The sequence below is a fragment of the Paraburkholderia sediminicola genome, from assembly GCF_046026855.1.
GTDB classification, from domain to species: domain Bacteria; phylum Pseudomonadota; class Gammaproteobacteria; order Burkholderiales; family Burkholderiaceae; genus Paraburkholderia; species Paraburkholderia sediminicola_A.
Genome location: NZ_JAQQET010000039.1, coordinates 1 through 56,660, shown reverse-complemented (window position 1 = coordinate 56,660; position 56,660 = coordinate 1). Strand labels below are relative to the sequence as shown.

Annotated in this window: 52 protein-coding genes and 1 pseudogene (1 of these 53 running past the window's edge); 29 read left to right on the top strand and 24 right to left on the bottom strand. The window is 62.2% G+C overall.

Features of this window, described 5'->3' with window-relative positions; translation table 11 throughout:
* The 3 genes from PQR40_RS32595 to PQR40_RS32585 all read left to right on the top strand — a co-directional run.
* On the top strand, nt 1–980 hold the 3' end of the coding sequence (locus tag PQR40_RS32595; protein WP_408510668.1) for an alpha/beta fold hydrolase. Its footprint begins 2,428 nt before the window's first position; the window shows 980 of its 3,408 coding nt (coding positions 2,429–3,408); its start codon lies off the left edge, out of view; it ends in the stop codon at nt 978–980.
* 202 nt (nt 981–1,182) lie between these two features.
* Entirely contained in the window at nt 1,183–1,965 is a 783-nt protein-coding gene (locus PQR40_RS32590) for a substrate-binding domain-containing protein (RefSeq protein ID WP_408510667.1), read from the top strand.
* 202 nt (nt 1,966–2,167) lie between these two features.
* Nucleotides 2,168–2,881 carry a hypothetical protein gene (locus PQR40_RS32585; protein WP_408510666.1) on the top strand — a complete coding sequence of 238 codons (714 nt, stop codon included), beginning with the start codon at nt 2,168–2,170 and terminating at the stop codon, nt 2,879–2,881.
* A gap of 19 nt (nt 2,882–2,900) precedes the next feature.
* Here PQR40_RS32585 and PQR40_RS32580 read toward each other — a convergent pair whose 3' ends face one another.
* Both PQR40_RS32580 and PQR40_RS32575 read right to left on the bottom strand, forming a co-directional pair.
* Nucleotides 2,901–4,334, bottom strand: coding sequence for an FAD-binding oxidoreductase (locus PQR40_RS32580; protein WP_408510682.1), 1,434 nt, complete (start codon nt 4,332–4,334; stop codon nt 2,901–2,903).
* Between the two features lie 23 nt (nt 4,335–4,357).
* Nucleotides 4,358–5,347, bottom strand: a complete 990-nt coding sequence (locus PQR40_RS32575) for an isopenicillin N synthase family dioxygenase (RefSeq protein ID WP_408510665.1) — start codon at nt 5,345–5,347, stop codon at nt 4,358–4,360.
* A gap of 277 nt (nt 5,348–5,624) precedes the next feature.
* On the opposite strand from PQR40_RS32575, the gene PQR40_RS32570 reads away from it, so the two are divergent.
* From PQR40_RS32570 to hutC (PQR40_RS32550), 5 genes are all read left to right on the top strand, one after another.
* Entirely contained in the window at nt 5,625–6,452 is an 828-nt protein-coding gene (locus PQR40_RS32570) for a transporter substrate-binding domain-containing protein (protein WP_408230047.1), read from the top strand.
* Nucleotides 6,453–6,563: 111 nt separating this feature from the next.
* Nucleotides 6,564–7,214: an amino acid ABC transporter permease gene (locus PQR40_RS32565; protein ID WP_408510664.1), complete on the top strand. Its 651-nt coding sequence runs from the start codon at nt 6,564–6,566 to the stop codon at nt 7,212–7,214.
* A 31-nt stretch (nt 7,215–7,245) separates the two neighbouring features.
* Nucleotides 7,246–7,908, top strand: a complete 663-nt coding sequence (locus tag PQR40_RS32560; RefSeq protein ID WP_408230041.1) for an amino acid ABC transporter permease — start codon at nt 7,246–7,248, stop codon at nt 7,906–7,908.
* Nucleotides 7,909–7,928: 20 nt separating this feature from the next.
* Nucleotides 7,929–8,798 carry an amino acid ABC transporter ATP-binding protein gene (locus PQR40_RS32555; RefSeq protein WP_408230038.1) on the top strand — a complete coding sequence of 290 codons (870 nt, stop codon included), beginning with the start codon at nt 7,929–7,931 and terminating at the stop codon, nt 8,796–8,798.
* Between the two features lie 97 nt (nt 8,799–8,895).
* Nucleotides 8,896–9,696, top strand: a complete 801-nt coding sequence (gene hutC, locus PQR40_RS32550) for a histidine utilization transcriptional repressor HutC (RefSeq protein WP_408510681.1) — start codon at nt 8,896–8,898, stop codon at nt 9,694–9,696.
* Between the two features lie 37 nt (nt 9,697–9,733).
* Here hutC (PQR40_RS32550) and hutC (PQR40_RS32545) read toward each other — a convergent pair whose 3' ends face one another.
* From hutC (PQR40_RS32545) to PQR40_RS32510, 8 genes are all read right to left on the bottom strand, one after another.
* Complete coding sequence (gene hutC, locus PQR40_RS32545; protein WP_325045801.1) at nt 9,734–10,417, bottom strand: histidine utilization transcriptional repressor HutC; 684 nt, start codon at nt 10,415–10,417, stop codon at nt 9,734–9,736.
* A gap of 212 nt (nt 10,418–10,629) precedes the next feature.
* A complete protein-coding gene (locus tag PQR40_RS32540; protein WP_408230032.1) occupies nt 10,630–12,273 on the bottom strand; it encodes an HAL/PAL/TAL family ammonia-lyase in 1,644 nt (547 codons plus the stop codon).
* Between the two features lie 54 nt (nt 12,274–12,327).
* A complete protein-coding gene (locus tag PQR40_RS32535) occupies nt 12,328–13,119 on the bottom strand; it encodes an ABC transporter ATP-binding protein (protein ID WP_325045789.1) in 792 nt (263 codons plus the stop codon).
* A 34-nt stretch (nt 13,120–13,153) separates the two neighbouring features.
* Entirely contained in the window at nt 13,154–13,909 is a 756-nt protein-coding gene (locus PQR40_RS32530) for an ABC transporter permease (protein WP_408230028.1), read from the bottom strand.
* Nucleotides 13,910–13,924: 15 nt separating this feature from the next.
* Entirely contained in the window at nt 13,925–14,647 is a 723-nt protein-coding gene (locus PQR40_RS32525; RefSeq protein WP_408510663.1) for an ABC transporter permease, read from the bottom strand.
* 92 nt (nt 14,648–14,739) lie between these two features.
* Nucleotides 14,740–15,564: a transporter substrate-binding domain-containing protein gene (locus PQR40_RS32520; RefSeq protein WP_408230330.1), complete on the bottom strand. Its 825-nt coding sequence runs from the start codon at nt 15,562–15,564 to the stop codon at nt 14,740–14,742.
* 325 nt (nt 15,565–15,889) lie between these two features.
* Nucleotides 15,890–16,570 carry a methyltransferase family protein gene (locus tag PQR40_RS32515; protein WP_408339652.1) on the bottom strand — a complete coding sequence of 227 codons (681 nt, stop codon included), beginning with the start codon at nt 16,568–16,570 and terminating at the stop codon, nt 15,890–15,892.
* A gap of 70 nt (nt 16,571–16,640) precedes the next feature.
* Nucleotides 16,641–17,480, bottom strand: coding sequence for an arylamine N-acetyltransferase family protein (locus tag PQR40_RS32510; RefSeq protein ID WP_408230019.1), 840 nt, complete (start codon nt 17,478–17,480; stop codon nt 16,641–16,643).
* Nucleotides 17,481–17,962: 482 nt separating this feature from the next.
* Between PQR40_RS32510 and PQR40_RS32505 the strand changes: the two genes are divergently transcribed.
* The 6 genes from PQR40_RS32505 to PQR40_RS32480 all read left to right on the top strand — a co-directional run bounded on the left by PQR40_RS32505 (nt 17,963) and on the right by PQR40_RS32480 (nt 26,057).
* On the top strand, nt 17,963–19,486 hold the full coding sequence (locus PQR40_RS32505) for a carbohydrate porin (protein WP_408339649.1): 1,524 nt from the start codon (nt 17,963–17,965) through the stop codon (nt 19,484–19,486).
* 100 nt (nt 19,487–19,586) lie between these two features.
* Entirely contained in the window at nt 19,587–20,738 is a 1,152-nt protein-coding gene (locus tag PQR40_RS32500; protein WP_408510662.1) for a hypothetical protein, read from the top strand.
* 111 nt (nt 20,739–20,849) lie between these two features.
* Complete coding sequence (locus PQR40_RS32495) at nt 20,850–22,238, top strand: Dyp-type peroxidase (RefSeq protein ID WP_408230010.1); 1,389 nt, start codon at nt 20,850–20,852, stop codon at nt 22,236–22,238.
* A gap of 82 nt (nt 22,239–22,320) precedes the next feature.
* Nucleotides 22,321–23,352, top strand: a complete 1,032-nt coding sequence (locus PQR40_RS32490; RefSeq protein WP_408230007.1) for an iron ABC transporter substrate-binding protein — start codon at nt 22,321–22,323, stop codon at nt 23,350–23,352.
* Nucleotides 23,353–24,957 carry an ABC transporter permease gene (locus tag PQR40_RS32485; RefSeq protein WP_408510661.1) on the top strand — a complete coding sequence of 535 codons (1,605 nt, stop codon included), beginning with the start codon at nt 23,353–23,355 and terminating at the stop codon, nt 24,955–24,957.
* Between the two features lie 41 nt (nt 24,958–24,998).
* Entirely contained in the window at nt 24,999–26,057 is a 1,059-nt protein-coding gene (locus PQR40_RS32480) for an ABC transporter ATP-binding protein (RefSeq protein WP_408339637.1), read from the top strand.
* Nucleotides 26,058–26,066: 9 nt separating this feature from the next.
* On the opposite strand, the gene PQR40_RS32475 is transcribed toward PQR40_RS32480, so the two are convergent.
* Nucleotides 26,067–26,948 (bottom strand): LysR family transcriptional regulator, encoded by an 882-nt coding sequence (locus tag PQR40_RS32475; protein WP_408339634.1) that lies wholly within the window; start codon nt 26,946–26,948, stop codon nt 26,067–26,069.
* 101 nt (nt 26,949–27,049) lie between these two features.
* Here PQR40_RS32475 and PQR40_RS32470 point away from each other — a divergent pair, with 101 nt between their 5' ends.
* The gene (locus PQR40_RS32470; protein ID WP_408229995.1) at nt 27,050–27,970 is read left to right on the top strand and encodes a DMT family transporter; all 921 of its coding nucleotides are present in this window, start codon (nt 27,050–27,052) and stop codon (nt 27,968–27,970) included.
* 387 nt (nt 27,971–28,357) lie between these two features.
* Nucleotides 28,358–30,496, top strand: coding sequence for a TonB-dependent receptor (locus PQR40_RS32465; RefSeq protein WP_408510660.1), 2,139 nt, complete (start codon nt 28,358–28,360; stop codon nt 30,494–30,496).
* 70 nt (nt 30,497–30,566) lie between these two features.
* Here PQR40_RS32465 and PQR40_RS32460 read toward each other — a convergent pair whose 3' ends face one another.
* The 3 genes from PQR40_RS32460 to PQR40_RS32450 form a co-directional block, all read right to left on the bottom strand.
* Nucleotides 30,567–30,818: a Txe/YoeB family addiction module toxin gene (locus tag PQR40_RS32460; protein ID WP_408213307.1), complete on the bottom strand. Its 252-nt coding sequence runs from the start codon at nt 30,816–30,818 to the stop codon at nt 30,567–30,569.
* A 7-nt stretch (nt 30,819–30,825) separates the two neighbouring features.
* Complete coding sequence (locus PQR40_RS32455; RefSeq protein ID WP_408229989.1) at nt 30,826–31,122, bottom strand: type II toxin-antitoxin system Phd/YefM family antitoxin; 297 nt, start codon at nt 31,120–31,122, stop codon at nt 30,826–30,828.
* A 266-nt stretch (nt 31,123–31,388) separates the two neighbouring features.
* Nucleotides 31,389–32,687: an MFS transporter gene (locus PQR40_RS32450; RefSeq protein ID WP_408230327.1), complete on the bottom strand. Its 1,299-nt coding sequence runs from the start codon at nt 32,685–32,687 to the stop codon at nt 31,389–31,391.
* Nucleotides 32,688–32,879: 192 nt separating this feature from the next.
* Here PQR40_RS32450 and PQR40_RS32445 point away from each other — a divergent pair, with 192 nt between their 5' ends.
* The 8 genes from PQR40_RS32445 to mdcH are packed head-to-tail and all read left to right on the top strand — an operon-like array spanning nt 32,880 to nt 39,979.
* Nucleotides 32,880–33,653, top strand: a complete 774-nt coding sequence (locus PQR40_RS32445; RefSeq protein ID WP_408229986.1) for a GntR family transcriptional regulator — start codon at nt 32,880–32,882, stop codon at nt 33,651–33,653.
* Nucleotides 33,654–33,661: 8 nt separating this feature from the next.
* Nucleotides 33,662–35,332, top strand: coding sequence for a malonate decarboxylase subunit alpha (mdcA, locus tag PQR40_RS32440; RefSeq protein WP_408510659.1), 1,671 nt, complete (start codon nt 33,662–33,664; stop codon nt 35,330–35,332).
* A 2-nt stretch (nt 35,333–35,334) separates the two neighbouring features.
* Entirely contained in the window at nt 35,335–36,348 is a 1,014-nt protein-coding gene (locus tag PQR40_RS32435; RefSeq protein ID WP_408229980.1) for a triphosphoribosyl-dephospho-CoA synthase, read from the top strand.
* Nucleotides 36,336–36,650, top strand: coding sequence for a malonate decarboxylase subunit delta (locus tag PQR40_RS32430; RefSeq protein ID WP_408229977.1), 315 nt, complete (start codon nt 36,336–36,338; stop codon nt 36,648–36,650). Before PQR40_RS32435 ends, PQR40_RS32430 begins: the two co-directional genes overlap by 13 nt.
* On the top strand, nt 36,647–37,531 hold the full coding sequence (locus PQR40_RS32425) for a biotin-independent malonate decarboxylase subunit beta (RefSeq protein WP_408229974.1): 885 nt from the start codon (nt 36,647–36,649) through the stop codon (nt 37,529–37,531). The genes PQR40_RS32430 and PQR40_RS32425 overlap by 4 nt, the downstream gene beginning before the upstream one ends.
* On the top strand, nt 37,528–38,343 hold the full coding sequence (gene mdcE / locus PQR40_RS32420; protein WP_408510658.1) for a biotin-independent malonate decarboxylase subunit gamma: 816 nt from the start codon (nt 37,528–37,530) through the stop codon (nt 38,341–38,343). Before PQR40_RS32425 ends, mdcE begins: the two co-directional genes overlap by 4 nt.
* On the top strand, nt 38,343–39,035 hold the full coding sequence (locus tag PQR40_RS32415) for a malonate decarboxylase holo-ACP synthase (RefSeq protein WP_408229968.1): 693 nt from the start codon (nt 38,343–38,345) through the stop codon (nt 39,033–39,035). The genes mdcE and PQR40_RS32415 overlap by 1 nt, the downstream gene beginning before the upstream one ends.
* On the top strand, nt 39,035–39,979 hold the full coding sequence (mdcH, locus tag PQR40_RS32410; RefSeq protein ID WP_408229965.1) for a malonate decarboxylase subunit epsilon: 945 nt from the start codon (nt 39,035–39,037) through the stop codon (nt 39,977–39,979). The genes PQR40_RS32415 and mdcH overlap by 1 nt, the downstream gene beginning before the upstream one ends.
* 69 nt (nt 39,980–40,048) lie before the next feature.
* Here mdcH and yjfF read toward each other — a convergent pair.
* From yjfF to PQR40_RS32385, 5 genes and pseudogenes are all read right to left on the bottom strand, one after another.
* A pseudogene (gene yjfF, locus PQR40_RS32405) lies at nt 40,049–41,025 on the bottom strand (galactofuranose ABC transporter, permease protein YjfF).
* Nucleotides 41,026–41,207: 182 nt separating this feature from the next.
* On the bottom strand, nt 41,208–42,239 hold the full coding sequence (locus PQR40_RS32400; protein ID WP_408229959.1) for an ABC transporter permease: 1,032 nt from the start codon (nt 42,237–42,239) through the stop codon (nt 41,208–41,210).
* Nucleotides 42,236–43,846 carry a sugar ABC transporter ATP-binding protein gene (locus tag PQR40_RS32395; RefSeq protein WP_408229956.1) on the bottom strand — a complete coding sequence of 537 codons (1,611 nt, stop codon included), beginning with the start codon at nt 43,844–43,846 and terminating at the stop codon, nt 42,236–42,238. Before PQR40_RS32395 ends, PQR40_RS32400 begins: the two co-directional genes overlap by 4 nt.
* A gap of 223 nt (nt 43,847–44,069) precedes the next feature.
* Entirely contained in the window at nt 44,070–45,056 is a 987-nt protein-coding gene (locus tag PQR40_RS32390; protein ID WP_408213346.1) for an ABC transporter substrate-binding protein, read from the bottom strand.
* 304 nt (nt 45,057–45,360) lie between these two features.
* Nucleotides 45,361–45,987: an alpha-ketoglutarate-dependent dioxygenase AlkB family protein gene (locus PQR40_RS32385; protein ID WP_408229953.1), complete on the bottom strand. Its 627-nt coding sequence runs from the start codon at nt 45,985–45,987 to the stop codon at nt 45,361–45,363.
* A gap of 144 nt (nt 45,988–46,131) precedes the next feature.
* Here PQR40_RS32385 and PQR40_RS32380 point away from each other — a divergent pair, with 144 nt between their 5' ends.
* Nucleotides 46,132–46,716: a malonic semialdehyde reductase gene (locus tag PQR40_RS32380; RefSeq protein WP_408510657.1), complete on the top strand. Its 585-nt coding sequence runs from the start codon at nt 46,132–46,134 to the stop codon at nt 46,714–46,716.
* Nucleotides 46,717–46,739: 23 nt separating this feature from the next.
* On the opposite strand, the gene PQR40_RS32375 is transcribed toward PQR40_RS32380, so the two are convergent.
* Nucleotides 46,740–47,069, bottom strand: coding sequence for a hypothetical protein (locus PQR40_RS32375; protein ID WP_408229948.1), 330 nt, complete (start codon nt 47,067–47,069; stop codon nt 46,740–46,742).
* Nucleotides 47,070–47,438: 369 nt separating this feature from the next.
* Between PQR40_RS32375 and PQR40_RS32370 the strand changes: the two genes are divergently transcribed.
* On the top strand, nt 47,439–48,602 hold the full coding sequence (locus tag PQR40_RS32370; RefSeq protein ID WP_408230324.1) for a metallophosphoesterase: 1,164 nt from the start codon (nt 47,439–47,441) through the stop codon (nt 48,600–48,602).
* 135 nt (nt 48,603–48,737) lie between these two features.
* Here PQR40_RS32370 and PQR40_RS32365 read toward each other — a convergent pair whose 3' ends face one another.
* On the bottom strand, nt 48,738–49,262 hold the full coding sequence (locus PQR40_RS32365; RefSeq protein WP_408510656.1) for a hypothetical protein: 525 nt from the start codon (nt 49,260–49,262) through the stop codon (nt 48,738–48,740).
* 662 nt (nt 49,263–49,924) lie between these two features.
* Here PQR40_RS32365 and PQR40_RS32360 point away from each other — a divergent pair.
* On the top strand, nt 49,925–50,632 hold the full coding sequence (locus PQR40_RS32360) for an MgtC/SapB family protein (RefSeq protein WP_408229942.1): 708 nt from the start codon (nt 49,925–49,927) through the stop codon (nt 50,630–50,632).
* 162 nt (nt 50,633–50,794) lie between these two features.
* Complete coding sequence (locus tag PQR40_RS32355) at nt 50,795–51,049, top strand: GlsB/YeaQ/YmgE family stress response membrane protein (RefSeq protein ID WP_074287858.1); 255 nt, start codon at nt 50,795–50,797, stop codon at nt 51,047–51,049.
* A 65-nt stretch (nt 51,050–51,114) separates the two neighbouring features.
* Here the strand turns inward: PQR40_RS32355 and scpC are convergent, their stop codons facing one another.
* The 3 genes from scpC to PQR40_RS32340 form a co-directional block, all read right to left on the bottom strand.
* Nucleotides 51,115–52,629, bottom strand: a complete 1,515-nt coding sequence (gene scpC / locus PQR40_RS32350) for a succinyl-CoA:acetate CoA-transferase ScpC (RefSeq protein WP_408510680.1) — start codon at nt 52,627–52,629, stop codon at nt 51,115–51,117.
* Between the two features lie 192 nt (nt 52,630–52,821).
* Complete coding sequence (locus PQR40_RS32345) at nt 52,822–53,037, bottom strand: hypothetical protein (protein ID WP_408229939.1); 216 nt, start codon at nt 53,035–53,037, stop codon at nt 52,822–52,824.
* A gap of 171 nt (nt 53,038–53,208) precedes the next feature.
* A complete protein-coding gene (locus PQR40_RS32340) occupies nt 53,209–55,374 on the bottom strand; it encodes an FUSC family protein (RefSeq protein WP_408510655.1) in 2,166 nt (721 codons plus the stop codon).
* Nucleotides 55,375–55,573: 199 nt separating this feature from the next.
* Between PQR40_RS32340 and PQR40_RS32335 the strand changes: the two genes are divergently transcribed.
* On the top strand, nt 55,574–56,569 hold the full coding sequence (locus tag PQR40_RS32335; RefSeq protein WP_408229933.1) for a LysR family transcriptional regulator: 996 nt from the start codon (nt 55,574–55,576) through the stop codon (nt 56,567–56,569).
* Nucleotides 56,570–56,660 lie beyond the last annotated feature (91 nt).

The following is a 56,660-nucleotide window of genomic DNA, read 5'->3' as shown; positions in this document are numbered from 1 at the left end:
CGCGCTACGCCGGTTCGCCCGACAAACCGCTGCGTCCCGTGCTGCTGATTCACGGCTCGGGCGTATCGAGCCGGATCTATTCCACCGATCTGATCGCAACCAACCTGGTGGAATTTCTCTGTGCGGCCGGCTACGACGTATGGCTTGTCGATCTGCGCGTCAGCATCGAAATGCCCAGTGTGCTGGTGCCGACCAATGTCGACAAGGTTGCTCGCGAGGACATTCCGGGCGCGGTCGCCAAAGTGCGGGAGTTGACCGGCGTACCGGACATTCAGGCGCTGGGTCATTGCATGGGTGGAATGGCGTTGAGCATGTCGCTGCTATACGGCCTCAAGGGCGTGCGCTCGGCAGTCATCTCGCAGGTCTCGGCGCACCCGGTGCCCGGCACGCTGGAAAAGATCAAGTGCGGGTTGCACGTGCCGGACATCATGGGGCATCTCGGTGTACTCGACCTGACCGCATTTACGGAGCACAGGTCGTGGCCCCAGAACCTGCTCGATGAAGCGCTGCGGCTCTACCCGCTCAATCACAAACAGGGTTGCGGCAGCCCGATCTGTCACCGGGCGACCTTCCTTTACGGCCTGCTCTACGAACATGAGCAATTGAACGAGACGCTTCATTCGAATCTGCAGGAATTGTTCGGCGTACACGACATCGAGGTGTTCAAGCATCTGGCCGCCATGGTACGTGCAGGCAAGGTCGTCGATGCCCACGGCGATGACGTGTACCTGACGGGCACGGATGGCATGAAAGGTCTGGAGGGCATGCGCCTGCCGATCGGTTTCATTCACGGCGAAAAAAACGAAACCTATCTGCCGAAGAGTACCGAGCTCACGTACGACATGCTGGTCGAGCACTTCCCCGAGCAGCCTTACGAGCGGCATCTGATTCCCGGCTACGGCCACGTTGACTGTATCTTCGGCAAAGACGCGGCAGTGGATGTCTATCCGGTGATTGCGCGGTATCTGAATGCGCATTGATTGCGCATTGACAAAGGTTGAGGGCAGCCTCGCCACCGGATCGGAAAACCGGCGGGCGCGTGCACGGGGTTGCGCGCCGCCCGCTGTTCCAGCGCCGGTCGAGGTATGGTATATAGGGGCGGGTTGCTGCGCTCACGGTCGCCGCGCCAGGCCTCGTGAGCCCATCACGCCCTTATCCCATCAGACTGCCACGCTAATTCGGATGAAAACCTTCTTTCTGACCATATTGAGCGCTGGGCTGCTGGCCAGCACCGTTGCAACCGCAAACGTCCAGGCGGCAGAACTTCACGTGATGAGTTCGGGCGGCTTCACCGCCGCTTACAAACTGCTCGGTCCCAGGTTCGCGACGTCGACCGGCAATACGCTCGACACCATCCTCGGGCCCTCGATGGGCAAATCGCCGGAAGCCATTCCGAACCGCCTCGAACGCGGCGAGCACGCGGACGTGGTCATCATGGTCGGCTACGCGCTCGACGATCTGATCAAGCAGGGCAAGGTGATTCCCGGATCGCGTGTCGAGCTTGCCGATTCCCGCATCGGCATGGTCGTGCGCAGCGGTGCGCCGAAACCGGATATCAGCTCAGTCGATGCGCTGAAGGAAACCTTGCTGCATGCCCGATCGATCGCCTACTCGGACAGCGCGAGCGGTGTCTATATCGAGCGCGAGCTCTTCAGCAAGCTCGGCATCGAAGATGAGGTGAGAACCAAAGCGAAGATGGTTCCGAAGATCCCGGTCGCGTCGGTGGTCGCCAATGGCGATTACGAGGTGGGATTCCAGCAGATCAGCGAGTTGCTGCCGGTGCCGGGCGTGACCTTCGTTGGAAAGATCCCGGAGTCGGTGCAATCCGTCACACGATTTGCCGCGGGCATCCCTGTGAACGCGGAACATCCGAAAGAAGCCAAGGCGCTGCTTGACTACCTCGCCTCTCCCGCCGCGCAACCCGAGGTCACATCGACCGGATTGGACTCCGTCGCAGCGCATTGATGCGGCGGCCAGGGCGTGTCCGGCAAACACGTCTCATCCCGTCCACATTGCCTTGAAAAACAGAATTGGCCCCCTCCTTCGATATACGCCAAGCTGAGGGGCCTCACACCTCAAAGCGATTTCACTAAAAACTATGGAACAGTTGACCTTCGGGGCCTGCGTCAAGAAAGGATGGATCAGTTCGTGGCAAGCCGTGACGCAAATGCCCTGGCTGTTCCTGGGCGTTTGCGCGGTACTGGCCTGCACGTCGCTGCTGGCCCGCCCACACCCTGCCACCACGGCCGCTGAGGGTGTCGACGCGATGACGCATCTCGGCCAGGGGCTGCTGCCACTCGTGTGGGCCGCGCTGCAACTGGTGGTAGGTGGCACGTTGACGATCAAGGTCCATCGCTTCGTGCTGCTCGGCGAAGGCGTGCAGCCGCTCGTGCCGCTCAGTGGCAAGCCGCTCGGCCGCTACGCGCTGGTCTCGCTGACTGTCGTGCTGTCGATGCTGGTGTTTGCCGGCCTGGCTTACGTCGCCATACGCGCTTTTCGGCTCGGTGTCCTGATCTACCTGCCCATGCTGGTGATCTACCTGTTCGTCACCATGCGACTGATCCTGCTTTATCCGTCCATTGCGCTCGGCAGCAGGCTCGCGCTGCGCGCCGCATGGAAAGACAGCCGCGGGCACGTGTGGAGCATGATCGGCGTGGGCTTCGTCACGTATCTGCCGCTCTTCGTGCTGAGCGCCATTTTCCTTTTCTTCGCCGGCCCCAAAATGCTGGCCGCGCACCAGACCCAGGCCGTGGCCGTCATCGCGATCGTTCAGGCGCTGTTCAATGCCGTGTTCATCGTGTTCGCGGCGGCCTCGCTGTCATGGCTGTACCGCCGTTACGCCAGCGAACTGCTGACGCACGCCGTAGACGCACCGCAGTAATTCGCACGATACGCCCTGCTCAAAAAAGCTTGCCCGGATTCAGAATGCCGTGCGGGTCCAGCGCATGCTTGATGGCGGCCATGGCCGCCAATTCAGCAGGCGAGCGCGAGATCGGCAGGAACTCGCGCTTGAGCAGGCCGATCCCGTGTTCCGCCGACACCGACCCGTGCAACGGTCCCAGCATCTCATAGACGAACGCATACACCGAACGGTGATCCACGCCGGGGATCGAATGACCGTCGACGGTGACATGCAGATTCGAGTCGCCGATATGCCCAAAGAAATACGACACGTTGCCCGGCCAGCGCTGATCGAGCGCCGCGCGGCAGCGGTCGACGAAAGCACCGATCTCGCTGATCGGCAAACTCACGTCGAAGTTGATCGCATCCAGCCGGACGGGAAACTCGGCGGTGCATTCGCGAATCGCCCATAAAGCGCGCACGTCGGCCACCGATTGCGCGATCACCGCGTCGCGAATCGCTTCTGAATCGAGCGCTTCGGTCAGTGCGGCGGAGAAGCGTTCGCCGTCGTCGCTTGCATCGAAACTCGCGTGTTCGATCAGTGCATAGAGCGGATGCGAGTCGGCGAATGGCGAGCGGGTGCCCGTCAGTTTCACGCCGAAATCGTAGAAGTCCGGCCACATGATCTCGAACGCGCCGATGTCGTTGCCAAAACGCGTCGACAGGCGGCGCAGCAGGTTCACGGCGGCACCATAACCGTCGAGCGCAACGAGCGCCGTGTGGCGCGCCGCGCGTTTAGGATGGAGCCGCAGCACCGCGCGCGTGATCACGCCGAGCGTGCCTTCCGAACCGATGAACCAGTGTTTCAGGTCGTAGCCGGTGTTGTTCTTGACCATCTTGCCGAGCGAAGTCAGCACGTCGCCATTGGCGAGCACGACTTCGAGCCCGAGCACCTGGTCGCGCGCGGTACCCGACTGGATCACGCGATTGCCGCCCGCGTTGGTCGCCAGATTGCCGCCGATCTGACACGAGCCGCGTGCGCCAAGATCGAGGGTAAGCTCGAAGCCTGCTTCGGCGGCGGCTTCCTGTGCGGTTTGCAAGGTGGTGCCGGCGCATACGGTTAGCGTGGCCGAGGCGGTGTCGATTTCTTCGACGCCGGTGAGCCGCTCGAGCGACAGCGCGATATCGGTGGCGCGCGCAATCGCGCCGCCGGCGAGGCCGGTCATGCCGCCCTGCGGCACCACCGGTTGATGCGCCGCGTGGCAAATGGCCAGCGCGCGCGAGACGTCTTCCGTGCTGCGCGGCAAAAGCAGCGCAGCAGGACGCGTCGGATCATGGCGTGTCCAGTCGGTCATCGCGCGTTCGCCGATCTGCTCGCCGACGCGCACCGCGTCGGCACCGAGCGCGGCACGCAACGCGTCAAGTGTTGCGGAAAGCCGCGCCGCGCTGTGGGTTGCGCTGCTGCCTGCATTGCCGCTTACGTTGCTCGCCATGCCGTTTGCCGAACTGTTATCTGTCATGCAGTGGTTCCTTGCGTTCCTTCAACTGCTGCTTTCTTCCGATAACCCATCGAATCGTTGATCCGCCCGAGGATGTAGTCGCCCGCGGCGACCGGTTGGTACTTGAGGTCGGCTTCGCCCGTACCGAGTTCACGCGGATCGACCATCGCACCGTAAGTGGGATCATAGAACGTCGCGATCGAATAGCGCTCGCGCCCCGACGCATTGATCACGCGATGCAAGGTGGAGCGGAAGCGGTCATTGGTCCAGCGCGCCAGCAGATCGCCGACGTTCACGACGAAGCTGCCTTCGATCGGTGGCGCATCGACCCATGTATCGTTGGCGATTTCACGCACCTGCAAGCCGCCCACCTGATCCTGCCACAGCAAGGTAATGCAGCCGTAGTCGGTATGTGGCGCGACACCGAATTGATCCGCGTCCGGCTGGGGCGGTTGCGGCGGATAGTAGACCATCTGCGTGCGCTGCATCCGCTTCGAATAGCGCGGCGCGAAGAAATGCTCGTCGACGCCGAGGCTCAGCGCGACCGCCCGCAGCAGATCGGCGCCGCATGCGGCGATTGCCTCGTAATAACCGTAAAGCGCCGGCCGCAGTTCAGGCATGAAATCCGGCCAGTTGTTCGGCCCACGCAGCGCCTGCCCGGCCAGCACGTCGGGATCGTCTTCCAGCAACTCGAGACCGATGCTGAAGAACTCCTTGTAGTCGGGGCGCTTGGCCTGATACATAGTGGCGTCGCCGAGCGCGTTGAAACCTCGATGCCGTTGATTGACCGCCGCGCGCCGCTTCGTCTCCACCGGAAACGCAAAGAACGTGCGCGCCGCCAGTTCGGCAGCATCGATTGCCGCTTGCGGCACACCGTGATTGACGATGTAAAAGAAGCCGATCGTCGTGCACGCTTCGCGGATTTCTTGCGCCACGCGCGTCAAAGCCTGCGGGTCGCCGGCGCGCACGCCGGCAAGATCGATGATCGGAATGCGGGTCACGGGCATTGCATTGCTCCCTGAAAAGCCGGCCAATTCAACTGACGAAAGAGGCTTGCGGATGACTTGCGACAAGCGCGCTCGCGCCTCGTGCATCCCAGTTGTATATACCGCCAAAAGCGTACTCGCAAGTTGCTTCATGGGGCTTCACATAAGGGCTTTTCTCTACTCGCGGGTTTATTTATTTCGCACGAAAACTGCGGTATATACTGCCTCGCATGACTCGCGCAGGGCCTCCCTGACGAACCGCTTTCGCGCGACACCGCTTTGCCAACCGGAGAATCCCATGAACATCCTTGCAGGCTGGAAGTGTCGTTTGGTCATGCTGGCGCTGTGCGCGGCAAGCGTCACCGCCCACGCGGAAGACCAGCTCGCCAAAGTGAAGAAAGCAGGCGAACTGGTAGTCGGTACCGAAATGCAGTTCGCGCCCTTCGACTTTCTTGAAAACGGCCAGCAAGCGGGTTTTAACAAGGATCTGTTCGCCGAGGTCGGCAAGGAATTGGGCGTGAAGGTGCGCTTCATCGACTTGCCGTGGCCGAGTGTGCTGCCAGGTCTCGAAGCCGGCAAGTTCGATATGGTGGGCGGCCCGCTGACGGTCACCAAAGCGCGCATGGAACGCTACACCTACACCCTGCCGATCGCGGATGCCACCGACGCGCTGCTCAAGCGAGCCAACGACGCCTCCGTCAAGCAATCGTCGGATATCGCCGGCAAGACTGTCGGCGCGGGCAAAGGCTCGGCCCAGCTCGACCAGTTGAAGGCCTACGTTGCCACCTTGCCGAAGCCGCCTGAAATCCGCGAATACGTCGACAACAATCAGGCTTATGCCGATCTCGCCGCCGGCCGTATCGCGGCGGTCGCGAACTCCATGACCAACATCGCGTACGTCGCCAAACAACGCCCCGAAGCCTTCGCCGTAGTACAGCCGCCGTTTGGCGCGAAAGTGTACTTTGCCTACTGTCTGCGTAAAGACGCGGACAGCAAGCCGCTCGCCGACGCCTTCAACGCCGCGCTCGTGAAAATGCACAGCGATGGGCGTCTCGCGGCCTTGCAGAAAAAGTGGTTCGGTGTCGCAATGGATGCGCCGACCACGATGCCCGCGCCGAACTATTGATGCACTGGCGCAGCGATGGCCTGATGTTTTGCAGCACGCTTTTCTGATGTTTGCGATGCGGGCGCTCCGGCGAGCCGCATCGCCCTCCCCGTTCTAGCGAGTGCGACGCTTATGTTCAGCACAACCGTCTTCCTTCAGGGTTTGCCGCTGCTGCTGCATGCGGCGCTCGCCACTATCGGCATTTCACTGACGGGCCTCGTGATCGGTTTCTTCGTCGCGATCGGCGTGTGTGCTACCCGCCTCTCCCCGAAGCGCGCCGCGCGCATGTTTGGCGGCGCCTATGTGTTCTTCTTTCGCGGCGTGCCGATGCTGGTGCAACTGCTGCTGGTGTACTACCTGCTGCCGTTCGCCGGAATCAATGTCTCGCCCGTCGTCGCGGCGGTGAGCACCGTTTCGCTGTGTTCCGCGGCCTATATCGCCGAGATTCTGCGCGGCGGTTTCCTCAGTATTCCGCCGGGTCATATCGAAGCCGCGCGCATGCTCGGGCTTTCACCGTTCGATATGCTGCGGCGCATTCTGGTGCCGCAGGCGTTTCGCTTGACGCTGCCCTCGCTCGTCAATGAAATGGTGCTGCTGATCAAGGCTTCGTCGCTGATTTCGGTGGTGGGCGTGGCCGAGCTGACGCGCACCGCGCAGAACATTGCTGCCAGCACCTATCGGCCGCTTGAAGCCTACCTCGCCGCCGGGCTGATTTACTTCGTGATCTGCGGAAGCCTGGCGCTCGTCGCGCACGCCGCCGAATACCGTTTGCAGCACGCCTGACCGGCCCTGAGCTTGACATTGAAATAAAGCCATGCAAAAGCTCGACCCCACCGTCATCACGCACAACCTGCAGCCGATCGCCGCCGGTCTCGCGACCACGCTCGGCACCTGGACCGCGGGCGTGGCAATCGGCATCCTGATCGGCTTTCTGATCGCCGTGCTCCAGCTCTTTTGCGGACGCTGGGTGCGCGGCGTTTTGCGCTTCTATATCGAGCTATTTCGCGGCACGCCATTTCTGGTGCAACTGTTTTTGCTGTACTACGGCGGCCCATCCTTCGGCCTCACGCTCGAACCGATGACGGCCGGCGTGCTCGGCTTAGGCCTCTATGGCAGCGCGTATTTCGCCGAAGCCTTCCGCTCAGGCTTTCAATCGGTGCCGCCGGGTCATCTCGAAGCGGCGTCATGTCTCGGACTCACCCGCTGGCAAGCCGTGTTGCGCATTCAGGTACCGCAAATGCTGGTGCTGATCGTGCCCGCGCTGACCAATCTGATTATCGTGCTGAGCAAGGAAACCGCGGTGTTGTCGATCGTCACCGTGCCCGAGCTCACCTTCGTGCTGACCGGCATCGGTTCGGCCACCTTCGCTTTCGTCGAAACGCTGCTGGTGCTGTGCGTGTGCTATCTCGCGCTGGTCGAACTGACCTCGCGCGTGGGCATGTGGGCCGAAACCCGCATCGCGCGCTTCATGGCATGAACGGAAATCCGGACCACCTTATGAACGCCATCGCCGACATGCCATCCTCCGCGTCCACTGCTACCTTCGCTACGCTGCCCGGCGCGCCGCTGATCGAAGTGCGCGACCTGAAGAAACGCTTCGGCGAAGTCGAAGTACTGCGTGGCGTCGATCTCGAGATCGCCCGTTCCGAAGTGGTCTGCATCATCGGCCCGTCGGGCTCGGGCAAGAGCACGCTGCTGCGCTGCCTCGCCGCGCTCGAAACCTACGATCAGGGCGACGTGCGCATTGAAGGCGAACTGCTCGGCTATAGCGAGCGCAATGGAAAACGCGTACGCGCGTCGCAAAGCGAGATCAATCGCGTGCGGCGCAACGTCGGCATGGTGTTTCAGCAATTCAATCTGTGGCCGCACATGACGGCACTCGGCAATGTGATGGAATCATTGCTGCGTGTGCGCCATCTGTCGCGTGAAGAAGCACGCCGCCGCGCCAATGCGATGCTGGAAACAGTCGGCCTCGCACACAAAGGCGATGCCTACCCGTCGAAACTCTCGGGCGGTCAACAGCAGCGCGTTGCAATTGCACGCGCGCTGGCGATGGAGCCGCACATCATGCTGTTCGACGAGCCGACCTCGGCGCTCGATCCCGAACTGGTCGGCGAAGTGCTTCAGGTCATGAAGCAGCTTGCGCGCGACGGCATGACAATGGCCGTGGTCACGCACGAAATGGGCTTTGCGGCACAGGTGGCCGACAAGGTGATGTTCATCGACCAGGGGCGCATCGCCGTGCAAGGCAAGCCGCGCGAAGTTTTTCACGACGCCGGACAGCCACGTTTGCGGCAGTTCCTGCAAAACTACTTCGACCGCAATGCCTTCTGGGCGCGCGGTCCTGACGATGCGGAGCCGGTATGAACCTGCACCGGTGTTCTCCTGGTTCACGTGGTTCGCGTGGTTCGCGTGGTTCGCGTGGTTCGTCCGTTTCGTGCGGACAGTAGCGCAAGGGCCGCCGATGTCTTCTACCGTTCGCAGCAAAACTCACGGCCACCCATCCGCCGCGGCGATAAAAGCCACGCGCAGGGCTAACGACGCACCGGCCGCCCGCTACGAACAGGTCAAAAACCACATCCGCCAGATTATCGAATCGGGCGCGCGGCAAGCGGGTGAGCGGCTACCGTCCGAACTGGACCTGGTCGCGACGCTCGGCGTGTCGCGCATGACGGTGAACCGCGCGTTGCGCGAACTCGCCGATGAAGGCCTCGTCACCCGCGTGTCCGGTGTGGGCACTTTCGTCGCGCAAACCAAACCGCAATCGACACTGCTGATGATCGCCCATATCGGCGACGAGATCCGCTCGCGGGGTCACGAATACAGCTACGACACGGTCCTTTCGCAACGCGAAACCGCGCCTGTGACGGTGTCGAACGCTTTAGGGCTTGCACCGGGCGCTTCCGTGTTTCATGTGATCTGCGTGCATCGCGAGAACGGTTTGCCGGTGCAGCTCGAAGACCGCTACGTCAATCCAGTAACGGCACCTGACTTCCTGAAGCAGGATTTCTCCACGACGAGGCCATCGGAGTATCTGTTCGAGACCGTCCCGGCGCACGACGTCGAGCATATCGTCGACGCGGGTCTGCCGACACGCGCCGAAGCCGAGTTACTGGAAATTCGTGTCGATGAACCCTGCCTGACACTCATGCGCCGCACCTGGACGAGTGGCATTGCGGTCACGTTCGCGCGTTTCGTGCACCCGGGTTCGCGGTACCGGCTGGGTTGCCGGTTCACACCCGATCTATCGCAGCGGCAGGGCTAGCGAGGCGAGCCCCGTGCCCTCGCCCAGGTCTTGCCACTCACACGTTGCCCGCAAGATGGAAACGCGATGCCGGATGCCACAACTGCACCGACGTCGCCACGTCGTCACCCACCCATGTGCGGCGCCATAGCTGCAAGCAGGGCTCGCCGATATCCATCATTAGATGCCGCCGCACATACGCGTCAGGCTTCTGCGCATAGATGCGAAACTCCGCGCGCTGGATCGGCGCGAGCCGCACCATGTAGTGATTCGGTGTCTCGACGGTGAAGTCCTGTTGCAGGTAGTCGGGGAATACCTTCGGATTGACGTAGCGATCCTCGTACTGAATCGGCTCGCCCTCTTCGCTGTGCACGATGCACGAGTGAAACGCGGGACCGCCGGCGAGACCGAGCGCTTCGAGCGCGTGCGGATCGTCGCTCGGTTCGAGTGTCAGCACACGCGCTGAATGGCGATGGCCGCGCGCCGCGATTTCGTCGGCGATATTGCGGATTTCAAGCACTGTGGATTCGTAACGCTGCGGCGCGACGAACGTGCCGGAGCCTTGCACCCGCGTCAGCACGCGGTCGGTCGTGAGTTCACGAAGCGCGCGCGATACCGTCATGCGCGCAACGCCGAATTCCTTGACCAGCTCCGTTTCGGATGGGATCAAACCGCCCGGCTTCCAGTCCCCCTCGCTAATGCGCCGGATCACGTAGCGCTTGATCTGCTCATAGGCGGGCATCGCCTTCGCGGGTGTCTCATGGGTACGATCGGGGCGGTCCTGCGTGTCTGCGGTTTGCGCGTTTGTAATAGTGTTCACGTCGACCTCGTGGGTGGTACGCGGATGGTACACGGGTGGTACACGTCAGGCCGGTTCACCGGCGGGTAAGCCCGCTCACCGGCTTTGTCTCCATCGATCCAGGTGCATCAACTCAGGCCCGGCAACTGAGTCCTTCAACCTGCGTGGGCAGCCGCCCGGCCGTCGTTGGCCGCCGGGTCGGCGTCGACCTTGCCCGTAGTGGCAACGCTCGTCACACTCGCCAATGCGGCAGGACCCGCGCCGCAGACTGAAGCGTCCAGCCCGGGCCGAATATTACCCGGGTTTGGCAGCGGCGGCGGTGTTTCATCGGCGATCATGCGAAACGCAATCGTCATGTCGTCCGCGAGCGGCCGGTCGTCGCGATAGGTCGGTACGACGCGGCGCACGCGTTGCCAGAGCGCATCGGTGTGCGGTGCGCGCGGGGCATCGACGCTTTGCAGATCGTAAGCTTGTGCCGCCGCCAGCAATTCGATCGCGACGATACGCCCGGCGTTGTCGACGATCTCCAACGCTTTCAGCGCGGCGGGCGTGGCATGGCACAGGTGGTCTTCCTGCAGGCCGGACGTGATGCCGCCGTCAAGACTTGCGGGCATCGCGAGGCGCCGGTTCTGCGCGACCAGCGAGGCCGCCGTGTACTGCGCGATCATGAAGCCCGAGCAGGTGCCGCCCGGCTCCGCGAGAAACGCCGGCAAGCCGCTGACGAGCGGATTGACGAGGCGGTCGAGACGCCGCTCGGCCATCGCCGCGACTTGCGCGATCGCGGTGGCGAGGCTGTCCATTGCCAGTGCGATCGACGCCCCCACCGCGTGCGCCTGCGAATAGACGCGCGGGTTTTCCGGCGTGCCGGCTACGATCGGGTTGTCGGTAATCGATGCGAGCTCGCGGTTCAGCACTTCGGCGGTCGCGGCCAGCACGTCGCGCGCGGCGCCGTGCACGTGCGGAATGGTCCGCAAGCTCAACGGGTCCTGCGTGCGCTGACCGACCACCGCAGCAAGGATGCCGCTGTCTGCGAGCGCCGTGCGCATCCGTTCACCGACCAGGCTCAGGCCAGGCGAGATGCGCAATGCCAGCGATTCGGCATCGAACGCGGCGAGCTGGCCACGCAGATTCTCGAAGCTCATCGCGGCAACCACGTCGCACCAGTCGAGCAACTGCTCGGCGCGCGCCAATGCCAACGTTGCGAGACCTGTCACACACGGTGTGCCGTTGACGAGGCTCAGGCCTTCCTTGGCTTCAAGCACCAGGGGTTCGAGCCCGAGCATCTGCAGCGCGTCGCGCCCTTTGAGCCGTTCGCCGCGATAGCGCACATAGCCTTCGCCGATGCATACCAGCGCAATATGCGCCATATGGCTCAGATAACCGACCGAGCCGAACGTCGGCACTTCGGGCAGGCAATCGGCGTTGATCAACGCCACGAGCCGGTCGGCGACTTCGAGGCGAATCCCCGAATGTCCGTGTGCATAATTGTTGACGGCCGCCACCATGATCGCGCGCGTTTCAGCCGCACCGAGCGGCACGCCGACGCCGACTGCATGACTCATCAGGATGTTGCGCGACAACGTGTGCTGCTCGGACGGCGACACGATCACGTCGCACAAGGCCCCGACGCCGGTATTCACGCCATACGCGCGAATGCCGCGCGCGACGATCTGCTCGACCAGCTCGCGTGACGCCGCGATCCGCGCACGCGAACTGGCGGAAAGCTCAAGCGGCTCGCCCGCAGCAACTGCTGCGGCCTGACGCCAGTTGAGAGAACAATCGGAACGGATCACGGCCATGATAGTGCGCTGCCCAGTGAAGTGATGAGGGGGTGACCAGCTAACGCTGATCAGTTAGTTAGTCGTGCGATCCTGGTGGCTCGACACGAATTGGCGGAAGCGGTCCGACTTGCATTCGACGAACACTTCGTCCGGCGTACCGTCGGCTTCTACCTGACCTTGATGCAGGAACATCACGCGATTCGACACATGGCGCGCGAAACCCATCTCGTGCGTGACAACCAGCATCGTGCGCCCCTCTTCGGCGAGCGAACGCATCACGCGCAGCACTTCGCCAACCAGTTCGGGGTCAAGCGCCGAGGTCGGTTCGTCGAACAGCATCACCTTCGGATGCATCGCCAAAGCACGCGCGATCGCCACGCGCTGCTGCTGGCCGCCAGACAGATGTGCCGGATAGTGGCCGCGTTTTTCCGCGAGACCGACTTTCGCGAGGAGTGCTTCCGCTTCTTCAACCGATTCGGCGCGGCTGCGCTTCTGCACGCGCATCGGCCCTTCGATCAGGTTCTCCAGCACGGTCATATGCGACCACAGATTGAAGTTCTGAAACACCATGCCGAGCTGCGAGCGCACACGATCCACCTGGCGACGGTCGCTGGGATGCAGCTTGCCGTCCCCGCGTCGCTTCATTTTCAGCTCTTCGCCGCCGAGCGCCACCGAGCCGTCATCCGGCGTTTCGAGCAGATTCAGGCAGCGCAGAAAAGTGCTCTTACCGGAGCCGCTCGCGCCGAGAATCGAAATCACGTCGCCTTGATGGGCGTCGAGCGAAATGCCTTTGAGCACGTGGTGGTCGCCGAACGACTTGTGGATGTTCTTGACCGACAGTGCAACAGGTGCCGTAGCGTTCATGGGATTCTCCAGATTCTGCAAGATGTGCGATCGTTCAGGGTGCGGCGCGGCGTGCTTCGGTCGTGGCAGAAACCGGTCGGCTCGGCGAGCTTTGCGTGGGCGCCGCACGCAGATGGCGCGACAGACGGATCTCGAGGAAACCGAGCAAACGCACGATGACGAAATTCAGGAACAGATAGATCAGCGCGGCGCAGATGAATACTTCCGTGGTGCGATACGTTTGCTGAATGATCTGCTGTGCGACGCCGGTCACTTCCCACACGGTGACGAGACTGGCGAGCGCGGTCGATTTGACGAGCAGCACGGCCTCGGTCGAATACGCGGGCAAACACTGGCGCAAAGCAATCGGACCGATCACGCGGCGCAGCAGCGCGAAACCCGACAGGCCGATCGAATAGCCCGCTTCGATCTGACCGACCGGCACGGCCATCAAACCACCGCGGATAATCTCAGCGGTATATCCGGCGGTGCACAGCGCCAACGATAAAACCGCACACATGTACGGCTCGCGCAATACTGGCCACAGGAAGCTCTCGCGAATCACCCCGAACTGGCCCATGCCGTAGTAGACAAGGAACATCTGGATCAACAACGGCGAGCCGCGAAATACGAGGATATAAGCGCGCGCGAAGCGATTCGGCAGCCAGTGCGGCGACACGCGCATCGTGACGATCACGAGCGAGAGCAAGCCACCAAGAATCAGCGAGCAGAAGAACAGCCCGAGCGTGGTCGGCACGGCTGCAATCAGTTGCCGCAGCGTGTCGAGCAGGAAATCGAAGTCGAAATGCATGATGTCCGGTCCTCGTCAGTTGCGCGCGAAGTTGCGCTTGAAGGATCGGCCCACGCGCGCTTCGGCGCGGTTGAAGATCCGGTTCGAGATGCTGGTCATCAGCAGATACAGCGCGCCGCCCACCACGAAGAACGTGAAGTACTGATGCGTCGAACCCGCCGCGATCTGACTGGTGCGCAGCAGTTCGGCCAAGCCCGTGACGGAAATCAGCGCCGAGTCTTTCAGGCTCAATTGCCAGACATTGCCAATGCCCGGCAACGCGAAACGCAGCACTTGCGGAATCAGAATGCGGCGCGCCATCGTCATGGTGGGCATGCCGATCGAACGCGCCGCTTCGAGCTCGCCGCGCGATACCGCGAGCACCGCCGAGCGGTACACCTCGGCCTGATACGCGCCGGAAATCATGCCGACTGCGAGTGCGCCGATCACGAATGGCGGCACGCCGACAAAGCCGTCCGCGCCGAACCATTGACCGATCGTGGTCACGAGCGTCGAACCGCCGAAATAGAACAGATAGATGACGAGCAACTCGGGCACGCCACGAAACACGGTGGTGTACACATCGCCGATCACGCGCAGCGTGCGAAAACGCGACAGCTTGGCCGCCGCGACCAGCGCGCCGAACACGGCGCCGACCGCGAGCGCCGCCAGCGTGAGTGCGACCGTCATCAATGCTGCAAGCAGCAACACGTCGCCCCAGCCTTCCGGCCCGAAGCCGAGCATCTCTATCAGAGCCATTCCCTACCTCTCATCCATTACAGCGGATCGAACCAGCCAGCAGGCGCGGTTCTTCACACCCCGCCTGCCGCACATCTGAACGCTCAGGCGAATCAAGGCGTGACGTCAGTCTTGAACCACTTGGTGGAGAGCTTCTTGACGGTGCCGTCGGCAAGCGCGGCGCTGATCGCGGTATCGAACTTCGCTTTCAGGTCGGCGTCCTGCTTGCGGAATGCGAGGCCTTCACCCGGACCCCAGATCGGGCCGCCAATCTTCGGACCGGCCATGACGATCGACGCGGTATCTTTCTTGTCGATGTTGGCGGCGTAGTAGGTCACGTCGTCGAACGAGGCGTCGATGCGGCCGTTGGCCAGATCGAGATCGCGCTCGGGCGATGTCTTGTAGACGCGGATCGTGGCGACGTCCTTGAAGCCGTCGTTGATGAACTTGGTGTAAACCGTGCCCGACTGAATGCCGATGGTCTTGCCCTTCAGCTGCTTGCGCAAGGCGTCGACGGTAGGCTGGTCGGCTTTCGGATCGCCTGACAGCTTCACGACGCCTGCGGTCGGCACGGCCTTCGGCAGCACCTTCGCGTCAGTCACAGCGAACGTGGCCGGCGTAGCGGCGTACGGCTTCGAGAACGCGATGATCTTTTCGCGCTCCGGTGTGATCGAGATCGCGTCCATCAGCACATCGAACTTGCCGGCTTGCAGACCGGGGATCATGCCGTCCCAGTCTTGCGCCACAAGGTTGCATTGCAGCTTGATGCGCTCGCACAGGTTGGCGACCAGCTCCGGTTCGAAGCCGCCCAGCTTGCCGCCCGGCAAGGTCAGGTTCCATGGCGCGTAACCGCCTTCCAGCGCGATCGTCACCGTCTTCCAGTCTTTGGCCTGCGCCGGTGCCGCGAAAATCGTCGCGGCGCCGAGAACGGCGCCCATCAATGCTTTTGCTAACGTCGTGCGCTTCACTTTCACGTCGAAACTCCTTTGATTGAGGAAACCGTCGAGCTGGGTTTTTTCTGCCGCTTAATTTGTATAGACAAGTCTGCATGAGTCAAAAAGCAGTCGCAAGAGGATTTGTTAGAAATCGTCGGAATCATCGGGTAAGCCCCTATGAATTGCCGCGCGACAAGGCTTTTAAGGGAGTTCTGAACGTGCAAAGACAATGCACCGCGCTCGACCGGGTGCGTCAGCGTGGTGCATTTTGTCTAGACAGGTTGGTGCTTGAGAGCTTGGCGCGCTTCGAATTGGCGCCTTGCGCGCCTTACCAGATGAACGGGACGAAGCGGTAACGCACGCGTGAGGTGTAGGCGGTGTAGCCGTCGAGTTGCTGCGCCAGTACGCGCTCCTCGCGGACCGCGCGCCAGCCGATACCGATCACTAGCAGCGGCACGCAGGCAAGACCCCACCATGAGCCGAGCAGCAATGGCGTGCCGATGAACAACAGCAGCGCGGCCGAGTACATCGGATGACGCACATAGGCATAGGGGCCGGTGTCGATAACTTTGTGACCACGGCTTGTCTGGATCTTCACGACCGGCGCGGCAAAGCTATTGGCCTGGAACACGAAACGGCACATGAAGATACAGAGGAAGATGCAGAGCGAGCCGAGGCTCACCAGCCATACCGGCAGCGGCGCCGACCAGTGATAGCGCATCGCGTCGAATGCCATCAGGACGAGCCAGGCGGTCCACATCAGCGCCACGCCAATCATGAAGAAGCGGTCCCAGCGGCTTTGCTGCGCCTGAACGATCGGCGCGAGACGCTCGGCGAGGAGGCCCGGGTCGTGGCGTGCCAGCCAGAAGCCAACCCACAAACTCAATGCGCCTGTCTCGATCAGATACCACCAGCCGGCAGGCCATGCGAGGGTACCGGCGGCGCCGAACAGCAGCGCGCCCATGCATATCAGCCAGGCCACCGTTTGCAGAATGAGGCGCGTGATCATGATGAGTTCGTGGCGTTCGCTGATGGTCGTTGGTGACTATGGGTGGGCAGGTGCCCGCTACGCTCTCGTCTCAGGCCGAGGCCGCCGCCGGTGAGCGCACGCGCCCGAATACTTCCGCCATGTCGATGTCACCCGTGTTCAGGCCGAATTGATCGCGCAGGCAGCTTGCAAGCTCATCTGCGCTTTTTAGTTGCCGTTCGCTGATGAGCCGGCCGTCCGCAGCGCGTTCGTTCAGTTGATCGTTAAGCAGTGTCAGGCGCGATTCTGCGAGAACCCGGCAAACGATCAGGTTGTTCAGAAAAACAGAATCCGGCGCGGTCGAGGTGTACCAGTTCGAGGTCTCGTAGTCGATCCATTCGACCGGGTGCAGATCGAAACGGTAGACGCGTGCCCAGGTTTCATCGTGGGATTGAACTTCGAGGCAGAGCGCGTCGTGTGAGGCATCAGCCAGGCGGAACGTGCCTAGTTGCGAGGGCTGCGCCGTACCTGGGATCAAGCGCAGCGGCGCTGTCAGCGTCACGCTGCCGAAACCGACATCGGCGATCCATGCTTCGCTTTTTATATCGACGCGCAGGACCATATGTGTGCGAGGCGGAACGGCATCGGATTCGCGGCCCCACAGGACTCTGCCCAATAGCGGCGTAACGTTAAAACCTAACTGCGTCAGGACGTTCGCGAAGAGCGCATTCTGTTCGAAGCAGTAGCCACCGCGGTGTTGCGTTATCAGCTTGTGTTCGACTGACTCGATATCGAGTTTTACCGCGCGGTGTGTGAGCGGATTCAGGTTCTCGAAGGGAATCGCTCTGGGGTGCAGCTTATGGAGTTCCTGGAGTACTTCCAGCGTCGCCGCGCGCGGTCCTTTGTAGCCTATGCGGGTGAAGTAATTGTCCAGATTCACTGAGTGTGACATCGGTGTCGTCCCGGTATGGTTTTGGGCGTTGGGCATTTAAGGGCTTGGCATGACAGCGTGGCTTCGGAAGATGATCATAGCGTCTTTTGTTGCCTGCCCGAGGCGTCCACCTCTCCTTGTCTTCGTCGCCGCCCGCCCTTGTCTATTGGCGCCGCTCCTGTTCGGAACGGCGGCTACTTCAGAAAGCTCTCCGCTAATCCGGCGCCGGTTTGATACGGCCAAACCATACTAAAACATTACGCTTATATTCCATTTAAATTACACACAAACAACCTTTAGTAGCAGTCCGTAAAGCTCATAATTACACATCAGTAATATTGATGCGAATCGTTCTCATTTGTGTTGACGCACCTATTTCGCATGCGTACGATCTCGCCATCTGCTGCATCCGGCGTCGCGAACCGATGCAGTAAGTCGCTGGCGCACAGTGATGTACCGCCGCGATGCCCAGATGAGTCGATACAACACAAATAAGGATTTCGATGAAGTTCGCCCGATCAACAGAACCCGCCGGCCAGGCGCGTTCGCTTCGCGACTCCGCCTCGCACGTCGGTGCCGTGCGCCGCTCGCGTTTGCCCTCGATACGCCACGCCGCGCTTTGCACGGCTTTCGCCTGGGCCACGTTGAGTGCCGGCACCGCAATGGCCGACGCCAATCCCGATGCCGCACCGGAAGCGCCGGAAGCCGACCTGAACATCAAGGCGGCTCAAACGAATCAATGGACCGGCTTCTGGAATCGCCCGACGATGCTCGGCGACATTGGCGGTCTGCGCCCCTGGCTCGGCAAATATGGCGTGACGTTCGCGCTCACCGAAACCAGTGAGGTGCTCGGCAATGTCCGCGGCGGCCTCGCGCGCGGAGCGGACTACGACGGTCTCACGACAGCCACCGTGCAAATGGATACGCAAAAAGCGTTCGGTTTGCCAGGCGGCCTGTTCAACGTCAGCGCATTGCAGATCCACGGCGCCAACCTCAGCGCCAACAAGCTGGGCACGCTGAATACGGCGAGCGGCATCGAAGCCCAGGACACGACCCGCCTGTGGGAACTGTGGTACCAGCAGTCGTTCCTGAACAAGCGCATCGACGTCAAGGTTGGTCAGCAAAGTATCGACCAGGAATTCATCACCAGCACGAATTCGGCGCTGTTCGTGAACACGATGTTCGGCTGGCCTGCCCTGCCGTCCTACGACATGCCGTCCGGCGGTCCCGCTTATCCGCTGGCCGACCTCGGCGTGCGCGTGCGCGGACAGATCACGCCTTCGTTGACAGCGCTCGCCGGCGTATTCGACGGCGATCCGCTCGGCAACAACCCGAACAACATAAGCGGCACCAACTTCAACCTGCATAACGGCACGCTGTTCATCGGCGAGTTGCAGTATGCGATCAACCAGCCGGCTGACGGCGAAATGGTCGGTATGGGCGGCGGCGGTTTGCCGGGCACCTACAAGGTCGGCGTCTGGTACAACAACGGCAGCTTCGCTGATCAGCGCTTCGACAACACCGGCCTCTCGCTTGCGAACCCGGCAAGTACCGGCGTTGCGCAGAATCATCACGGCGACTACAGCTTCTACGCGGTCGCCGACCAGATGATCTGGCGCCCGGATCCGGACGAGCCGCGCAGCCTCAACGTCTTCGCGCGCGTAATGGGCGCACCGGGCGACCGTAACCTGGTAAGCGTCGCCGCCAACCTCGGCGTTGTGCTGAAAGCGCCGTTCGCCGGCCGCGACAACGACAGCGCCGGCATCGCGCTCACGTACATCAAGATCGGCAACCATGTGAATGGTCTCGATCAGGATAACCTGGCATTTAGCGGCGGCCCATACGGCGTGCGCACCAGCGAAACCACACTCGAAGCGACCTACCAGTACCAGGTCAACCCGTGGTGGCAGTTGCAAGCCGATGCGCAATACACGTTCAATGCCGGCGCCGGTCAGAACCCGAGCGATCCCACGCAGCCGCTGCGCAATACGTTCGTCATCGGCGTGCGGACCAACATCACATTCTGATGCCGTTCCCAGCCATCACACACGCTCTAGCCAAATCGAATCCCATGCTTTCGATCATGACCGCAACCACCGCTTTGTGCGCAGGCACGGAGGCTCACTCATGAACAACCCCACGCGCCTTATTTCGCCGCGCGCCGCGCGGGCCCTGCTTGCCGCAACCGTCAGCGCCGCCGCATTCGCGACGACCGGCATTGCGCACGCCGAACCGCAAGGTTTCCTCGAAACCGTCAAGCATCACACCACGCTGATCAACACCGTGCCGGAAAACGGCGACCAGAACCCGTATGCGGTGGTGGTCGCACCGGTCACGGCCGGTACCGTCAAGCAGGGCGACGTGCTGGTTGGCAACTTCAATAACTCGACCAATCTGCAAGGCACCGGCAGCACGATCATCAACTATCACCCGGACACCAGACAGATGACGGTGTTCGCCACGGTGCCGCGCAATCTGAAGGAATGCCCGGGCGGCATCGGTCTGTCGACCGCGATGACGATGCTCAAGTCGGGCTACGTGATCGTCGGCAGCACGCCGAGCAATGACGGCACCACGGGCACCAAAGGCGCCGGCTGCCTGATCGTGATCGATCCGAACGGCAAGGTCGCATCGACCATCAACAGTCCGAACATCAACGATCCGTGGGGCAACATGGCGGTCGTCGACAACGGCACGAGCGCGACGCTGTTCGTCAGCAATGCCGGTTTCGGCGTGGGCGGTGCGAACGGCAATCCGCCGGTGTTCAAGCAGGCCACCGTGCTGCGTCTCGATCTCGACGTGCCGGCCGGCAAGCCACCGGTCGTGAAGAAGGAAACCGTGATCGGCAGCGGCTTCGGCGCGCAGGCTGACAAGGGCGTATTCCTCGTCGGCCCGACCGGCCTCGCGCTCTCGGGCGATCAGAAACTGCTGTACGTGTCCGATGCGATCGGCAACCGCGTCACCGAAATCGACGATCCGATGACGCGCGACACCAGCGCGGGCGTGGGCCGCCAACTGACCGCCGACGGCTTGCTGCATCGCCCGCTCGCGATGGTCACGGCGCCTAACGGCCACCTGCTCGTCACCAATGCACTGAACGGCCAGATCGTCGAAATCGATCCTGCCACCGGCAAACAACTCTACGCACGCTGGATCGATACCGACAAGGCGCAATCGCCCCCGGGCAACGGCGACCTGTTCGGTCTCGCGATGACGCCGGAAGGCGACGGTTTCTACTACGTGCAGGACGACGTGAACACGCTGGTGCTGGCCAGGTAAGCGACGCAAGCAGGGCCGGCAAACCAGCCACGCAAAAGAGCGAAGCGAACCCGGCCTCAGAGCCGGTCGCAAAACCGGCACATCCCACGGCCAACTGAAGGTGAAGTAACCATGGCAAACGATCAACCCCCGCGGCCCTCACGGCGCGGTTTTCTGAAGGCCGGCAGTGCGGCGGTCGCAGCGGGCGCGAGCCTCGGTGCGACCGGCGTCGCCCAGGCCGCGCTTGGCAAGACGCCGGCGCACAACGCCGATCCGCTGATGGCGGTCGAGCCGTTCTACGCCCTGCATCAAGGCGGCATCGTCACGCCGCAGCAGAGTCACACGTATGTCGCCGCGCTCGATCTCACGACCGACAAACGCGACGACGTGATCGCCCTGCTGCGCGCCTGGACCGACGCCGCTGCGCGTCTGACGCAAGGCGCCACGGCCGCACCGCTGCCGACTGGCACCGCGGCCAAAGCGGAGCTGGCCGACACCACGATTGTTACGAAGGCCGATGCCAAGGCCGACAATACGGCCGACAACACGACCTACAGCCCGACCAACACCAAAGCCGCGCCCGATTCCGGCGACGTGCTCGGCCTGGGCCCATGCGGCCTGACGATCACGTTCGGTTTCGGCCCGGGTCTGTTCACGAAAGACGGCAAGGACCGCTACGGCCTCGCCGCGCGCCGCCCCGCCGCGCTCGTCGATCTGCCGCGTTTTAACGGCGATCAGTTGATCGAGCAGAAGACCGGCGGCGACCTGTTCATCCAGGCCTGCGCGAACGATCAGCAGGTCGCGTTTCACGCGGTCCGGCAACTGGCGCGTCTCGCGTACGGCACCGCAGCGATGCGTTGGGGTCAATCCGGTTTCCTGTCGGGTCCGCGCGGTCAGACGCCGCGCAATCTGATGGGCTTCAAGGACGGCACCAACAATCCGTCGACCGCGAAGCCGCAGTTGATGAACGAATTCATCTGGGCCGGCGCCACCGCCGACGCACCCTGGATGGAAGGCGGCACCTATACGGTGGTGCGGCGCATCCGCATCACGCTCGAACACTGGGACAACACCGAGGTGGATTTCCAGGAGCAGGTATTCGGCCGTCACAAATACAGCGGCGCGCCGATCGGCAAGAAGAACGAGTTCGACGCGGTGGACCTGAAGGAAGAAGACAAGGACGGCAATCCGGTGATTCCGGAGAACTCGCACGTGCGTCTGTCGAATCAGGCGAGCAACAACGGTGCGCAGATTCTGCGCCGCTCGTACTCATACAACGACGGCACGAACTTCTACATCGAGCGCTGGCCGCCATGGCGTCAGGAAACCGAGTACGACGCGGGCCTGATTTTCGTGGCTCACCAGAGCGACCCGCGTACCGGCTTCATTCCGATCAACGACAAGCTCGCGAAGTTCGACATGATGAACCAGTTCACGACGCACGTCGGCAGCGCGGTGTTCGCTGTGCCGCCGGGCGCGAAGCCGGGTTCGTATATCGGCGCGGGACTGTTCGAGACGTAATGCAAGCCGCGAAGTAAGCCGCTATGCCACGAGGCAAGCGGCATAGCGAAGACCAATAACATCATTAACGGATTTTAGGATCATGGCTCATTCCTGGTTTGGCACCCGCCTGCGCCTGCTCAGCAGCGCAGCCGCCCTCACGCTGGCCGCCTTCGCGACCGTGCCGTCGACGGCCCACGCTGCGTCGATCACGCTGTACAGCGCGCAGCACGAGCAGGTCGTCAATCTGCTGGCTAAAGATTTCGAGAAAGAGTCGGGCATTTCGGTAAAGATCCGCAGCGGCGAAGGCCCGGCGATGGCCGCGCAACTCGTCGCGGAAGGCACCGCCACGCCCGCTGACGTCTACTTCACGGAAAACTCGCCTGAGTTGATGCTGCTCGAAGAGAAAGGCCTGCTGAGCCACGTGAACGACTCGACGCTCGCCACCGTGCCGGCGCGCTTCAACTCGCCGGGCGGTGTGTGGGTTGGCGTGACCGCACGTGAAAACGTGCTGGCCTACAACACGGCCAAGGTGCAGGCATCGCAACTGCCGCAGTCACTGTTCGATCTGGCCAAGCCGGAATGGAAAGGCAAAGTCGGCATTGCACCGAGCGACGGCGACTTCCTGCCGCTCGTGAGCGCCGTGCTCGCACTGAAGGGTGAAGCGCAAACCGTCGCATGGTTGAAGGGCCTGAAAGCCAACTCGCAGATTTTCGACGACGACGAAGGCGTGGTGGCAGCCGTCAATCGCGGCGGTGTCGCGACGGGTCTGATCAACAACTACTACTGGGCACGTCTGCACGCTGAAATCGGCGATGCGAAAACCCGCAGCGCGATCTATCACTTCGGCAACGGCGACGCCGGCGCGCTGGTGAACGTATCGGGCGCAGCGGTGCTGAAGTCCGCGCACAACACGGACGGCGCGCAGAAGTTTCTTGCGTATCTGGTCAGCGAGCGTGCACAGAAGCTGATGGCGAACAGCCACGTCATGTTCGAATATCCGTTGCATGCAGGCGTTGCACCGGACCCGATCCTCAAGCCCTTCACTGAACTGAACCCGCCGGCGCTGACGATCCAGCAACTCGGCGACGACAGCCTGGCAGGCAAACTGCTGCGTCAGGCAGGCTTGCTGTAAATGAGCGATGCCGTGTCAGCCGGGCCTCCGGCTGTAACCTCCGCCCCGGCGCGCGCCCGTTTGCGCGCGCCGCGCGGTTTGTTTGCGGCAGCAGCACTCAGCGCTTTGCTGGTGTTGCTGCCGATTGCGTTTACCTTCTGGCGGGCGGCGAGCTTCGGCATCGACGAGGCGGTCGATCTGATCTTCCGGCCACTGGTCGGCGAACTGCTGGTCAACACGCTGCTGATCACCGTATCGACCACGCTCGTCTGCGCTGTCGTCGGCACGGCGGCCGCATGGTTTGTCGAACGCACGCATTTGCCGGGGCGTCGTATCTGGGCCGTGCTCACCGCCGCGCCGCTCGCGATGCCGGCCTTCATCTCGAGCTATGCGTGGGTGTCGCTGAGCCTGGATCTGCAGGACTTCAACGGCGCGCTGCTGGTGCTGAGCGCCGCGTATTTCCCGCTCGTTTATCTGCCGGTGGCCGCGGCGTTGCGCAGTATGGACCCGGCACTTGAAGAAAGCGCGCGCGCGCTCGGCTGCAACCGCTGGGCCACGTTCATTCGCGTCGTGTTGCCGCAACTGCGCCCCGCGCTGCTCGGCGGCATGCTGCTGGTGGCGCTTGGCGTGCTGTCCGAATTCGGTGCGTTTACGCTGCTGCGCTTTCGCACCTTCACCACGCAAATCTATGCGGAATACCGCACCAGTTTCGATGGCGGCGGCGCTTCACTGCTCGCGTGCCTGCTGATCGTGATCTGCCTGATCGTGCTGGCGTTCGAGTTTCGGGTACGCGGCGCGGCGCGTTATGAACGCGTCGATCGCGGGACGCGTCGCGCGGTCTTGCGCTACGGCCTCGGCGCGTGGCGCTGGATCGTCGTGGCCGGTTTCGCTGCGCTGGCGATCGCGACGCTCGGCGTGCCGCTCGGCATGATCGGCTACTGGCTCACGCAACCGGGCGCGGCCGCCGTCACACCGGCCGACGTGTCGCCCGAACTGCTGTTCAGCGCGACGATCTCGTCGCTCGGTTTCGGGCTCGCTGCCGCGCTGTTGACCACGCTGCTGGTCGTGCCGCTCGCGTTTCTGCTGGTGCGCTATCCGACGCGTTTCGCGACGCTGTTCGAACGCACCGTTTTTCTGGCTCAAGGCATACCGGGGCTGGTGATCGCGCTGGCGATCGTATCGCTCGCGGTGCATGCGCTGCAACCGCTCTATCAAAGCGCGACGCTGCTGGTGATCGCTTACGCGATGCTGTTCATGCCGGTGGCGCTGGTGAGCGTGCGCGCCGCCTTCATGCAGGCGCAGCCGCGCCTCGAAGAGACTGCGCGCGCCCTCGGTCTGACCTGGTCGCAGACTCTGTTCCGCGTGGTGTTGCCGCTGGCGGGTCCCGGGCTTGGCGCGGCAGCGGCGATGGTGTTCATCTCGGTCGTCACCGAGTTGAACGCGACGCTGCTGCTCTCCCCGATCGACACGCGAACACTCGCGACCCAGGTCTGGGCCGACACGTCGACGATGGCGTTCGCCGCCGCAGCGCCTTATGCGGCGCTCCTCACCGGCATTTCGCTGTTCGCCTCCGGCCTCCTGTTCGCATTGCTCGGCAAATCGGCTTTACTCGGCGAACGCAACTGAAGGTCGCGCACCATCGCCCTGCTCCTAGACATCGGATTTTCATGAGCGAACTTCGTATCCGCGGACTGCAAAAATCGTTCGACGGCCATCCCGTGCTGCACGGTATCGATCTCTCCGTCGAGCGCGGCACGCTGCTCGCGCTGCTCGGACCATCCGGCAGCGGCAAAACCACCTTGCTGCGCCTGCTGTGCGGCTTCGAACGCGCGGATAGCGGCAGCGTCGAAATCGACGGCCGCCGCGTCGCCGGCGACAACCTGCATGTGCCTTCCGAGCAGCGCCGCATTGGCTACGTGCCGCAGGAAGGCGCGCTGTTTCCGCATCTTTCCGTGGCGGACAACATCGTGTTCGGTTTACCGCGCACGCAGCGACGCGCGCGGCATCGTGTGGCCGAATTGCTGGAGCTGGTCGGCTTGCCGGCGAACTTCAGCGGGCGGGCGCCGCAGCAACTGTCAGGCGGTCAGCAGCAGCGTGTCGCGCTTGCTCGTGCGCTCGCGCCGTCGCCGACGCTGGTGATGCTCGACGAGCCCTTCTCCTCGCTCGACGCCGCACTGCGGCTCGAAACACGGCAAGCGGTGGCGAGCGCCCTGGCCGCGGCCGGCGCGACCGCGGTGCTCGTCACACACGATCAATCGGAAGCGCTGTCGCTCGGTCATGAGGTCGCCGTGCTGTGGAACGGCCGGCTGATCCAGACCGCGACACCGGAGACGCTGTACCGCAGGCCGGTGACGCGTGAACTCGCCTCGTTCGTCGGTGAAGCCGTGTTGCTGCCGGGCGTGGTGAAGCAGGATCGCGTGAACTGCGAGCTCGGCGATTTGCCGCTGTGCGAGCCGATGGGCAACGGCGCGGTCGACGTGATGGTACGGCCGGAACAGATCCGTCTGCTGCGCGCCGAGGAAACGATGCCGAATGGCGTGGCGTCCTACGACGCCGTCGTGCAGGAGGTGATCTTTCAGGGGCAGGACGCAGGCGTCGCGCTGCAATTGCAGTCCGGCGCGCGGACCGTGGTGCGCGCTCGCGTGCCTGGATATCTGTCGCCGCGTCCGGGCGAACACGTGCGGCTCGCCGTGGATGGCGAGGTGACGGCTTATCCGCGAGGTTGAGCCGCGCAGTTAGGCCGCTGCCCCACGCGTCTGCGGCCGCAGCGACAAATCCTGCACCATCTGCGCGGCCAGATAATCGCATGTCGGCCGGTCCGATTTGGCGCTGCGCGCCACCACGATTTCCAGCGGTGCAATCTTCGGCAAGCCTTGCGCTTCGCCGAGTATCGCCAGCCGCGGCGGCACGCTGCAGCGCGTAAGCGCGATCACCGAAAGCCCCGCATCGACGGTCGCCACCAAACCCATCAGACTTGCACTGCTAAAAGCCGCCCGATAGCGGATACGCGCACCGTCCAGCGCCGCCAGCGTATGTTGGCGCGCCACACAGCCCGGCTCGTAAAGCCCGACCGGCAAAGGTGACGCCGCCAGCACCGGCGTATCCATCGACGCCCCCACCCACACCATCGGCTCGCTGCGTACGAATTCGCCGCGCAATTTGCGGTCACGCGTGACGAAGGCCAGATCGATCTTGTTATCGGCCAGCATCGGCGCGAGCGACGTGCTCTGCGCGCAGACGATCTCGATCTCCACATGCGGATACAGATTCGAAAAGCGCCGCAACACCGGCGACAGGAGCGACGACACGTAATCGTCCGGTGCGCCCAGCACCACGCGCCCGGTCACCTCGGGCCGCACGATCGCCGACCACGCTTCCTCATGCAACGCCAGCACACGCCGTGCGTATTCGAGCAGCGTATTGCCGGGCCGCGTAAGCGAGAGATTGCGCGTGGTGCGGGCGAACAGTGTGGTGCCGAGCATGGTTTCGAGCCGCTTGATCTGCATGCTGACCGCCGCCTGCGAGCGATGCACGGTCGTCGACGCCTTCGTGAAGCTGCCCGTTTCCACCACCGCGACGAAGGTTCGCAGCAAATCGACGTCGAATTCGGGGTGCATGATTTATCAATCCAGCTTATGGAATTACTCAATTTAATTCGTTTGTCCGTGCTGCGCAAGCCGCGCAATACTTGTGACTCCACCTCACGGAGCTGCTCGGCATGTCCCTCACCCAACGTCAACAAGGCGCTATTACGCTGGCCAGCGGCGGGCTTCTGATGGGCACGCTCGGCATCTTCGTCGAGGAAGCGCGACTCGGCGCGCTGACGCTGGTGTTCTTTCGCTGCCTGTTCGGTTTCCTGTCGCTCGCCGCGTACTGTGCGTGGAAAGGTTTCTTCACACGAGCGCATTTCACGCGGCGCACCGTCACGCTCGCGCTGATCTCCGGCGTGCTGATGGTCACGCAATGGGTCGGTTTCTTCGACGCGATTCATCGCACCAGCATTGCGGTGGCGACGGTGGTATTTCATGTGCAGCCGTTCTGGGTCGTGCTGATGGGCGCGGCGCTGTTCAACGAACGCCTCGGAGTCGACCGGCTCGGCTGGATCGCGACTGCGTTCGTCGGGCTTGTTCTGGCCTCAGGCGTTGCGGCTACCGAGAATCTGCAGGCTCACACGAGCTATCTGATCGGCATCGGTGAGGCGTTGGCGGGATCTGTGCTGTACGCGAGCGTCACGCTGATTGCCAAAGGGCTCGGCAACTTGCGGCCGCATCTGCTGACGCTCGCACAGTGTGCGGTCGGCGTGGTGTGCCTGCCGTTCATCGCGCCGCTGACTGCCGTGCATATCGGGCCAATGCAGTGGTTCTGGCTGGTGGGCATGGGCGTGCTGCATACGGGGCTGTCGTATGTGCTGATCTACGGCGCGCTGCCGAAGCTGACCACGCCGATCATCGCCGTGCTGTTGTTCGTCTATCCGCTGACGGCGATCGTGGTCGATGCCGTTGTGTATGGGCGGGCGCTGTCGCTGCCGCAACTCGCGGGCATGGCGTTGATCGTGATCGCCAGCCTTGGCGTGAATCTCGGCTGGCCGCTACTTTCGATGCTGCGCCCCGGCGCACGGGCGCGGCATCACGCGGATTGAGCATACAAAAACCCCGCAACTTCCATTCATTTCGCACAATCGAGAATAGTTCTCGTTTATAATTTCAAAATATTACAAGCCGGGCACTGATCCGGCTTCTGCTGCATCTCCCATCCCCACATCGACATGCCATTCCGAGGCAGCCGATGTCACGTCAGCGCATTTCACGCGCTGACACGCGGCGCCCCGGCCGTTTCAACTTCCGAATTCGTTCGATAGCAACAGGGGAATTCACCACTTCGTCTCGCCTGACCGACCACACGACCTCTGCGAGGCCGTGCGCGCCTGCTTGCGCCGTCTTTGCGCCCGCCTGGTGCTTTTGCATTACCGCTTTTGCTGTACGCCAAAACCAATAACACCACCGATCCACACTCGAAGAACGTTGCCATGAACGTCAACAAGAATACCTATCGCGCGCTGCTGCTCGCCACTTCTCTTGCCAGCGCCAAACCTTTGCTGGCGCAGGAAGCTACGCCGGCCGCCGGCACGACCGACAGCACGCTGCCCGCCATCGCCGTCAAAGCCGCGGCCGACCGCTCGTACGACTCGGGCACCTCGAACACCGCGACGAAGATGAATATGTCGTTGATGGACGTGCCGCAAACGGTCAACGTCGTGCCGCGCGCACTGCTCGACGAACAGAACGCGACCTCGTTACAGGACGCATTGCGCAATGTGCCGGGCATCGGCTTTTCGGTCGGCGACGGCCAGCGCGACCAGATCACCTTGCGCGGCTTCAACAACATCACCGATCAATACATCGACGGTATTCGCGACGATGCGCTCTACTATCGCGATCTGTCGAACGTCGAACGCGTTGACGTGCTGAAGGGGCCGGCGGCCGTGCTTTATGGACGCGGCTCGGCCGGCGGCCTGATCAACCGCGTACTGAAGAAGCCGACAGCGGATCCACAGCAAGCTGTGGGTATGACGCTCGGCACCGAAGGCGAACGGCGCGGCGAATTCGATCTCGGCTGGAATGCGAACGACACCGCGCGTTTTCGCATCACCGGCGCCGCCGAAAATTCGAACAGCTTTCGCGACCAGTTCCAGTTGAATCGTCAGGCCGTGGCGCCATCCGCGCAATTCCGTATCGATAAAGACACCACGCTCAATCTCGAAGCCGATTATCTGCACGACCGCCGCACCTCGGACCAAGGCCTGCCCGCCTACCTCGGCCGCCCGGTCAACGTGCCGATCAACACGTATTACGGCTCGGCAAACGCCGCGAACACGTCTTATAACGATATCGATGCGAAGAGCGCGACCGCGTCGCTCGATCATCGCTTCAACGATTCGCTGTCGTTGCACACCGCCGTGCGCGCGTACGACTTTTCGCTCGAACGCAAAAACTACGTCACGTATGAGCCGATCAGGACGGCGCCGAATCCGGTCGTCACGCTCGATCAAAGCACCCGCTTTCGCCAGGATCACGGCGTGGATGGTCTCTTCGAGTTGACGCAGAAAACCACGCTGTTCGGCATGAAGCACGAGTTGCTATACGGCGTTGAACTGTCGCAACAGCAGAAATTCGACACCATCTACTCGACCAACAAGGTCGCGACGTACAACCTGTTCGATCCGCAACTCATCGATTTGCCGGGCGTGAAGCCGGGCACGGCAGCGAAGACGAATGCATCGACCGTGCTGGGACTCGCCGGCGTCTATGCACAAGACCTGATCTCTCTGACCGAGCACTGGAAGATTCTCGCCGGCCTGCGCTTCGACTACCTGACGCAGACCCGCAACGACTACACCTCGGCGCACGTGAATCTGGACCGCACGGATCGCGCGTGGAGTCCGCGTGTCGGTCTGATTTACGAACCGCTCGACTGGGTGTCGCTGTACGCGTCGTATAGCCAGTCGTTCTCACCGCTCGCCGATACGCTGATCAGCAGCGGCGCGTTTGCCAACGGTTCGGCGCTGGCGCCGCAAAAGACCACCAGCTTCGAAATCGGCTCGAAGTTCGACCTGGGCCGCGCGAGCGCGAGCGTCGCGCTGTTCGACATGAAGCAGACCAATCAGCAGATCGCCGATCCATCCAACCCGACTTACGCGCTACCGATCGGCACGCAGCACGTGCGCGGGCTGGAACTATCCACGACGGGCGAAATCGCGCCGAAGTGGTCCGTGTATGCGGGCTATGCGTATCTGAATGGAAACGTCGATGGCTCGCCGCAAGCGAGTTCCGCGGGATTGGTGCTGCACGACAACACGCCAGGCTTGATGCCGCGTCATAGCGCAAGCGTGTGGATCAAGCGCGATCTAAAGTACGGTTTCTATGCCGCGGGCGGGGCACAGTTCCAGTCGGCGCGCTATACGTCAGCGAGCGATGCGGTCACGTTGCCTTCTTTCGTGACGTTCGATCTCGGCGCGGGGTATCACGGCAAGAACGTGGACGTGGCATTAACGCTGGATAACCTGTTCGACCGCAAGTACTTCATCGCGGCGCACGGCAACGCAGATATGTACAACATGCCCGGCGCGCCGCGCACGCTGACGGTGTCGGCAAGGTGGCATATGTGATTGTTGTAACGCGTGGCACGCGTTGATGCGTCAAACAAAAAAACCGGGCAACGTGCCCGGTTTTTTTGTTTTAGTCGTCGTAGTGGAAACGGCAAGCGATCACATAGACCTTTCCGTCTCTCGGCAAGTAGACCAGGCGATCAGCGTGAGTAATGCGTCTTGACCAGAAGCCGCTTAAGCTGCCGACAAGCGCCTCCGGTTTTCCGGTGCCGCAGTAAGGATCGCGCCGGCACTCCTCTAGCAGAGTATTGATTTTGCGTAAGACTTTGCGATCGGTTTCCTGCCAATACCGATAGTCGTCCCATGCTTCATCGGTGAACATAAAAACACTATCCGCCTTTGCGGCCTCCTCGTTGCGGCGTCTTTGTTTGTTCATCGGTCAGCAGTTCGCGCGGGGACGCACCACCGGCATTCAACTGGGCGATGGACCTGGCGAGCCGCTGGGCATTCTTCGAAGAACTCAGGAGATACAAAGTTTCTTGCATCGCATTGAAATCCTCGAGCGAAACCATGACCACATTTTCTCCGCTCTGCCTGGTTATCAGCATGGGCGTGTGATCGCGGCAGACGTCGTCCATCGCTTGCTTAAAGCCGGCACGCGCCTCGCTGTAAGTAAGGACGTTCATTCGTTTTCTCGATCTGAGAGGGTTTCCCCCAGTCGCTCCTTTCAAAAATTAGAGACGTTTCCACCGCCGAACAGAGTACCTGTACCCCGAAGGCTGCCAAATGTGAAGCGGCAGTTCACAGCAGCAAAACCGCATCGAACCACCGCAATCATTGTACGGAGTTACGTACAGATCAGCAAACCGAAAACTGCGCAGGAAGACGTCGTCTAATAATAGGAAGCATGCCCGCTAGCGATCGTGCGCGCCACTCAGCCAAACGGCCAACCTCATTGCGGCAACACCTCCCCCTTCGTCTCCGGCGCGAACGGAATCACGAACAAGCCGACGATAAACGCCACCGCCGTCAGCGCCACCGGCAGGCCAAGCGTATGCATATGCAGCACCGCCGCGCCAAGCAGGAAGTTGACACCCGCCCCGACAAACCGTCCAAACGACGTGCAGAACGCAAACGCCGTCGCCCGTACGCGGGTCTCGAACTGCTCCGGCAGCCACAAGCTGAACAGCGCGAAATTGCCGCCAAAGAAGCCCAGCACGCAGAGCCACGCGATAAATGGCGCGAGCCCATTCGGCAGATAGAACGCCCAGCCGAAACTGCCGACAATCGCCACCGCCATGCCGAGAAAGTAAATCGCCAGCGTCTTCTTGCGGCCGATCCGCTCCGCGAGCGGCGGCAACGCGAGACAGCCGAGAATCGTCGCAATGGAGAGCAAGCCGGTTGCCAGCGACGCCGTCCTGATCGCATCGTTCTTCGCCATGCCGGCCTTCGTCGCCAGTTGAATCACAGCCGATGGCTCGTATACCGCGCCCGCCCACAAACCGATGATCGCGATCGTCAGCAGAATGCACGCGACCCACGTGCGGCGCCGATACGCTGGCCCGAGGATTTCGCGCAGTGGTTTGGCGCGCACAGTGCCCGCCTCCGCCTTCTGCCACTTCTCCGATTCCTTCACACGCAGCAGCACCAGGATCGCGACCACGACCGGCACTGCGCCGGTCAGGAACATCGCGCGCCAGCCGTAATGCACGCCGATCGTGTAGTTGAGCGCCGCCGCAAGGAAGAATCCCGCGTAATAACCCGTTTGCAGATAACCCGCACCCATCTTGCGGCGATCTTCCGGCCATGCCTCGGCCACATACGTCCCCGCCAACGCCCACTCGCCGCCAATGCCGACCCCGGCAATGAAGCGATAGATGGCGAGCTCCCACACGTTGTGCGAGGTCGCGGCAAGTCCCGTGAAAATGGCGAACGTGAAAATGGTGCCCGCCAGCACCTTGGTGCGGCCGAAGCGGTCAGCCAGCGGCCCCCAGATGAACGACAGCCCCCAGCCGACCAGAAACAGCGCGAACAGAATCGAGCCGGCGAGGCCGACATTCGCGGGCGTCGCGGCGTACCCCGAACGCGGCAACAACTCGGTCAACGCCGGCGTCAACACAAGCGCGTAGATGAACGAGTCCATCCCGTCGAGCGTCCAGCCAGCCCATGCTCCCCAAAACCCTGCGATCTGCGAACGATTGAGCGGCGTGCGGCGCCGAACGACCGGCGTGCGGTCGGTTAGTGAATTCATCATGCTCCTCCGGCCCTGCGGTTGGCGTACATGGCGTATCTGGCTTTTATCAAGGGAACGACGAGACGCGCCCGTTAGTGGATCGATGTGCCCTGTGTAACGTGAGCGCGCACCGCGGGCCGCCGGTGGTGAAAAACTTTCCGGGTTTGCCCGCCTGCAAAGCGCACTTTTTTATATATAATATTTGATATTATGAGCGACGCAATAGATGGTTTTCCCCTGGACGCCCCGGCGCGCAGTCCGCTTCTACCCGCGGCGGCGCCGCGTGAGAGCACGTCCCGCGTCATCGCGGAGGCGCTGCGCGCGGCGATTGTCGACGGCACGCTGGCGCCTGGCGCGCCGCTGCGGCAGGACGCAATCGCGCGGCATTTCTCGGTCAGCGCCATTCCCGTGCGCGAGGCCCTGCGTCAGCTCGAAAGCGAGGGCTGGGCGAGAGCCGCCGTGCATAAAGGCGCGACCGTCGCGCCGTTATCGGCGGATGAGGCGCGCGAAATCTACGAAATCCGCTCCGCGCTGGAAAGCCTTGCCATCGGCCTCGCAATTCCGAATCACACCGCTGTCACGCTGCGGGAATCGACGAGCCTGTGCCGCGCCGCTGAACGCGAGTCGGACCCGTCGTTGTACGTCGCGCGCAATGTGGCGTTTCATATGAGCCTGTATGCGCCCGCGGCCCGTCCGCAACTCGAAGATATGATCGGCACGCTGCATCGGCGCGGCGAACGGTATCTGCGTCTGAAGTTCGGCTTGCCGTCGTACAAAGGCGAGTCGGACAATGAACACGCCGCCTTGCTCGACGCTGTCAAACGCCGTGATATTCCTGCTGCGCAGTCCCTGGTCGTCGCGCATCTGCTCGGCACCGGCGACCTGCTTCATCGTTTCCTGACCGAACGCGCGCAGGCGGAAGCCGCGCTTGCGAACCAACCCAAGCCGCGCGCCAAACGCGCGCGCACTACCACCGGGAGCTGAATCCGCCGATGAACCGACCCGCCGAAGCCGTCGAAGCGTCCACCACCGCACGTTCCTGGACCACGCGCCGCGACGAAAAGAACCGTCGCCTCGCGGCCATTGCGCCGTGGCTGGAAGACGGGGTCCTGCCGACAAACCGCATCGTCGATGCACTCGAAACGCTGATTCGACCAGGCGACCGCGTCGCGCTTGAAGGCGACAATCAGAAGCAGGCCGACTTCCTGTCCCGTTCGCTCGCCAAGGTGGATCCGCAAAAGATTCACGACGTGCATCTGCTGATATCGAGCATCGGCCGCCCTGAACATCTGACGCTGTTCGAGCGTGGTATCGCGCACAAGGTCGATTTCTCGTTTGCCGGGCCGCAGAGTTTGCGCGTCGCGCAACTGCTGGAAGACGGCCAGTTGGAAATCGGCGCGATCTATACGTACGTCGAGTTGTACGCGCGGATGTTCGTTGACCTCACGCCGCACGTCGCGCTGCTGTGCGCGGAGAAAGCCGACCGTCACGGCAATCTGTACACCGGCCCGAATACTGAAGACACGCCGACTATCGCGGAGGCCGCTGCGTTCCGGCACGGCATCGTAATCGTGCAGGTCAACGAGATCGTCGATGAATTGCCGCGCGTCGATATTCCGGGTTCGTGGGTCGACGTGGTCGTGCAGGCGGACAGGCCGTTCGCTGTCGAGCCTTTGTTCACGCGCGACCCGCGTCATATCGGCGACTTGCAGGTGCTCACCGCGATGATGGTGATTCGCGGCATCTACGAGCCGTATGGCGTAAGCTCGCTGAATCACGGCATCGGCTTCGATACCGCGGCGATCGAATTGCTACTGCCCACTTACGGCGAATCGCTTGGCCTGAAGGGCAAAATCTGCCGCAACTGGACGCTCAATCCCCATCCCACGATGATCCCCGCGATCGAATCGGGTTGGGTCGAAAGCATCCATTGCTTCGGCAGCGAAGTCGGCATGGAGGCGTACATCGAAGCGCGCCCCGACGTATTTTTCACGGGCAACGACGGCAGCCTGCGCTCGAACCGTGTGCTGTGCCAACTGGCCGGGCAATACGGCGTCGATCTGTTTATCGGCTCGACCTTGCAGATCGATGCAGACGCGAATTCATCGACCGTTACGCGCGGCCGCCTTGCCGGTTTCGGTGGTGCGCCGAACATGGGCCACGATCCGCGCGGCCGGCGTCATTCGAGCGAAGCGTGGCTCAAACTGCTGAAGGATCAGGGTCCGGTCTCGCGCGGACAGAAGCTGGTCGTGCAGTTGGCCGAGACTTACAAGAAAGGCGGTGAACCGACTTTCGTCGATGAACTCGATGCGGTCGCCGTTGGCGCGAAGAGCGGCATGCCGATCGCCCCCGTGATGATCTACGGCGACGACGTGAGCCATGTGGTCACCGAGGAAGGCATCGCGTATTTGCATAAAGCCGAAGGGATCGACGAGCGTCGCGCGGCACTCGCTGCCGTGGCCGGCGTAACGCCGATCGGGCTGCGCGCCAGGCCGGAAAAGACTGCTGAGTTGCGCCGGCGCGGCATCGTCGCGTATCCGGAAGATCTCGGCATTCGGCGCGGCGAAGCAAAGCGTTCGCTGCTGGCGGCACGCAGCATCGACGATCTGGTGACGTGGTCGGGCGGCCTGTACGCGCCGCCGGCTCGCTTCAGGAGCTGGTGACGATGGGCTCGCGCGAAGCTTTGCTCGAGCGTGAGGCCGACGCCGCGCCGGCAACTGATGTCGCCGTGCATTCGCACATCGCGCCGGCACGCCAGCGCGGCACGGTTTTGCACGCGGCAAGCACGGCAAATGGCCCTACGGTTACTGTACTAACGGCAACGTCCGATGCGCAACTCGCACGCTACGCCGTCACCGCGCTGATCGAAGAAGCGCAACTCACGCCGAAACCCGCGCTGGTCGACCGACGCGGCAGCGGCGCGCATCGCGACCTCGATCTCGCCACCATGCTGCGCTCGGCCCATGCGCTCGAACCGACCTTCGCGGCGCTTGCACGTGCAGCGCGCCGCCAGCGTGAACCTTCCGCGCTTTTGCGTGCTGAACTCGCACAGATCGGTCGCGCCGGCGAGCAGGACATGCTGCATGCCACCGGCGGTAGCAACGCGCATCGTGGCGCGATCTGGATCGTCGGGCTGCTGGTGGCGGGTGCGTCAATGACGGGCAACGCCACGCATCCGAAAGCATCGCACGTCTGCACGCTCGCCGCGCAGATTGCCTGCTTCCCGGATCGCTTCGCCGCTCCCGCCGATAGTCACGGCGAGCGAGCGCGGCAGCGCTATCAGGCAGGCGGAGCGCGCCGTGAGGCACAAGACGGTTTCCCGCACGTCATCGATATCGGTTTGCCTGCGTTACTTGCAGCACGAGCCGGTGGCATCAGCGAGAACGCCGCGCGCATCGACGCCCTGCTCTCGATCATGGTGTCGCTCGACGACACCTGCCTGCTGCATCGCGCGGGTTTGCCTGGTTTGCACGCTGCACAACAAGGCGCGCGCCGCGTCCTGCAAGCGGGCGGAAGCTCGACGACGGACGGTCACGCCGCCCTGGTCGAACTCGAGCATGCATTGCTGTCGCTCAACGCATCGCCCGGCGGCGCAGCCGATCTGCTTGCCGCCACCCTCTTTCTCGACATGCTGGCGCATCACGACGCCAGTGGGAGCTCTGCCTCATGGAACATCTGACCTTCGACTATCCGGCACAACGCGCCGTCACGACCCGCGCGCATGTCGGCGTGGTCGGTTCGGGCGATCTGGAAGTCCTGCTGTCGCCCGCTGAAAACAGCGCGGCCCTGAGCGCGCATGTAGTCGTGCGTACCAGTGTCGACGGCTATAGCCATATCTGGAAGAGCGTGCTCGACCGCTTCTTCACGCGCTACGACGGCGCCGCGCAGATCGAAATCAACGACTTCGGCGCGACGCCCGGGGTCGTCGCGCTGCGGCTTGCGGAAGCCATCGAAGCCGCGGAACAGGGAGACGACGCATGACGACCGTCACCATTGCACGTCCCGCGTCGATGCTGCACGAAAGCTTCATTGAATTGTCCGCGCGCGAACGCGCGCGCTCGCTGCTCGACGCCGGCACGTTCCGCGAACTTCTCGGACCGTTCGACAAGATCGAGTCGCCGTGGCTGCCGCTGCAAGGCGTCGTCTGCCAGGCGGATGACGGCTGCGTGATCGCGCGCGGCACCATCGACGGCGAGCCGGCTGTTGTTGCTGCCATCGAGTCCGCGTTCCAGGGCGGCAGCATCGGCGAAGTGTCCGGCAGCAAGATTGCCGCCGCGCTCGAAATGGCCCTGCGCGACTGCGAACGCGGCAAGATCGTGCGCCCTGTCGTCCTGTTCGAAACCGGTGGTGTGAGACTTCAGGAAGCCAACCTCGGCCTCGCGGTAATCGCCGAGATTCAGGCCGCGATTGTCGCGTTGCGTCGGCATGTGCCGGTGGTTGGCGTGATCGCGGGCATGGTCGGTTGCTTCGGCGGGATGTCGCTGGCCGCCGCCTTGTGCTCGTATCTCGTCGTCACAAAGCAAGGGCGGCTCGGCATGAACGGCCCCGAAGTGATCGAACAGGAAGCCGGCATCGAAGAACTCGACGCGAGCGATCGGCGTCGCGTGTGGCAGTTGATCGGCGGCGAACAACGGGCTGCGACCGCGCTCGCCGATCAACTGGTCGACGACGATGTGGATGCCATACGCGCCGCCGTGCGTTCAGCATTCACGCAAGGCGTGCCGGCTGCGCATCGCAGCGAACAGGTCGACATTTTCCTTAACCGTCTCGCGCAGATCGACCCGGCCAGCGTCACGCCGGAGACAATGCGTGACGTGTACAACGCGCACGCCCAGAACAACGCGCGCAAGGAGCAGGCATGAACGACATCATTCTCAGCCGCGGCGCGCGCTGGTTCCATGCTCTGGCCGGCGAACCGTCCGGTAAGGCACCCGTATGGAGCGGCGATGCGTCGCTCGGCGGCGAGACCGCGCGCTTCATTGCGGTCGTCCCCGATCCAGACAATCGCTTTCCGCGCGCGACCGATAACGTCGTCGGCCTCGAACAAGGCTGGCAGCTCGCGCGCGCAGTACGCGAGGTCATCGCGCAGGACAAAGCGAGCGGCACGCGCCGCCCGATCGTCGCGATCGTAGATGTCAAAAGTCAGGCGTACGGCTATCGCGAAGAAATGCTCGGCATTCACCTCGCCTGCGCCGCTGCGGTCGACGCCTATGCGTCGGCGCGCGACGCCGGGCATCCGGTGATCGCGCTGATCGTCGGGCCCGCCATGTCGGGCGCGTTCCTCGCGCACGGCTATCAGGCCAACCGGATCGTCGCGCTCGACGCGCCCGGTACGATGGTCCACGCGATGGGCAAGGAAGCGGCCGCCCGCGTCACACGGCGCACCGTCGAAGCACTCGACGCCCTCGGCGAAACCATCGTGCCGATGTCGTACTCGATGACGTCGTTTGCCAAACTCGGTCTGCTCGATCAACTGATCGAAGGCGTCGACGCCGATGCACCGGATGCCGCGCAAATCGAGCGCGTGCGTCAGGTGCTGACCAAACAGATTCACAGCGCGCGCGATGGAAGATCCGATCTTTCACATCGTCTGGAATCGGCTGCGGCTCAAACGAATTGCGCGGCGTCGATCGAAGTGCGACGTCGTCTCGCCGAACAATGGGATGCCGTGTAATGCACGTCTGCGCAGCGCCGCCGTTTGCAAGCAATCACGCAATGTCGTGCGACGCGCGGTGGCGGCCGCATGATTTGCTGCGCTTGCATCGTTTGCCGCCGTTTGACGGCGAACCGGCGTGGGTTCGCGGGTCTTTCGAGCGCGCGCCGTATGCCGTCGTAAGGCGCGCGCCAGCCGCTGACGGCTTCGTTGCAGTCGGCTTACGCGGTGCGGAGCGGTCGCAGCGTTACGGCACCTGGGTGCATCTGGACGATATCGAAACCGCCGTGCCGCCGGAAGCGTTAGCGCAACGCAGCCCTCTTGCGGAGCGCGCCGCGTTGCCTGCCTTTGCGGCCCTTGTCGCATTACAACGCGACATAGCCGGTACATTGGTTGGGTTTGTCTGGGGACCCGCCGGCAGCACAGGCTTCGAACTCGCAACTCAGGCACCCACGGTCACTTTCTCCAGCGATCTCGATCTGCTGATCCGCGCACCTGAAAAACTCTCGCACCACGCTGCCCTTCAGTTGCTGAACTATCTGCAAGCAATCGCACAACGCGCCAGCATTCGCGTAGATGCGCAACTGGAAACGCCCGCAGGCGGAATTGCGCTGGCCGAATGGGCAGCGGGCAAGGCACGCGTGATGGTGCGCCACGCTCGCGGCCCGCAACTGATTGCCGATCCGTGGGCACCCGCTCACGGCGATGCCTGATGCTTGCCCTTCTGTTTCCCGGCCAGGGCGCGCAGTCGGACGGATTCCTGCACCGTCTGCCGCAGCACCGCACTGTGCGTGACACACTCGAAGAAGCGTCTCAGGTGCTCGGCATCGACGTACTCACGCTCGACAGCGCGGACGCGCTACGCTCGACCGTAGCCGTTCAGATCGGTTTGACAGTTGCGGGTGTGGCTTTCACGCGCGCACTGGCAGACGAACAGCTCATGCCTGAGATCAGCGCGGGTTTGTCGGTGGGCGCGTATGCAGCGGCGGTAAGCTGCGGCGCGGTTCACTTTGGCGACGCGTTAAAGATGGTTCGCAAGCGCGCAGAATTGATGGAGACAGCATACCCGTCCGGCCACGGTCTCGCGGCCGTGTCGGGTTTGACCGAACACCAACTGGAAACACTCGCCGCGCAGCACGCGGATGTGGATACGGGCAATCGACGCGTCTATGTTGGCAATGTGAATGCGCCGCGCCAGATCGTCATGGCGGGGGCGAATGATGCGCTGGACACGTTCATCGAACGCGCTCTGGCGGCAGGCGCACGCAAAGCCGTCCGGCTTGCGGTAAGCGTGCCGTCTCACTGCGAACTGCTCGCGCATGCCACGGATGAACTGGTTGCATACGCACAGGAGGTACCTTTTCATGCGCCTCAAAGCATCTACATCGGCAATCGCGGCGGCCGGCCTTTGTACAAGGCTCAAGCTATTCGCGACGATCTCGCGACCAATATGCGCTACACCGTACGTTGGTTCGACGCGCTCACCGTCATGCAGGAAATGGGCGCACATGTGCTGATCGAAGCGCCGCCGGGCCAGGTATTGACGGACATTGTGCGTGAGAACTGTCCAGATACCACGGCGCTTGCGGCGAGTGCCTTCTCGTTCGACAAGCTGGTCGCTACGGCGCGTCGGCGCCTCGGCATGGATGGGCTTTAGGACGCGGCCTCGCCATTGCATTTGAATTCCGTCTGCTGAAGCGGAGCAAGCCTCCCCCATGACGGCCCTTCACCGCCGCCCGATCAACTGGCGCCCCATCGCCTTTGCATACTGATCACACGCGCAGCGCGCGGCCTGCTCCGGCGCACGTCCGATCGCATGCGAATCGGACGCCGCGGCTGCGTCACCCCGTCCGCGCTCACGCTCGCGGCCCGGTGTCACGACTGCGCCGGTTCCGCCCGGACGTCGCGCCGATTTTGCATGCCGCTCGATCAGCCGTTGCAGCAGGCAGAACGCGCACAGCAAGGCCCCGATCACAATGCGGGTCCACCACGAACTGAGCGTGCCGTCGAAGGTGATCAACGTCTGGATCGTGCCCAGAATGCCGACGCCGAACAGCGAGCCGATCACATAGCCGACGCCTCCCGTCAGCAAGGTTCCGCCGATTACCGTCGCCGCGATCGCGTCGAGTTCCATGCCCTGCCCCTGCAGGCCATACCCCGATAGCACATAGAACGTAAACACCGCGCCGCCGAGTGCCGAACAGAATCCGCTCAGCGCGTACACGCCGATCCGCGTCCGCGCGACCGGCAAGCCCATCAGCAGCGCCGAGCGCGGATTGCCACCGACCGCATACACGTTGCGCCCAAAGCGCGTGAAATGCGCGACATAGATCGCCGCGACAAGCGTGATAAGTGCAATCAACACATTGGCGGTAACCGAACCAACGCCGATATCGAGGCGAAACGCGGAGATCTTCTGGAACGTCGGATCGTTGATGGTGATCGACTGCGTCGTAATCAGAAAACACAAGCCGCGGGCGAAGAACATGCCGGCCAGTGTGACAATGAACGCTTGCAAGCGGAAAAGTGAATCAGCGCACCCTGTACTGCACCAAACACCGTGCCCATCAGCAACACGATCGGCACAATCAGCCAGACCGGCAGATGCATGTGTTCGGACAGCACCGCTTCGACGATGGTGGTCAGCGCCACCACCGAGCCTACCGACAGATCGATCCCGCCGGACACGATCACAAACGTCATGCCGATTGCGACGATCAGCAGGAAAGCGTTATCGACCAGCAGATCGAGCAGCACTTGCCAGGAGAAAAAGCCGGTGTACATCACCGAGCCGAAACCGAACAACGCGCAAAACAACAGGATCGTGACGGCGATCGGCAGCGTGCGCGGATCGACAATATGGGCCCAGGCTTCGAGGATTCGTCTCATCGCGCCACCCCGCGCTGCGTAAAGAGCGACATCGCGAGCGTGCGCGCCGAGGGCGACTGGATCACACTCACCGCGAGCACCACGGCCGCCTTGACGACGAGCGTCGCTTCCGGCGGCACGCCGATCGAATAGGTCGTATAGGTGAGCGTCTGGATGATCAGCCCGCCGAGCACGGTGCCCGTCAGACTGAAACGGCCGCCGAGCAGCGACGTGCCGCCGAGCGTCACCGCCAGAATTGCATCGAGTTCGAGCAGCAGGCCCGCGTTGTTACCATCGGCGCTGCGCACGTTCGAGCTGATGAGGACGCCCGCCATCGCGGCGGTCAGCCCCGAGAAACCGTATACCGCGAATACCAGCGCTTTCGAGCGCAGGCCGACAAGCCGTGTCGCCACCGGATTGACGCCGATCGCGCGAATGAAGAGCCCGAGCGCGGTGCCTTCAACGAGCACCGCGGTGGCCAGCACGGCAACGCTCGCGATCCACACAGAGCACGGCACGCCAAGCCAGTAGCCGCCGCCGACGAACAGATAGCCGGGTGCGCCGATCGGTATGATCTGCCCCGCCGTCAGCAATTGCGCAATGCCACGGCCGGCGACCATCAGAATCAACGTTGCGATGATCGGCTGCATGCCGACGAACGACACCAGCAGCCCGTTCCACATGCCGCTCAACACGCCGACGATCAACGCCGCTACCAGGGCCTGCGCGATCAGTCCGGCGCTGGGTTCGGCTTGCGTGGCGAGTATCGTGGCCGCGGCGGCCCCGGCAATCGCCACGACCGCGCCAACCGAAATATCGATACCGCGTGTCGCGATCACAAGCGTCATACCGGTAGCGACCAGCACCAGCGGCGCCGCGCGATTCAATACGTCGATCGGGGCGCCGAACAAGTGGCCGTCGAGCATCCGCAACGACAGAAAATGTGGATTCACCCACAGGTTCAGGCCGCATAACAGCACCAGTGTGACGCACGGCCAGATCAACGGACGCTCCGTACCATCGCGCACGAACCAGTTCGATAGCTTCATTCGCCGCTCCCCGCGATGAGTCGATAAATGTTGTCTTCGTTCGATGCCTTGCCGGCCACTTCAGCGATCTTGCGGCGGTCGCGCAGCACGGCCACGCGATGGCTGACGCGCAGCACCTCGCTGATCTCCGACGAAATGAACAGGATGCTCAGCCCGTTCGCGCACAGCGCCAGCAAGCGGTCCATGATGTCGAACTTCGCGGCGACGTCGATGCCTCGGGTGGGCTCGTCGAGAATCAGCAGCTTGGGGTCGGTGGCAAGCCAGCGTGCGAGCAGCGCTTTCTGCTGGTTACCGCCGGAGAGCAGCCCGATCGGTTGCTCGGCGTCCGTCGCTTTGATGCCGAGACGCTCGATCCACATGTCCGCGATTTCATGCGCGCGATTCCGTTTGATCTTGCGCCACCAGCCGCGCCGCGCCTGCAACGCCAGCAGAATATTCTCGCGGATCGACAGTTCGGCAACGATGCCCTCTTTCTTGCGGTCCTCCGCGCAGTAGCCGATACCGTGACGCACTGCGTCCCGTGGCGAACGCAGCCGCACGGGCCGGCCGTTGATCAGAATAGTGCCGCTGTCGGAGCGGTCCGCCCCGAACAACAGCCGCGCGGTTTCCGTGCGGCCAGAGCCCAGGAGACCGGCAAGGCCGAGGATCTGCCCAGGCTGCACGTCGAGGTCGATCGGCTGAAGCGTGCCGCGGCGTCCGACGCCGCGCAGTTCGACAAACGGCTGAACAGCTTCTTTACTCTGAGGCCCTTCATGGGCAACGTGCCCTTCATGTGCCGCTTCGCGCAAGCGCGCGCTCATGCGCTCGTGACCAACCATCTTCGCGACCAGCTGGTCGGCCGGCAGATCCCGCGCGAGGTATTCGCCTTCACGCTCGCCGTTGCGCATCACCGTGATGCGATCGGAGATGGCATAGGTTTGCTCGATAAAATGTGTGACAAACAGAATGGCGATGCCCGATTGCTTAAGATGCCGAAGTATTTTGAAAAGCTGGGCGACTTCGCTGTCGTCGAGACTGGAGGTCGGCTCGTCGAGAATCAGCACGCGTGCGTCGACCGACAGCGCTCTTGCGATCGCCACCATCTGCTGCACGGCGATCGGGTAGGCGTCGAGCGATCGGGTGACGTCGAGCGTCACGTCGAGACGAAGCAGCGCGGCCTGCGCGCGACGCTTGATGTCGGGCCAGTCGATCGCGCCAAACCGCTTGGGCTGCCGGCCCGCAAAGATGTTCTCCGCCACCGACAGGTTCGGGCATAGGTTCACTTCCTGATACAGCGTGCGCACGCCAGCCGCCTCGGCCTCCTGCGGCGAAGCAAACGCCACGGTCTCGCCACCGAGACGAATCGTGCCGGCGTCAGGCGCGACTACGCCGGTCAGCACATTGATCAGAGTGGATTTTCCGGCGCCGTTCTGCCCCATCAGGGTGTGAATCTCGCCGGGATACAGGCAGAAGTCGACTCGCTGTAGCGCTTTCACGCCCGGAAATGTCTTGCTGACACCGGCAGTGGCCAGAATGGGCTCGCGTGCATTCGAGGCGACGTCTAAGCAAGCGTCGCCTGTCATAGCTTTCGTGGCCGGCGGATGGGATTCCGGTGCGGGATGCGTCATAGACCTCGCTCGATCGGCGCTGCGTTGGTCGGGTGGGCACAGGCGGGCCAGGTTGGGCCCGACCTGATTCAGTGGAAAAGAGACCGCCCGCTGCCGAAGCAGCCAGGCGGTCAGGCACCACTGGAGAAACCCTGCTATCTGTCCGTACTTCGCTTGTGTCCTGCGTCTATCGTATGGATAGTTAATCAGTTAGCTACCGGACTTTGTCTCGATACTGTCCGCATCAATACTTGCGTGTCGGCAGAGTCTGCGCGGCGACGCTCATCGGGAAGACCGTCTCTTCCGTCAGAATGCGCTTGGGCAACGGCTTGCCGGCCACCACGTCCTTGACCGCCGACATCAGTTGCGGCCCCAGCAACGGACTGCACTCCACATCGACGTTCATCTTGCCCGCGGCCATTGCCTGGAAGCCGCCCTTGGTCGCATCGAACGAGACGACGGTGATGTCCTTGCCCGGATGCATGCCGGCCTCTTCCATCGCCTGAATGGCGCCGAGCGCCATATCGTCGTTATGCGCATAAACTACATTTATTTTATTTCCATAAGTTTTTATAAAGGCTTCCATCACCTGCTTGCCGCCAGCAAGCGTGAAGTCACCGCTTTGCGACGCGATAATCTTGAATTTGGGATCGCTTTTGATCACTTCGATCAGGCCGGAATGCCGGTCGTTGGCAGGTGCCGAGCCGACCGTTCCCTGAAGTTCGGCGATGTTGATGGGACCCGGATCATTTTTATAGTGATCTGCGAGCCAATGACCGCCGCGCCGGCCCTCCTCCATGAAGTCCGAGCCGATCATCGTCACGTAGAGCGAGGTGTCCTTCACGTCGATGTTGCGGTCGGTCAGGATCACTGGAATTTTTGCGGCTTTCGCTTCGCGCAGTACCGGCTCCCAACCGGACTCGACGACCGGAGAGAACGCGATCACGTCGACTTTCTGCGCAATGTATGAGCGGATCGCCTTGATCTGGTTTTCCTGCTTTTGCTGGGCGTCGGAGAATTTGAGCTTGATCTTCGCGTCCGCCGCCGCGGACTTCACCGACTCGGTGTTGGCGGTTCGCCATGCGCTTTCCGCGCCGACCTGCGCGAAACCAAGCGTGATCTGTTTGTCCTGCGCGTAAGCGCCTGGCGTTGTCAGCGCCAGCGCACCGATGCTCGAGCAAAGCGCGAGTGCGCCCAACGCACGACATGCGGCGCGTCGTGTATTCGCCATGACTGTCTCCTGATCGTTGTTGTGTAGGCGACCCATCGAACCCGCCCAGCGTTTGCGGCCCTCATGGTGCGTGGATCGTGCTGTAGCGTAGTGTCTGGGGCGTTAACCGTCCAATCACATGATTCGCGCAGGCGATACCAATTTCGGTATAGCGGGCGGTATCGGCTGTGGCGTGGACGTGGGCAATGCTGCCGGGATCGCTCGAGCATGGCGGCGCTGGAGCGTGGCGTGGAGGATGCTTTTTATGCGTTTAAGTGCTCGATGTCGAGCTGGAGCAGGCGGTGAGAGGCTTTCGGGCTAAGGATCAAACGACCGACGGCTGCCCTGCAAGCTGGCGATTTTCCCCGCGCGGCGTCACCCAACGAAACGTCAGATTAATCCGCTCTCCGGCCACACGCGGCTCCTTCGGTACACGATGCCGCCAGTTAGCCTGCGTGTCGCCCCTCATCACCAGCAAGCTGCCGCCCTTCAGCGAAAACGACTGCACGACGCCGGTCCCGTTGTGCCGCAAGTCGAAAGTGCGCGCGACGCCCAGGCTGATCGATGCAATCACCGGCTGGGCGCCGAGCTCCGGCTCGCGGTCCGCATGCCACCCCATACTGTCGGTGCCGCTGCGGTACCGGTTGATCAGCACGCTGTTAAAGCGCGCGTTGCAGGCTGCCTCCGCAGCGCTCCGCAAGGCGGCAACTGTCGGAGTCCACGGCTGCGGTACGTTGCGAATTCCGGAGTAAACGTAAACCGCGTCCGGTTCGCCCTGCCAGGCCGTCAACCGCGGCAATGGCACGCGGCCGGCAGGCGTGCCCATCATGTCCTGACGCCATTCCACTTCGTCGATGAGTTGCGTTAATGCATGCGCCGCAGCCTCGGGCGCGAGCCACTCGGGATACCAGTCCACGTCGGGCGTCGGAAGGTCATCGAAAAGGTCCGCCATGAGATTGCCTGAATGCGATTGCACACACGGTACGTGCGCGAGTGAGAACCCTGGCTATTATGGCGGTAACGACGACGATGCTCACACTAGAGGCTTGCGCTGTCATTCGCTTTTCCCACTCTGCTACTTCAACGGACTACCACCATGACTCTTTCCGATCAGGCTCTCGATCAGCTCTTTCGCGAAGCGCGCACACATAATGGCTGGCAGGCCAAACCGGTCGACGACGCGGTGCTCAAGCAACTCACCGAGCTCGTGCTGCTCGGACCGACCTCGGCCAACTCGAGCCCCGGCCGCTTCGTGTATGTGAAAACGCCCGAAGGCAAAGAGAAGTTGCGTCCGGCTCTATCGCCGGGCAATCTCGAGAAGACGATGGCGGCGCCGGTCACGGTAATCGTCGGAATGGATTTGGCGTTTTACGAGCATCTGCCGAAACTGTTTCCGCATGCCGACGCGCGCAGCTGGTTCGCCGGCAACGACAAGGCGATCGCGGATACGGCCTTTCGCAATTCGACGCTGCAAGGCGGCTATCTGATTCTCGCCGCCCGCGCGCTCGGCCTGGACACGGGTGCGATGTCGGGGTTCGACGCTGCGAAGGTCGACGAGGCCTTCTTCGCCGGCACGACCGTGAAGTCGAACTTCCTGATCAATCTGGGCTACGGCGATCCGTCAAAGCTCTTCGCGCGCAGCCCGCGCTTCTCCTTCGACGAAGCCGCGCGGATCGTCTGACAGGTCTTTGCCCGCCGGTGCCTTTATCTGAAGAGCGCGACGTAAAACACTACTGCGCCGATCAACGCACCGATAAAGCAGAAGCCTTCGTTGGCGTCATCGCCATTGGAACGCAACCACGCGCCGATGACGCCAAACAGTCCCGCGATGCCGAGCGCGACGCTTAGCATCACCACGTCGAATAACGCGCTTTTGCCCAGCTCGGAGAAGTCGATATCGCGCACGCCGAAGTACAAGGCAAGCGCCATCAACGATATGCCCACCAGCGGCAGCATGACGTGGCTGCCCTCTCGTCCGACGTGATGCCCATGAAGTGCGTCGCGTACGTGATTGCCTGATCCAAGCAGTTTCATGATGCGCCTCCTGCCTCGCCGTCAACCGACGACAAAACGAACCATCACCGGGCCGCGATGGCCCTGAGACAAGCCAGTTCTATTTGAGAATAGTCCACCCGCAACACAATTCAAAGCCCATTTAATTAGAGTGCTACGGCAGTTCAGCCAGGCGGTACGCGACGAGGCAAATTGCTGCAGCGCGACACCCGCCTGCCGCGTCGCACATGGACCTGTTCGGTCGTCGCGTGGGAGTAAATATGGCGCCGTCGGCAAGGGGTTCCACATCTCGGTAGAATGATCCGGCTCGTCCGCTTTTTCATGGTTGCGGTTGGCGAGCCGCCGCCGATCTTCCGCTCGTATCGGCCCCTTCCCGCCTCTATCCTCTCTATGCGCCGCTCATCGTTTCTTGTTCGAATCATTCTGATTGGCATCCTGCTGCATATCTACGTTGGCTTTCGGTTGATTCCCGACATGCCGGTCAGTGCCACCGGCCGATGGCTGTGCGCGTTGTGGCTGGTGCTGTCGATCTTTCTGATACCGCTCGGCATGCTGGCGCGCACCATCAAACAACAACCGCTTGGCGACCGGCTCGCCTGGGTGGGCCTGCTGGCGATGGGATTCTTCTCGTCGTTACTGGTTCTCACATTCGCGCGTGACCTCGCTCTTGCGTCGCTGCTTACTGTCGATGCAATCTGGCCGAACACGATTGCAATCGCGCACTGGCGCATCGGCACGGCGGCAGCGGTACCGTTGCTTGCGTTGCTCTCGACACTTGTCGGCCTGTTCAACGCACGGCGCCGTGCCAGGGTAGTAACGATCGATGTGCCGATCGACGATTTGCCGCCGGCACTCGACGGCTTCACGATCGTCCAGATCAGCGATATCCACGTCGGCCCGACCATCAAAGGCCGTTACGTGGACGCGATCGTCGACGCGGTGAATCGTCTGAAGCCGGATCTGATTGCCGTTACCGGCGATGTGGTCGACGGCAGCGTGCCGCAACTGACCAAACACACGCAACCCCTGTCGCGACTCAGTGCGCGTCACGGCGCGTTCCTCGTGACCGGTAACCACGAGTATTACGCCGGCGCGAACGCCTGGATCGACGAATTCCGGCGCCTGGGGCTGACCGTTCTGCTTAACGAGCATGTGATCGTAGAACACGACGGCGCACGTGCCGTGATCGCTGGAGTGACGGATTACTCGGCGGGCCATCATGACCCCTTGCATCGCAGCGACCCCGTTGCGGCCCTCGCCGGCGCGCCAGGCGACGTGCTGATCAAAGTACTGCTAGCGCACCAGCCGCGCTCCGCCGAAGCAGCCGCGGCAGCAGGTTTTACGCTGCAGCTATCCGGCCACACGCACGGCGGCCAGTTCTTCCCATGGAATTTCTTTGTGCGTTTCCAGCAGCCGTTCACGGCTGGTCTCGCACGGCTGAACGGCCTGTGGGTGTACACGAGTCGCGGCACCGGCTATTGGGGCCCGCCGAAGCGCTTGGGGGCCCCCTCGGAGATCACGCGATTGCGCCTTGTGCCCGGCGAGCCCGACTGAAGCGCCGAGCCAGGCGCCCAGGCGCCATGTGTCACCGCGCCGAAGGCATACTGGATTGCGCAGCAAAAAAAAGCGCGGACGTCCGCAAAGGACATCCGCGCTCCGGCACTCACGCGCCGCTTCAGCTAATTTGAGTTACTGCGCGGGCGCTACCGCCACGCTGACCTGCGGTGCATACGCCACCGACACTTGCATACCCGGCGTCACGCCAGCGACCTTTGCCGGCTCGCGCCCCTGGATATGAAACACCGCGCCATTCGGGCCCCTCAAGGCCATGATGCCGGACGCGTGGTCGATGGCCTGAACTTCGGCGGTCACATTCTGTGTGGTGTTCTGCTGTACCGGTTGAGCAGCCGTGCCGTGACCGTCGGCACCACGCGTAACGCTGACCATGGCAGTGCGCATCATCCGGATGTGGACCTTGCCGCCTTGTTTGATCTGCGCCAGGTTGCTCGTATCGGTGATATTGAACGAAGCTTCGCCGCCCTGTGCGTCGAGCACGGTCACTGAATGTTTAGCCAGGTCGACCGACTTCACAACACCATCTGCCTGCAGTGTGCTGCTGCCTTCAAACGGCGCCGGCAAACCGGCGGCAAACGACACAAGCGGAGCAACGGCAATCAACGCACCGGCAATGATGCCAAGAGCCTTATCTTTCATACATTCCTCAATTGGGTGAACAGCGGAAAAGAGACGATGCCGTGCGGATCGGACGCGCCAGGCATAGCACAAGCACAGCCGAAAAATTTCTGGGCGAAACCGCGAAAAGTGAAACGCGGATTGAACGCCAAAACGCACGACGTGTTTCGAAGTGTGCGAACAGTGTGTTTTCCGGGATGGATACCGTCAATATTCGGAGTCCGTATTTATGCGAGGAAAATTCTGAGCTTATCGCGGAAGATTCCTCAAGCACCCCACAACTCATTCCTCCACCCTCCTTCATCTCAGCTTGACTTAACTTTGCAGAGCTGCCTAAAATTCGCCCAGGTCATTTAACCGGAATCACGATCTTGGACAGTAGCAGTATTACCAGTCGAGTTTCGATTCGCCCGATCGCCTGATCGGCAAGAATTCCGCGCCAGCCTTTGCCTGTCGCCGTCTTGCCTTCCGGCCAGACGGTGCACGTCGTTTATACCCTCGTACTGCCAGTGAAGCGCTGCATGGCTCAATGCCTTGCCTACGCTCCATGACTTTAGCGCGCGAGCCTTGGGCTCGCTTGCCTCGTCACGCCTGACCGCGGCCACGTTCCACGTGTGGATTACGTGCGGCTGTCACGCGTAAGCTTCACACTGTGCGAACACGCGCCTCAACCTTTCTTACCGATGACAATTGAATTCGTCTGGCGGCTCTTTGCCGCCTTCAGCTGCGGCGTCGCGATCGGCCTCGAACGGCAGATGCGCCAGCGCAATGCCGGCCTGCGTACCATCACGCTGGTCGCCAGCGGCGCGTGCCTGTTCGTCACGCTCGGCGTGCTGACCGGCAACGGCACGGCCGGCATCACGCAAATTGCCGCGTATGTCGTATCCGGCGTCGGCTTTCTCGGCGGCGGTGTGATCATGCGTGACAAGGGCTCCATTCAGGGGATCAACACCGCCGCGACCTTATGGTGCTCGGCGGCGGTCGGCGTATTGTGCGGTGCGGGTCATTACGGACCAGCGCTCGCCGGCACCGCGGTCGTGTTGCTGACCAATACGGTGCTGCGTGGAGTGAGCCGCGCCATCAACGCGACGCCCGTTTCGAACGCCGATCTGGTGCGGGAGTATGTGCTGACAATCGTGTGCCGGGAGGCCGACGAGATTCACATTCGTACGGTGGTATCCAACTCGATGTATTCGGCGCCGCTGTCTTTCCAGAGCCTGACGAGCGAAGACGTCGAAGGTGATGCCGGACGCATCCGCGTGACGGCAACATTAAAGCTGCATCCGAAAGATCAGCCGAAGCTCGAGCAGATGGCGAGCCGCATCAGTATGGAAAAGAGCGTATCGAGCGTCAGCTGGACGGCCAAAGAAGCGGAGCCGACGCCGGAGTGAGCCACCACGCGTAAGCTCCCCATATTTGCGCGCATCGTCTACACTTAGCTTGCAATAGATTCAGACAATGTTAATTCCTCGTCCTGAATATGGACTGTCCCATAACCTTCGACTAAGCTCTGTCACCGTGAAGTTTTCACACTCAACTATGGAGTCTCGATTATGGAACACGGCATCATTGCATGGCTCATCATCGGCGCGGTCGCCGGCTGGCTGGCTGGCGTGCTCGTCAAGGGCGGCGGCTTTGGGCTGATCGTCGACATCATTGTCGGGATTGTCGGCGCGTTCATCGGTGGCTGGCTTGCCGGTGTGTTGCACATTTCGCTCGGCGGCGGCTGGATCGGTTCGATCATTACCGCTGTGATCGGCGCCGTCATCCTGCTGTTTCTTATCCGGCTCGTCCGGCGCGGTACCTGAGCGTTGCACCTGATGTCTTACGGCGTCAGAGGCGAACGCCACCTGACGCCGGCTTTACCCGGTGTTTAGAGAAGCCCCTCTACTGCCGGCAACATCGAGCCGGTGTCACGCAACCGCGTATGCCAGGCGAAAGCCTGGTCCAACCGATGCGGCGTTTGCCCACCCCACTGCAAGGCGTCCCGATAGTAGTCGCGAAGCAGATCGCGATAGAGCGGATGCACGCACTTCTCAATGATCAGCGTAGCGCGTTCTCTCGGCGCCAGTCCGCGTAGATCCGCGAGGCCCTGTTCCGTCACGACCACGTCCACGTCGTGTTCGTTGTGATCGCAGTGCGGAACCATGGGCACGACACTCGAAATGCAGCCACCCTTCGCCATCGACTTCGTCGCAAAGATCGCGCATGACGCATTGCGCGCGAAATCTCCCGAACCGCCAATGCCGTTCATCATGTGCGTGCCGCCAACGTGCGTGGAATTCACATTGCCGTAAATGTCGAACTCCAATGCGGTATTCAACGCGATCAGACCGAGCCGGCGAATCACTTCAGGATGGTTGCTGACTTCCTGCGTACGCAACACCAGGCGATCGCGATAGCGCTCGAGTTCACCGAATACTTGCACCTGACGCGCGGCCGACAACGTGATTGACGCACCCGAGGCAAACGTCACCTTGCCGGCATCCATCAGGTCGAAGGTCGAATCCTGCAGCACTTCTGAATAAATTTCGAAAGCCTCGAAAGGCGAATCGACAAAGCCGGCGAGCACCGCATTGGCAATCGTACCGATACCCGCCTGCAACGGCGGCAAGTGCTGGGGCATACGCCCGCGCGACACTTCGTGCTGAAAAAACTCAATCAGATGGCTCGCGATCAGTTCGGTTTCCGCATCCGCGGGCAGTACCGTGGACGGGCTGTCTGCCTTGTCGGTAATCACGATCGCCGCGATTTTTTCGAGTGGGATCTCGATAGCCTGCGTGCCGACGCGGTCTTGCGGACGTACGATAGGCAGCGGTTCACGGTTCGGCCTGCGGCCCGGAATCCAGATGTCGTGCAGCCCCTCCAGCGCGAGCGGCTGCGCGAGATTGATTTCGACGATGACTTTGTCGGCGAGGATCGCGAAGCTGGCCGAGTTGCCGACCGAGGTGGTCAGAACGATACCGCCAGTTTCGGTGATCGCAACGGCTTCGATAACCGCGATGTCGAGTTTGCCTAGCTGATTTGCGCGCAGCATCTCGACAGTTTCGGACAGGTGCTGATCGACGAACATCACTTCGCCGCGATTGATTGCATCGCGCAGGGTCTTGTCGACCTGAAATGGCAAGCGGCGCGCCAACACATGCGCCTCCGTAAGCATGCGATCCACATCATGACCGAGCGATGCGCCGGTCATCAACGTAATTTTCAGAGGCTTGCCTTCCTGACGGACCCGCTCGGCGAGTGCGACAGGGACAGCCTTGGCGTCGCCCGCGCGCGTAAAGCCGCTGGCGCCGACGCGCATACCGTCCTTAATCAGAAGTGCCGCCTCGGCGGCTGAAGTGATTTTTCCACGTAGTGCGGAGCAACGAATCCGGTCTTGATACATGAAACTGAGTCTCTCCATAGTCACCAGTCCAGTCTAACGGTGCGCACGTCTGCGGTGTGCTTCGCTCAGTAGCCCGATTGTCGCACCAGCCGCGGCGCCTCTACAGTAAGGCATCGCGGCCGGGTGTTTCGTCGCGTGCAAAATTCCCGCGACAGGTACTGCAGATATTGTGGGTGTTGCGCGTGGCGCTGCTTAGCTGCCGAAATAGATATTGCAGAAGCTCACAGGCCCGACGCACTCTTCAGTTTTGGCCTTCGGTACGGTGACGCGGTTTTGCGCAGCGACGCTAGCGGCGCGCGGTGCACTCACTTGCGCGACCTGCTGTTCAGGGGCGGCCGGAGCCGTTTGTGCATGAGCGACAGCAGCGGACAAAGAGCAGGCAATCAGGGCAATCTTCAACGCATTCATTTCGTTCTCCAGTACTTACGGTTGCCGCCCCGTAGAAAGTCCCCTTAAGGGACTGCGTGGCAGCGATGAAACTATATGACCGCTACGCGCGCAGATAAACGGGGCTGGACGGAAGTGATCTTTCCATCTGGCAGAAGGATCGGGGCGTACCCCCACTCCAATGCATGCAGGTCAATGCGTATTGAAAGGCGCGTCTTTGTCGAGCAACGCCGTGCGGATGAAGTGCAGGGAACTGAGGATGCGCTGCAGGTCGTGCCGCTTGTCGCGGTCGCCATGAACAGTTTCCAGGACGTCTTGCGCGGCCCAGGTGGTCGAGCGCGCGGATGCGAGTGTGCGCTCGAGGCCACGCGCGTCGGGCCGCTCGAAAAGTCGTGCGAGGTCGTCGCAAGTTCGCGCCATACTACTGTTCCAGCGCGGATGAAGGGCGCGCGCGTAGCCGGCATGCGACGCTTCATTACGCAGATCGATCACAGCGTGCCCTATTTCGAGGGTGACGAGCATCCAGCGCAACGCATCACGGCGACGTCGGGAGCGCCGCGTCAGCAACATGCGCAACTGCGCGGCTAGATCGTGCGTGCCCGACTGAAAACGTTGATTGAGCCCGGGCAGTTCGTCCTTGCACGCAGACACGACCTGCGCGCGCAAATCACCTTTGATTCTCTCGGTGAGCCACGGTATATCTGCTGGAAAAATCACCGTGAAAACGATCGCTGCAAGCAGGAGCGACGCCGTGATCGCTATACCGTTGTTGATCAGCAGATCGGGCGCGTACGCGACGACATTGTCCGGTCCGGCGAGCAGGCAGAAGAACACCGAAAAGCCGATGCCATACCCTGCCGAGAGCTTACGCGATGCGATGAAGGCACCGAGTGCAAGAACCGGTGCGAGCACCACGCAAAGCAGTGGAAAACCATCGATGTTCGGATACACGTAGCACGTGAAAAGGTAGCCGGTCATAGTCGCCAGGACTGCGCCGGCTGCCATCTGCACGGCCATTTTCGGCGCGTTCGGCGCCGTGGATGTCAACGCGCAAGCCAGCGCTGCCCCGATCACCGCAAGACCGCCGCTCGGCCAGTCGGTGGCGATCCAGAACCAGCCCGCAATTGCCATGACTGCAGCCGACCTCGCAAAGGTAAACGCGACCACAAAACCATTTGTCTTGCTTACATAGCGGCCGGCGGTGCGCTGCCCGACTCCCGGCTTACGCCGCGCCAAAGACGTATAAGTCTCGGAGTAACGGATCCATTCGTCGACAAAACGATATAGCAATTCCGCGGCCGTATCGAAGTCCGCTAGCGATTCAGCGGGTGTGGCTTCCAACGGCCGTCTCGTTTCGCGTACGCGCCTTGGCAAACTGGTGTGAAAGAGCCGCATGCGGGCTGCAATGCGCGGTGCATCGACGCTTGCATCCCCGGTTAACGCAAGCAGCGCCGACAACTCGCGGAAGTACGGCGTGATGGCATCGGCCATGCGGCGCGGGCCGCTGCCGCGCAGACGCTTGAGCAGCTGATGCAAGGCGTGCAGTCGCGTGCATGCATCCATGAATTCGGCGTTCAAACGGCTGAGATGCTGACTGCGTGACCGCATGGCCGGATCCTCGAAGGCAGCAAAAGTGCGCGTCGCTTCAAAGCCGACGATCTCGTCGACGATATCCGCAAAGTGCCGTTCAAACTGACCTCGCTCGATTCCGCGACCCAGCACGTCAGCCGCGAACGCAGTAAAATTTGTATACCGAATGTGGAGCGTGCGCCGCAATGTAAGACTGGAACGCTGCGGCACGATCAGTGCACTCACCGCGCTCGAACACACGATGCCGACCGCCACCTCCGCCGCTCGCGTGAGGGCCGCCAGAAACAGGTCGTGAGGCGCCGTGACATTCGGAATGCCAATCAGCGCGGCGGTATAACCTGCCAGCACAAAGCCGTACCATCTGAAATGCCGATACCGGACCGCTGCCGCGATACAGGCGCTCACCCAGCCGATCATGCCGAGCATGTACAACTCGGGCTGCTGGACGAAAAGCGCGCCGAGCACCAGTGCGGCGATCGTACCCATTGCAGTGCCGAGAATCCGGTAGAAACTCTTGGCGAGCACCATGCCGCTGAACGGCTGCATCAGCACGAACACCGTGGTCATCGCAATTCGCGGTTGCTGGAGATCCAACAACATGGCAATGCCCAGCGCCAGCAGACCCGCAATGACCGTTTTCAGCAGATGCAGCCAGATCAAACCGTCGCTGTTCGCCCAGTCGCGAATGGCCGGACTGAGCGTTGGCACCATGACGCTCCACTGCCAGCGGGAATCCGCCGTCGGTTTGATCGGATGTTGGCGTTTCATCAGAAAGCAACGCGTCCCGGTTTGTCGCTGAAAGAAGCACCGGTGCACTCTGCGCACGCCGGCAGGCAAGGCGCCGATTGTAGGAGCATGCGTTACCCGTATTAATACAACGGGCCAGGAACCTCTCTTCCAGAACGAACAACAATGCGCGTCCAGGACAGGCGGACAATATGGCCTCAGCCGTGAAATAGAAGGATTGATGGATACGTTACAAAATATGCGAGTGTTCGTGCGCGTAGTTGAAGCCGGTAGTTTCACCGCCGCCGCGCAGTCGCTCAATTCGACAACCGGCGCAATGTCCCGCGCTGTCTCGGAACTCGAAGCTCATCTGCGTACGCGCTTGCTGAACCGGTCGACGCGGCGGCTCGCGCTCACCACTGCGGGCGAACGGTACCTGAAGCGATCCCAGCAAATCCTTGCAGATGTCGATACGGCGGAAGAAGAAGCAAGTTGCGCGCACGAACGCCCGAGCGGCGCATTGCGCATGCATAGTTTTGCCAGCATCGGCCAGCATTACGTGCTGCCGGCCATCTCGCGCTATCGCGCGCTTTATCCCGAAGTGACCGTCGAGCTGACGTTGTCGCAGCGCATGCCCGACCTGTTCGAAGGCAGCGCCGACGTCGCAGTGGTCACCGCCTCGACGCTGCCTAATTCCGACCTCGTGTCGCTCCCGCTTGGTACAACTTTCAGCATCCTGTGCGCATCGCCTGCTTACGTGCGTGCTCATGGCGCACCGCAACAGCCCAGCGATCTGGCTCGTCACGAATGTCTGATCTTGCACACACCGGCATTTCCGCCACACGAATGGGTCCTCGACGGCCCGAACGGCAGCGAGATGATGGAAGTGAACGGTCCTGTTCACGTGAACATCGCGGAATCGCTGATCGTCGCGATTCACGAGGGAATGGGCATTGGCATGGTGCCGCTGTATGCGGCGATCACCGGATTACGTGATGGGACGTTAATCCGCGTCCTGCCCGAATATACCCTGCAGAAGACGAACGTTTATGCACTGTACCCGTCACGCAAGTTCATCGACGCAAAGACGCGGACCTGGGTCGAGTTCTTACGTATGCATCTGCCGAAAGTGATTGCACGCGACGAGGCGTTACTTGCCGAAGTCGGCCAGATGTATGCAGCGGATGACGCGGTACCTGTAGGAGCGGCCGGCATTGGGGACGTCGCTGCGCACTGACGCAGATTTTGAAGCTGAAGGGCAGACCGCGCCTTCGCAAAACAGCGACGCGAATAACAAAGTGCAGGCCATTTGTTGCAAATCTGCGCGC

What these genes read in the sequence shown, in the direction of transcription:
- PQR40_RS32590 (WP_408510667.1), top strand. Translation starts at nt 1,183, where the DNA reads ATGAAAACCTTCTTTCTGACCATATTGAGCGCTGGGCTGCTGGCCAGC.
- PQR40_RS32585 (WP_408510666.1), top strand. Translation starts at nt 2,168, where the DNA reads ATGCCCTGGCTGTTCCTGGGCGTTTGCGCGGTACTGGCCTGCACGTCG.
- PQR40_RS32580 (WP_408510682.1), bottom strand. Translation starts at nt 4,334, where the DNA reads ATGGCGAGCAACGTAAGCGGCAATGCAGGCAGCAGCGCAACCCACAGC.
- PQR40_RS32575 (WP_408510665.1), bottom strand. Translation starts at nt 5,347, where the DNA reads ATGCCCGTGACCCGCATTCCGATCATCGATCTTGCCGGCGTGCGCGCC.
- PQR40_RS32570 (WP_408230047.1), top strand. Translation starts at nt 5,625, where the DNA reads ATGAACATCCTTGCAGGCTGGAAGTGTCGTTTGGTCATGCTGGCGCTG.
- PQR40_RS32565 (WP_408510664.1), top strand. Translation starts at nt 6,564, where the DNA reads ATGTTCAGCACAACCGTCTTCCTTCAGGGTTTGCCGCTGCTGCTGCAT.
- PQR40_RS32560 (WP_408230041.1), top strand. Translation starts at nt 7,246, where the DNA reads ATGCAAAAGCTCGACCCCACCGTCATCACGCACAACCTGCAGCCGATC.
- PQR40_RS32555 (WP_408230038.1), top strand. Translation starts at nt 7,929, where the DNA reads ATGAACGCCATCGCCGACATGCCATCCTCCGCGTCCACTGCTACCTTC.
- hutC (WP_408510681.1), top strand. Translation starts at nt 8,896, where the DNA reads ATGTCTTCTACCGTTCGCAGCAAAACTCACGGCCACCCATCCGCCGCG.
- hutC (WP_325045801.1), bottom strand. Translation starts at nt 10,417, where the DNA reads ATGCCCGCCTATGAGCAGATCAAGCGCTACGTGATCCGGCGCATTAGC.
- PQR40_RS32540 (WP_408230032.1), bottom strand. Translation starts at nt 12,273, where the DNA reads ATGGCCGTGATCCGTTCCGATTGTTCTCTCAACTGGCGTCAGGCCGCA.
- PQR40_RS32535 (WP_325045789.1), bottom strand. Translation starts at nt 13,119, where the DNA reads ATGAACGCTACGGCACCTGTTGCACTGTCGGTCAAGAACATCCACAAG.
- PQR40_RS32530 (WP_408230028.1), bottom strand. Translation starts at nt 13,909, where the DNA reads ATGCATTTCGACTTCGATTTCCTGCTCGACACGCTGCGGCAACTGATT.
- PQR40_RS32525 (WP_408510663.1), bottom strand. Translation starts at nt 14,647, where the DNA reads ATGGCTCTGATAGAGATGCTCGGCTTCGGGCCGGAAGGCTGGGGCGAC.
- PQR40_RS32520 (WP_408230330.1), bottom strand. Translation starts at nt 15,564, where the DNA reads ATGGGCGCCGTTCTCGGCGCCGCGACGATTTTCGCGGCACCGGCGCAG.
- PQR40_RS32515 (WP_408339652.1), bottom strand. Translation starts at nt 16,570, where the DNA reads ATGATCACGCGCCTCATTCTGCAAACGGTGGCCTGGCTGATATGCATG.
- PQR40_RS32510 (WP_408230019.1), bottom strand. Translation starts at nt 17,480, where the DNA reads ATGTCACACTCAGTGAATCTGGACAATTACTTCACCCGCATAGGCTAC.
- PQR40_RS32505 (WP_408339649.1), top strand. Translation starts at nt 17,963, where the DNA reads ATGAAGTTCGCCCGATCAACAGAACCCGCCGGCCAGGCGCGTTCGCTT.
- PQR40_RS32500 (WP_408510662.1), top strand. Translation starts at nt 19,587, where the DNA reads ATGAACAACCCCACGCGCCTTATTTCGCCGCGCGCCGCGCGGGCCCTG.
- PQR40_RS32495 (WP_408230010.1), top strand. Translation starts at nt 20,850, where the DNA reads ATGGCAAACGATCAACCCCCGCGGCCCTCACGGCGCGGTTTTCTGAAG.
- PQR40_RS32490 (WP_408230007.1), top strand. Translation starts at nt 22,321, where the DNA reads ATGGCTCATTCCTGGTTTGGCACCCGCCTGCGCCTGCTCAGCAGCGCA.
- PQR40_RS32485 (WP_408510661.1), top strand. Translation starts at nt 23,353, where the DNA reads ATGAGCGATGCCGTGTCAGCCGGGCCTCCGGCTGTAACCTCCGCCCCG.
- PQR40_RS32480 (WP_408339637.1), top strand. Translation starts at nt 24,999, where the DNA reads ATGAGCGAACTTCGTATCCGCGGACTGCAAAAATCGTTCGACGGCCAT.
- PQR40_RS32475 (WP_408339634.1), bottom strand. Translation starts at nt 26,948, where the DNA reads ATGCACCCCGAATTCGACGTCGATTTGCTGCGAACCTTCGTCGCGGTG.
- PQR40_RS32470 (WP_408229995.1), top strand. Translation starts at nt 27,050, where the DNA reads ATGTCCCTCACCCAACGTCAACAAGGCGCTATTACGCTGGCCAGCGGC.
- PQR40_RS32465 (WP_408510660.1), top strand. Translation starts at nt 28,358, where the DNA reads ATGAACGTCAACAAGAATACCTATCGCGCGCTGCTGCTCGCCACTTCT.
- PQR40_RS32460 (WP_408213307.1), bottom strand. Translation starts at nt 30,818, where the DNA reads ATGTTCACCGATGAAGCATGGGACGACTATCGGTATTGGCAGGAAACC.
- PQR40_RS32455 (WP_408229989.1), bottom strand. Translation starts at nt 31,122, where the DNA reads ATGAACGTCCTTACTTACAGCGAGGCGCGTGCCGGCTTTAAGCAAGCG.
- PQR40_RS32450 (WP_408230327.1), bottom strand. Translation starts at nt 32,687, where the DNA reads ATGAATTCACTAACCGACCGCACGCCGGTCGTTCGGCGCCGCACGCCG.
- PQR40_RS32445 (WP_408229986.1), top strand. Translation starts at nt 32,880, where the DNA reads ATGAGCGACGCAATAGATGGTTTTCCCCTGGACGCCCCGGCGCGCAGT.
- mdcA (WP_408510659.1), top strand. Translation starts at nt 33,662, where the DNA reads ATGAACCGACCCGCCGAAGCCGTCGAAGCGTCCACCACCGCACGTTCC.
- PQR40_RS32435 (WP_408229980.1), top strand. Translation starts at nt 35,335, where the DNA reads ATGGGCTCGCGCGAAGCTTTGCTCGAGCGTGAGGCCGACGCCGCGCCG.
- PQR40_RS32430 (WP_408229977.1), top strand. Translation starts at nt 36,336, where the DNA reads ATGGAACATCTGACCTTCGACTATCCGGCACAACGCGCCGTCACGACC.
- PQR40_RS32425 (WP_408229974.1), top strand. Translation starts at nt 36,647, where the DNA reads ATGACGACCGTCACCATTGCACGTCCCGCGTCGATGCTGCACGAAAGC.
- mdcE (WP_408510658.1), top strand. Translation starts at nt 37,528, where the DNA reads ATGAACGACATCATTCTCAGCCGCGGCGCGCGCTGGTTCCATGCTCTG.
- PQR40_RS32415 (WP_408229968.1), top strand. Translation starts at nt 38,343, where the DNA reads ATGCACGTCTGCGCAGCGCCGCCGTTTGCAAGCAATCACGCAATGTCG.
- mdcH (WP_408229965.1), top strand. Translation starts at nt 39,035, where the DNA reads ATGCTTGCCCTTCTGTTTCCCGGCCAGGGCGCGCAGTCGGACGGATTC.
- PQR40_RS32400 (WP_408229959.1), bottom strand. Translation starts at nt 42,239, where the DNA reads ATGAAGCTATCGAACTGGTTCGTGCGCGATGGTACGGAGCGTCCGTTG.
- PQR40_RS32395 (WP_408229956.1), bottom strand. Translation starts at nt 43,846, where the DNA reads ATGACGCATCCCGCACCGGAATCCCATCCGCCGGCCACGAAAGCTATG.
- PQR40_RS32390 (WP_408213346.1), bottom strand. Translation starts at nt 45,056, where the DNA reads ATGGCGAATACACGACGCGCCGCATGTCGTGCGTTGGGCGCACTCGCG.
- PQR40_RS32385 (WP_408229953.1), bottom strand. Translation starts at nt 45,987, where the DNA reads ATGGCGGACCTTTTCGATGACCTTCCGACGCCCGACGTGGACTGGTAT.
- PQR40_RS32380 (WP_408510657.1), top strand. Translation starts at nt 46,132, where the DNA reads ATGACTCTTTCCGATCAGGCTCTCGATCAGCTCTTTCGCGAAGCGCGC.
- PQR40_RS32375 (WP_408229948.1), bottom strand. Translation starts at nt 47,069, where the DNA reads ATGAAACTGCTTGGATCAGGCAATCACGTACGCGACGCACTTCATGGG.
- PQR40_RS32370 (WP_408230324.1), top strand. Translation starts at nt 47,439, where the DNA reads ATGCGCCGCTCATCGTTTCTTGTTCGAATCATTCTGATTGGCATCCTG.
- PQR40_RS32365 (WP_408510656.1), bottom strand. Translation starts at nt 49,262, where the DNA reads ATGAAAGATAAGGCTCTTGGCATCATTGCCGGTGCGTTGATTGCCGTT.
- PQR40_RS32360 (WP_408229942.1), top strand. Translation starts at nt 49,925, where the DNA reads ATGACAATTGAATTCGTCTGGCGGCTCTTTGCCGCCTTCAGCTGCGGC.
- PQR40_RS32355 (WP_074287858.1), top strand. Translation starts at nt 50,795, where the DNA reads ATGGAACACGGCATCATTGCATGGCTCATCATCGGCGCGGTCGCCGGC.
- scpC (WP_408510680.1), bottom strand. Translation starts at nt 52,629, where the DNA reads ATGTATCAAGACCGGATTCGTTGCTCCGCACTACGTGGAAAAATCACT.
- PQR40_RS32345 (WP_408229939.1), bottom strand. Translation starts at nt 53,037, where the DNA reads ATGAATGCGTTGAAGATTGCCCTGATTGCCTGCTCTTTGTCCGCTGCT.
- PQR40_RS32340 (WP_408510655.1), bottom strand. Translation starts at nt 55,374, where the DNA reads ATGAAACGCCAACATCCGATCAAACCGACGGCGGATTCCCGCTGGCAG.
- PQR40_RS32335 (WP_408229933.1), top strand. Translation starts at nt 55,574, where the DNA reads ATGGATACGTTACAAAATATGCGAGTGTTCGTGCGCGTAGTTGAAGCC.